Source organism: Kitasatospora sp. NPDC041988 (assembly GCF_055588525.1).
Genome location: NZ_JBVJCO010000064.1, coordinates 1 through 43,700, shown reverse-complemented (window position 1 = coordinate 43,700; position 43,700 = coordinate 1). Strand labels below are relative to the sequence as shown.

At 70.7% G+C, this 43,700-nt stretch carries 40 protein-coding genes and 8 pseudogenes; 20 read left to right on the top strand and 28 right to left on the bottom strand.

Going from position 1 to position 43,700, the window contains the following annotated elements; genetic code table 11:
* Together ACZ6NC_RS38745 and ACZ6NC_RS38740 are read right to left on the bottom strand one after the other, a co-directional pair.
* Positions 1-735, bottom strand: a 735-nt coding sequence (locus tag ACZ6NC_RS38745) for a GNAT family N-acetyltransferase (protein WP_465738591.1), incomplete at its 3' end; no start/stop codon positions are given.
* A gap of 42 nt (positions 736-777) precedes the next feature.
* Positions 778-1,538 (bottom strand): annotated as a pseudogene (locus ACZ6NC_RS38740) (IS256 family transposase); the annotation flags it as partial.
* A 163-nt stretch (positions 1,539-1,701) separates the two neighbouring features.
* On the opposite strand from ACZ6NC_RS38740, the gene istA reads away from it, so the two are divergent.
* The 3 genes and pseudogenes from istA (at position 1,702) to ACZ6NC_RS38725 (ending at position 4,458) form a co-directional block, all read left to right on the top strand.
* Complete coding sequence (gene istA / locus ACZ6NC_RS38735; RefSeq protein WP_465738590.1) at positions 1,702-3,333, top strand: IS21 family transposase; 1,632 nt, start codon at positions 1,702-1,704, stop codon at positions 3,331-3,333.
* Positions 3,330-3,974 (top strand): annotated as a pseudogene (gene istB, locus ACZ6NC_RS38730) (IS21-like element helper ATPase IstB); the annotation flags it as partial. The gene istA and the pseudogene istB, both read left to right, overlap by 4 nt.
* 88 nt (positions 3,975-4,062) lie before the next feature.
* The gene (locus tag ACZ6NC_RS38725; RefSeq protein ID WP_389609056.1) at positions 4,063-4,458 is read left to right on the top strand and encodes a hypothetical protein; all 396 of its coding nucleotides are present in this window, start codon (positions 4,063-4,065) and stop codon (positions 4,456-4,458) included.
* A 7-nt stretch (positions 4,459-4,465) separates the two neighbouring features.
* On the opposite strand, the gene ACZ6NC_RS38720 is transcribed toward ACZ6NC_RS38725, so the two are convergent.
* The 3 genes from ACZ6NC_RS38720 to ACZ6NC_RS38710 all read right to left on the bottom strand — a co-directional run bounded on the left by ACZ6NC_RS38720 (position 4,466) and on the right by ACZ6NC_RS38710 (position 7,497).
* Positions 4,466-5,452, bottom strand: a complete 987-nt coding sequence (locus tag ACZ6NC_RS38720) for a tyrosine-type recombinase/integrase (protein WP_465738589.1) — start codon at positions 5,450-5,452, stop codon at positions 4,466-4,468.
* 669 nt (positions 5,453-6,121) lie between these two features.
* Complete coding sequence (locus tag ACZ6NC_RS38715) at positions 6,122-6,436, bottom strand: helix-turn-helix domain-containing protein (RefSeq protein WP_053706924.1); 315 nt, start codon at positions 6,434-6,436, stop codon at positions 6,122-6,124.
* On the bottom strand, positions 6,433-7,497 hold the full coding sequence (locus ACZ6NC_RS38710; protein WP_465738588.1) for a tyrosine-type recombinase/integrase: 1,065 nt from the start codon (positions 7,495-7,497) through the stop codon (positions 6,433-6,435). The genes ACZ6NC_RS38715 and ACZ6NC_RS38710 overlap by 4 nt, the downstream gene beginning before the upstream one ends.
* Positions 7,498-7,642: 145 nt before the next feature.
* Here ACZ6NC_RS38710 and ACZ6NC_RS38705 point away from each other — a divergent pair.
* Positions 7,643-7,783: pseudogene (locus tag ACZ6NC_RS38705) on the top strand (ATP-binding protein); the annotation flags it as partial.
* A gap of 37 nt (positions 7,784-7,820) precedes the next feature.
* On the top strand, positions 7,821-8,279 hold the full coding sequence (locus tag ACZ6NC_RS38700; RefSeq protein WP_465738587.1) for a DUF4279 domain-containing protein: 459 nt from the start codon (positions 7,821-7,823) through the stop codon (positions 8,277-8,279).
* Positions 8,280-8,413: 134 nt separating this feature from the next.
* Here the strand turns inward: ACZ6NC_RS38700 and ACZ6NC_RS38695 are convergent.
* The 5 genes and pseudogenes from ACZ6NC_RS38695 to ACZ6NC_RS38675 all read right to left on the bottom strand — a co-directional run.
* Positions 8,414-8,911 (bottom strand): annotated as a pseudogene (locus tag ACZ6NC_RS38695) (transposase); the annotation flags it as partial.
* Positions 8,912-9,167: 256 nt separating this feature from the next.
* Entirely contained in the window at positions 9,168-9,833 is a 666-nt protein-coding gene (locus ACZ6NC_RS38690; protein WP_465738586.1) for a GOLPH3/VPS74 family protein, read from the bottom strand.
* 17 nt (positions 9,834-9,850) lie between these two features.
* Positions 9,851-10,690 carry an SDR family NAD(P)-dependent oxidoreductase gene (locus ACZ6NC_RS38685; RefSeq protein ID WP_465738585.1) on the bottom strand — a complete coding sequence of 280 codons (840 nt, stop codon included), beginning with the start codon at positions 10,688-10,690 and terminating at the stop codon, positions 9,851-9,853.
* Between the two features lie 12 nt (positions 10,691-10,702).
* Entirely contained in the window at positions 10,703-11,284 is a 582-nt protein-coding gene (locus tag ACZ6NC_RS38680; RefSeq protein ID WP_465738584.1) for an SgcJ/EcaC family oxidoreductase, read from the bottom strand.
* A complete protein-coding gene (locus ACZ6NC_RS38675; protein WP_465738583.1) occupies positions 11,281-12,012 on the bottom strand; it encodes an SgcJ/EcaC family oxidoreductase in 732 nt (243 codons plus the stop codon). The genes ACZ6NC_RS38680 and ACZ6NC_RS38675 overlap by 4 nt, the downstream gene beginning before the upstream one ends.
* Before the next feature lie 106 nt (positions 12,013-12,118).
* On the opposite strand from ACZ6NC_RS38675, the gene ACZ6NC_RS38670 reads away from it, so the two are divergent.
* Positions 12,119-12,565, top strand: a complete 447-nt coding sequence (locus ACZ6NC_RS38670; protein ID WP_465738582.1) for a MarR family winged helix-turn-helix transcriptional regulator — start codon at positions 12,119-12,121, stop codon at positions 12,563-12,565.
* Positions 12,566-12,836: 271 nt separating this feature from the next.
* Positions 12,837-13,091: pseudogene (locus ACZ6NC_RS38665) on the top strand (Tn3 family transposase); the annotation flags it as partial.
* Here ACZ6NC_RS38665 and ACZ6NC_RS38660 read toward each other — a convergent pair.
* Complete coding sequence (locus ACZ6NC_RS38660; RefSeq protein WP_465738593.1) at positions 12,986-13,381, bottom strand: hypothetical protein; 396 nt, start codon at positions 13,379-13,381, stop codon at positions 12,986-12,988. The pseudogene ACZ6NC_RS38665 and the gene ACZ6NC_RS38660 overlap by 106 nt on opposite strands.
* 44 nt (positions 13,382-13,425) lie before the next feature.
* Between ACZ6NC_RS38660 and ACZ6NC_RS38655 the strand changes: the two genes are divergently transcribed.
* Complete coding sequence (locus tag ACZ6NC_RS38655; RefSeq protein WP_465738581.1) at positions 13,426-14,130, top strand: GntR family transcriptional regulator; 705 nt, start codon at positions 13,426-13,428, stop codon at positions 14,128-14,130.
* 58 nt (positions 14,131-14,188) lie between these two features.
* The gene (locus ACZ6NC_RS38650) at positions 14,189-15,052 is read left to right on the top strand and encodes an SCO6745 family protein (RefSeq protein WP_465738580.1); all 864 of its coding nucleotides are present in this window, start codon (positions 14,189-14,191) and stop codon (positions 15,050-15,052) included.
* Here the strand turns inward: ACZ6NC_RS38650 and ACZ6NC_RS38645 are convergent.
* Positions 15,006-15,410, bottom strand: a complete 405-nt coding sequence (locus ACZ6NC_RS38645) for an STAS domain-containing protein (protein WP_465738579.1) — start codon at positions 15,408-15,410, stop codon at positions 15,006-15,008. The genes ACZ6NC_RS38650 and ACZ6NC_RS38645 overlap by 47 nt on opposite strands.
* 43 nt (positions 15,411-15,453) lie before the next feature.
* A complete protein-coding gene (locus tag ACZ6NC_RS38640; protein ID WP_465738578.1) occupies positions 15,454-15,933 on the bottom strand; it encodes a hypothetical protein in 480 nt (159 codons plus the stop codon).
* A gap of 953 nt (positions 15,934-16,886) precedes the next feature.
* On the opposite strand from ACZ6NC_RS38640, the pseudogene ACZ6NC_RS38635 reads away from it, so the two are divergent.
* Positions 16,887-17,036: pseudogene (locus ACZ6NC_RS38635) on the top strand (IS982 family transposase); the annotation flags it as partial.
* 190 nt (positions 17,037-17,226) lie between these two features.
* Here ACZ6NC_RS38635 and ACZ6NC_RS38630 read toward each other — a convergent pair.
* The 4 genes from ACZ6NC_RS38630 to ACZ6NC_RS38615 all read right to left on the bottom strand — a co-directional run bounded on the left by ACZ6NC_RS38630 (position 17,227) and on the right by ACZ6NC_RS38615 (position 23,293).
* A complete protein-coding gene (locus tag ACZ6NC_RS38630) occupies positions 17,227-18,591 on the bottom strand; it encodes a glycoside hydrolase family 16 protein (RefSeq protein ID WP_465738577.1) in 1,365 nt (454 codons plus the stop codon).
* A gap of 433 nt (positions 18,592-19,024) precedes the next feature.
* Positions 19,025-20,128, bottom strand: coding sequence for an IS630 family transposase (locus ACZ6NC_RS38625; RefSeq protein ID WP_465738576.1), 1,104 nt, complete (start codon positions 20,126-20,128; stop codon positions 19,025-19,027).
* A gap of 140 nt (positions 20,129-20,268) precedes the next feature.
* The gene (locus ACZ6NC_RS38620; protein ID WP_465738575.1) at positions 20,269-21,258 is read right to left on the bottom strand and encodes a S66 peptidase family protein; all 990 of its coding nucleotides are present in this window, start codon (positions 21,256-21,258) and stop codon (positions 20,269-20,271) included.
* A 298-nt stretch (positions 21,259-21,556) separates the two neighbouring features.
* The gene (locus ACZ6NC_RS38615) at positions 21,557-23,293 is read right to left on the bottom strand and encodes a leucine-rich repeat domain-containing protein (protein ID WP_465738574.1); all 1,737 of its coding nucleotides are present in this window, start codon (positions 23,291-23,293) and stop codon (positions 21,557-21,559) included.
* 498 nt (positions 23,294-23,791) lie between these two features.
* Between ACZ6NC_RS38615 and ACZ6NC_RS38610 the strand changes: the two genes are divergently transcribed.
* Complete coding sequence (locus ACZ6NC_RS38610) at positions 23,792-25,495, top strand: DUF885 domain-containing protein (RefSeq protein ID WP_465738573.1); 1,704 nt, start codon at positions 23,792-23,794, stop codon at positions 25,493-25,495.
* 464 nt (positions 25,496-25,959) lie between these two features.
* On the opposite strand, the gene ACZ6NC_RS38605 is transcribed toward ACZ6NC_RS38610, so the two are convergent.
* Together ACZ6NC_RS38605 and ACZ6NC_RS38600 are read right to left on the bottom strand one after the other, a co-directional pair.
* Entirely contained in the window at positions 25,960-26,202 is a 243-nt protein-coding gene (locus ACZ6NC_RS38605; protein ID WP_465738572.1) for a hypothetical protein, read from the bottom strand.
* 67 nt (positions 26,203-26,269) lie between these two features.
* Positions 26,270-26,461 carry a hypothetical protein gene (locus ACZ6NC_RS38600; protein ID WP_465738571.1) on the bottom strand — a complete coding sequence of 64 codons (192 nt, stop codon included), beginning with the start codon at positions 26,459-26,461 and terminating at the stop codon, positions 26,270-26,272.
* Between the two features lie 299 nt (positions 26,462-26,760).
* Between ACZ6NC_RS38600 and ACZ6NC_RS38595 the strand changes: the two genes are divergently transcribed.
* Together ACZ6NC_RS38595 and ACZ6NC_RS38590 are read left to right on the top strand one after the other, a co-directional pair.
* Entirely contained in the window at positions 26,761-27,264 is a 504-nt protein-coding gene (locus ACZ6NC_RS38595) for a SigE family RNA polymerase sigma factor (protein ID WP_465555306.1), read from the top strand.
* Positions 27,265-27,284: 20 nt separating this feature from the next.
* Positions 27,285-28,031, top strand: coding sequence for a hypothetical protein (locus ACZ6NC_RS38590; protein WP_465738570.1), 747 nt, complete (start codon positions 27,285-27,287; stop codon positions 28,029-28,031).
* Between the two features lie 215 nt (positions 28,032-28,246).
* Here the strand turns inward: ACZ6NC_RS38590 and ACZ6NC_RS38585 are convergent, their stop codons facing one another.
* Entirely contained in the window at positions 28,247-28,651 is a 405-nt protein-coding gene (locus ACZ6NC_RS38585) for a hypothetical protein (RefSeq protein WP_465738569.1), read from the bottom strand.
* Positions 28,652-29,904: 1,253 nt separating this feature from the next.
* Complete coding sequence (locus ACZ6NC_RS38580; protein ID WP_465738568.1) at positions 29,905-30,288, bottom strand: hypothetical protein; 384 nt, start codon at positions 30,286-30,288, stop codon at positions 29,905-29,907.
* Positions 30,289-30,329: 41 nt separating this feature from the next.
* Here ACZ6NC_RS38580 and ACZ6NC_RS38575 point away from each other — a divergent pair, with 41 nt between their 5' ends.
* A complete protein-coding gene (locus ACZ6NC_RS38575) occupies positions 30,330-30,641 on the top strand; it encodes an alpha/beta fold hydrolase (RefSeq protein WP_465738567.1) in 312 nt (103 codons plus the stop codon).
* Positions 30,642-30,937: 296 nt separating this feature from the next.
* Here ACZ6NC_RS38575 and ACZ6NC_RS38570 read toward each other — a convergent pair whose 3' ends face one another.
* Together ACZ6NC_RS38570 and ACZ6NC_RS38565 are read right to left on the bottom strand one after the other, a co-directional pair.
* Positions 30,938-31,993, bottom strand: coding sequence for a CU044_5270 family protein (locus ACZ6NC_RS38570; RefSeq protein WP_465738566.1), 1,056 nt, complete (start codon positions 31,991-31,993; stop codon positions 30,938-30,940).
* Positions 31,990-32,625: an RNA polymerase sigma factor gene (locus tag ACZ6NC_RS38565; RefSeq protein WP_465738565.1), complete on the bottom strand. Its 636-nt coding sequence runs from the start codon at positions 32,623-32,625 to the stop codon at positions 31,990-31,992. The genes ACZ6NC_RS38570 and ACZ6NC_RS38565 overlap by 4 nt, the downstream gene beginning before the upstream one ends.
* Before the next feature lie 109 nt (positions 32,626-32,734).
* Here ACZ6NC_RS38565 and ACZ6NC_RS38560 point away from each other — a divergent pair, with 109 nt between their 5' ends.
* Together ACZ6NC_RS38560 and ACZ6NC_RS38555 are read left to right on the top strand one after the other, a co-directional pair.
* Complete coding sequence (locus tag ACZ6NC_RS38560; protein WP_465738564.1) at positions 32,735-33,052, top strand: hypothetical protein; 318 nt, start codon at positions 32,735-32,737, stop codon at positions 33,050-33,052.
* Between the two features lie 971 nt (positions 33,053-34,023).
* On the top strand, positions 34,024-34,668 hold the full coding sequence (locus ACZ6NC_RS38555) for a GAP family protein (protein ID WP_465738563.1): 645 nt from the start codon (positions 34,024-34,026) through the stop codon (positions 34,666-34,668).
* 187 nt (positions 34,669-34,855) lie between these two features.
* On the opposite strand, the gene ACZ6NC_RS38550 is transcribed toward ACZ6NC_RS38555, so the two are convergent.
* The 5 genes and pseudogenes from ACZ6NC_RS38550 to ACZ6NC_RS38530 form a co-directional block, all read right to left on the bottom strand.
* Positions 34,856-37,606 carry a hypothetical protein gene (locus tag ACZ6NC_RS38550; RefSeq protein ID WP_465738562.1) on the bottom strand — a complete coding sequence of 917 codons (2,751 nt, stop codon included), beginning with the start codon at positions 37,604-37,606 and terminating at the stop codon, positions 34,856-34,858.
* Positions 37,603-38,460 carry an ADP-ribosyltransferase gene (locus ACZ6NC_RS38545; protein ID WP_465738592.1) on the bottom strand — a complete coding sequence of 286 codons (858 nt, stop codon included), beginning with the start codon at positions 38,458-38,460 and terminating at the stop codon, positions 37,603-37,605. Before ACZ6NC_RS38545 ends, ACZ6NC_RS38550 begins: the two co-directional genes overlap by 4 nt.
* A gap of 363 nt (positions 38,461-38,823) precedes the next feature.
* Positions 38,824-39,551 (bottom strand): annotated as a pseudogene (locus tag ACZ6NC_RS38540) (putative T7SS-secreted protein); the annotation flags it as partial.
* Entirely contained in the window at positions 39,551-40,111 is a 561-nt protein-coding gene (locus tag ACZ6NC_RS38535; protein WP_465738561.1) for a hypothetical protein, read from the bottom strand. The pseudogene ACZ6NC_RS38540 and the gene ACZ6NC_RS38535, both read right to left, overlap by 1 nt.
* Position 40,112: 1 nt before the next feature.
* Positions 40,113-40,526, bottom strand: a complete 414-nt coding sequence (locus ACZ6NC_RS38530) for a hypothetical protein (protein ID WP_465738560.1) — start codon at positions 40,524-40,526, stop codon at positions 40,113-40,115.
* A gap of 386 nt (positions 40,527-40,912) precedes the next feature.
* Between ACZ6NC_RS38530 and ACZ6NC_RS38525 the strand changes: the two genes are divergently transcribed.
* From ACZ6NC_RS38525 to ACZ6NC_RS38510, 4 genes and pseudogenes are all read left to right on the top strand, one after another.
* On the top strand, positions 40,913-41,452 hold the full coding sequence (locus tag ACZ6NC_RS38525) for a hypothetical protein (RefSeq protein ID WP_465738559.1): 540 nt from the start codon (positions 40,913-40,915) through the stop codon (positions 41,450-41,452).
* A gap of 438 nt (positions 41,453-41,890) precedes the next feature.
* Entirely contained in the window at positions 41,891-42,412 is a 522-nt protein-coding gene (locus ACZ6NC_RS38520) for a hypothetical protein (protein ID WP_465738558.1), read from the top strand.
* The gene (locus ACZ6NC_RS38515) at positions 42,409-43,212 is read left to right on the top strand and encodes a hypothetical protein (protein WP_465738557.1); all 804 of its coding nucleotides are present in this window, start codon (positions 42,409-42,411) and stop codon (positions 43,210-43,212) included. The genes ACZ6NC_RS38520 and ACZ6NC_RS38515 overlap by 4 nt, the downstream gene beginning before the upstream one ends.
* 232 nt (positions 43,213-43,444) lie before the next feature.
* Positions 43,445-43,700: pseudogene (locus ACZ6NC_RS38510) on the top strand (transposase); the annotation flags it as partial.

Here is a 43,700-nt window from a genome sequence, read left to right as displayed (position 1 = left end):
CAACATGCACACGACACGCGAGTCAGCCTGAACGACTCTGTACCCACGAACGGGCGACACCAGATCATCCAGAAACGGACTTAACGTCCTCTGAGTGAAACCGGGGTCCGCGTACGAATCGACGACCGTCCTCCAGGCTGCACGGTAGTGGCTTGTCCCGATCGGCCCGGTCCGTATCCCGGCTGGCAGCTCGCTGCCCGGCTCGGGCACCTGCTGCAGATCGCCCAGCTCCAGCTCGACCAGGCTGAAGACACGTCGGTAGCCGGCTGCGCGCAAAAGTGCCGTGGCGTCCTGCTCGGAGGCCATGGCGTTCGCGCCGATCACTGCCGTCCGCGCCGTTTCATGCTGTTTGACGAGCTGGCGGATCCGCTCTTCGGCCCAGCTCAGCATGGCTGAGCCGATGCCCTGGCCGCGATGCTCGGGCAAGAGGTAGCCGCGGTGCAGGTACAGCCACGTATCGTCCCGCTCTTGCCACCACCGGATCGTCGAGTAGCCGACGACGCTCCCGTCGAGCACCACCAGGATCTGGTTCTTGGACGGCTCCTCCAACTTGGCAGAAGCTTCGGCGATCTCGGCCGCGGTCGGGAGCCCTTCCACTACCGACTGGACATCGACCCGGTCCCGTTCAACACACCCCAGCCGCACCGCGGCCATGGCGCCGTGGTCTTCGTCGCCGCGATACGGCCGGAACCCGAAGCCGACCGGAAGGTCCTGTCCTGCCGTGCCATCCAACATGACCGGATGTTCTCGAACTTCGAGGCAGGTCCGCCACCCTATTCACGCCGCGGTCGTCTGCGGCCGTTCAACGAGCTGGCCGCGTTCGAAGCGGGCCCCGGCGCGGACGAGGGCAACGAGGTGGGGTGCATTCACGGCTCGCCAGCGGGCCTGGGCGGACTCGACGAGCTTGAAGACCATCGCCAGGGCGGCGGTCCGGGATCCGGCGCCCTTGGTGACCTTGGTCCGCAGACGGACGGTCGCGAAGGTCGACTCGATGGGGTTGGTTGTCCGCAGGTGAATCCAGTGCTCGGCGGGGAAGTCGTAGAACGCCAGCAGCTCATCCTCGTCATCAACGATCTTCTTGACGGCCTTGGGGAACTTCGCGCCGTACTGCTTGGCGAACGCCTTGACCGCGGCGGCCGCGTGCTCCTTGTCCTCGGCGTTGTAGATGTCCTGGATGGCCTTCTTCGCCGCGGGCTGAGCTGACTTCGGGAGGCTGTCGAGGCAGTTGGCCGTTTTGTGAACCCAGCACCTTGGTGGCGGGTTTCGGGGAAGACCTCGTTCAACGCGTTCCAGAAGCCCAGGGCTCCGTCGCCGACGGCGAGGACGGGAGCGCGCATGCCGCGCCGCTGGCAGTCCCGCAGCAGGCTCGCCCAGGACTCCGAGGACTCGCGGTAGCCGTCGGCCATCGCGATCAGCTCCTTGGCTCCGTCCGCGCGCACGCCCATGACGACCAGGACCGCGGCCTTCGCCTCCTCCAGCCGTATGCGCAGGTGGATACCCTCGGCCCAGACGTAGACGTAGTCCGTGGCGGACAGGTCTGGCGTTGACGGTCTGAGTTGGCCCCACTTTTCCGGTCCGAGTTGGCCCCACCGGCGGGGCGCATGGGAGCGTTCGGGGGTTGTTCCGGCTTGAGTTGGCCCCACCCCTGACGTGGGGCTGGGACGCTCGGTGTAGGTCTCCATGAGGGGGCGATGCCGGGTGGTGTCCTCGAAGGAAGAGCTGTTCCTGCTGATCCGCCGGGACTCGTGGCGGGAGGGGTTGTCGGTCCGCGCCCTCGCGCGGAAGTACGGCGTCCATCGGCGTCTGGTGCGCGAGGCGTTGTGCTCGGCGGTGCCGCCGCCGCGGCGGACACCGAGGAGGCATTCCCCGAGGCTGGAGCCGTTCAAGAACACGATCGACCAGTGGCTGCTGGACGATCTGGAGGCCCCGCCGAAGCAGCGGCATACCGTCCAGCGGGTCCTGGCCCGGCTTCAGCAGGAGCTCGGGGCGGACATCGCCTATTCGACCGTGTGGGACTACGTCCACCGGCGTCGGAGGGAGATCGCCGAGGCCGCCGGGGTCGCACCCTCAGCGGGGTTCGTGATCCGCCACAACCAGCCCGGCATGGACGCGGAGGTCGACTTCGGCGAGGCTTGGGTCGACCTGGCAGGCGAGCGCACCAAGTGCTACCTGTTCGCGTTCCGGCTCGCCTACTCCGGCAAGGCCGTCCACCGCATCACGATCTCCTGCGGACAAGAGGCCTTCCTCGACGGCCACGTCCACGCCTTCCGCACCCTGGGCGGCGTACCCGCAGGCCAGATACGGTATGACAATCTCTCACCCGCGGTGACCAGGGTGATCCGCAAGAGCAGGTCGCGGGAGGAACATCCGCGCTGGCACGAGTTCCGCCAGCACTACTCGATCACTCCGTTCTACTGCGAGCCGGGACTTCGCGGCGCCCACGAGAAGGGCGGCGTCGAGGGCCAGGTCGGCTACTGGCGGCGCAACTACCTCACCCCGGTCCCTCACGTCGATTCCCTTGACGAGCTCAACGACGCCTTCGCCGCGTTCGAACAGGCCGAGCAGAGCCGGCGGATTGGTATGCGGATCCGGACCATCGGCCAGGACTTCGCCCAGGAGGCCCCGCTCCTGCTGCCCTTCCCCGGCGACGCGTTCGAGACCGGGCTCGCCTTCACCCCGCGCGTTGACCGCTACGGCATGGTCGCCGTCCGGGTCTGCCGCTACTCGGTCCCAGTCCGCTACATCGGCCGCACCGTCCATGTCTTGCTCCGCTCGAACGAGGTTGTCGTCTTCCACGGCCGCACGGAGATCGCCCGCCACCCGCGCCTGACCACGAAGGGCGCCGAGCGGGTGGTGCTGGACCACTTTCTGGAAATCCTGCTGGCTAAACCGGGAGCCCTGGCCGGCTCGGAGGCCCTGGACCAGGCCCGCCGCGCGGGCACCTTCACCCCCGCTCACGAGGCCTTCTGGTCCGTGGCCAAACACGCCCTCGGCGAGAGCGACGGCACGAAAGCGCTGGTCCATGTCCTACTGCTGCACCGGCACCTGCAGCACCGCGACGTCGTCGCCGGCATCCAGGCCACGCTCGCGGCCGGGGCCTGCACCGCGGACGTCGTCGCCCTCGAAGCACGCAAGGCCGCCGAGAGTGAGGGCCGGTCCCCGACCGTCACGGTCACCGTTCTGCTGCCCGAACCGGTCGCCCCGCCGCATCTGCCGCTTCCGAGCCTTACCGAACGAAGAACCGCCCGCCTGCCACCCGACCAACGTCCCCTTCCAGCGCTTGAGCGCTGGGACCAGCTCCTGCATCACCGACCCGGAAGGGACCCGCGATGACCGGCCCGCACCACGCCCTGACCGAGCCCGCCTCCGACGCCGCCATCGACACGGCCTGCCGCGTCCTGCGGTTGCCGACCATGCGGGCTCAGTTCGCCGACACCGTCACCCGAGCCGAACGCGAGCACCTGTCCTACCGCGGGTTCCTCGCCGAACTGCTGATGGCCGAGTGCGAGGACCGCGACCGCCGCCGCTCCGAACGCCGCATCCGCGCGGCCGGCTTCCCGCGCTCGAAGTGGCTGTCCGACTTCGACTACTCGGCCAACCCCAGCGTCACACCCGCCCTGGTCAACAACCTCGCCGCCTGCGAGTGGGTCAAGAAGGGCGAACCGCTCTGCCTGATCGGCGACTCCGGCACCGGCAAGACACACCTGCTGATCGGCCTCGGCTCCGCAGCGGCGATGGCCGGCTTCCGGGTCCGCTACGCGCTCGCCGCTCGCCTGGTCAACGAGCTCGTCGAAGCCGCCGACGAGAAGCAGCTGACCAAGACCATCGCCCGATACGGCCGCGTCGACCTGCTCTGCATCGATGAACTGGGCTACCTCGAACTGGACCGCCGCGGCGCCGAGATGCTGTTCCAGGTTCTGACGGAGAGGGAGGAGAAGAACAGTGTTGCGATCGCCTCGAACGAATCGTTCGGAAAAGCGCACATGTTCCGCTCAACCTGTGCCAGGCAGCGCCGAAACTTCACGGGTTCCGGCAGGAACGCGGATGCTGCATGATCGAACGATGCTGGTCGAACTGGTGAAGGTCGCAAAGTTTCCTTGGAGCCCCTGGCTGGCCCAGGTCCGGACGCCGTTCGGCGGGACAGCGGTCCGCTGGTGCGGTGACCAGGCCGCGAAGCCGGGCAAGTACCACGTTGAGTGGACGGTCGATGAGGACATCGCCTGGGGTCGGAACGCGAAACCGGCTGTCGGCGTCGGACCGGGAGTCCGACCTGGCGGGCACTGCGTTGTCCTGCGCGGACGGCTGGACCTCACTGTGGACGGCGCCGCCGTGCTGGACTTCGATGGCTCGCAGATTCTGCTGGACCTTGCTGATCCGCTGCCCGAGGGTGTTGCCGGCACGTGGGTCGAGCTCTTCATAGAGCGCGAGAAGATCGCTCTCTACCCGTACGAACTCTGACCAGAGATCAGTCGTTGGCCGCCGCCCACTCCGCCAAGCGGGTCTCATCAATGCGGTCGGACAGATAGATCATGGTGGCCTCGGGGTCCATGCCGAAGGCGGCGGCGACAAGCTTGGGGTCCATGGTGTTGACCAGGTCGAGCAGTCGAGTGCAGCGGATCATGCGGGGTGGGAAGCCGCAGGCGTCGAGGACGTGACTGACATAGGCGGTGGACGCCGGCCCCCGGCCGGACTTCGTCTGGCGGGTGACCATCACATGCGGGTTGTCCGTCTTCTGTTCTTCGCGGTGGGCCAGGCAGCGTTCCACTGCCGCCCAAGACGGCGGATCCAAAGGAACCGGATGCGGACGGTCGCCGAGCCGAGCGGTCCGGGCACGAAAGTCGAGGTCAACGGCGTGGAGCATTTTGACCTCGCGGCTTGAGGCGCCGTGCAACAGGGCGAGCATGCCCAGTAGGGCCTCGTGCGGGTGGACGGCTGGATCCGTTGTCCAGCGGCGGAACAGCAGACGTTGCTGGTCAAGCGTCAGAGTCGTGCCGGTGAAGCCGCTCGGTCCTGTGGCGGTCAGACCGCGGGCGGGATCGACGAGGACGATCTTCCGGGATCGCGCGAAGCGGAAGAACTGTCCGAGCACCACCAGCCGACGCTTTCGGGCCTTGGGTGAGCCGGCTAGGAAGGCTTCGAGATCGTGCACGTCGGTCAGTGCCCAGTCCTCCTTGCCGCGCTCGCTGGCGAGGAACAGGGCGAGGTCACGCACGATGGCCAGTGCGGCTTCGATGGTGCCGTCGGTGCGGGGCAGCGTTCCGGCACGCCGGGATCGCTCACGCGAGCGGATCATGAAGTCGGAGAAGGCCTCCACCGAAGGTCGCAGGGGGCCGGGGACCGCGAGGACCCGGCGTTGTCGGCGGCCGGCCGCGAGCCGCTCGGCCTGGTCGGTGGCCATGGCCAGACCGCGACTGGTGAAGAAGGTTTCCAGGGCACGGGCGAGGGCGCCCATCGAACGACCCGGGCGGCGGGAGCGTTCGAGTACGGACTGGGGGAGGTTGGGCTGGCCGTCCCGAAGAAGCCGCCCGAGGGAAGTGATCATCGTGCAGGCCCGGCCGACGGAGTACTTTGCGGCGAGATCTGTCGTGAAGTCCTGCAGCCAGTCGGGGGGATTATCGAGTTCGGCAATGAGGTGTTCGGCCCGGACTAAGGGGCGATCGGGGTGACGCTGCCAGCAGGCCGAGCACAGTCCAAGCCCTGCGTGCTTCCGTACTCTGCCGCATTGCTCACAGGCCCGGGGCGGCTGTTTGGCCTGCCGGGGACGCGAGCAGTGCCCGCACCAGCCGGTATCCTCGCGCAGATATCCGGGCCGGCTGCAACGAGGGCATGGATCCTTGGCGGCGTCGCGTTCGGACTTCCACAGGCAAGTGCGGCAGAGAGCGGAGGATTTGCTCCGCAACGGGTGCCCGCATGCGGTGCATACGCGAGAGCAGGTGATGCACCGGCCCGTGTCCGCCTGGAGGACGCGCTGCTGTCCGCACCGGGGACAAGCGGCACGGGCCGCGGCCTCCTTCTGCCGGGCGGTGCAGCGGCAGCAGTAGCGCCGGTCGATGAAGCCGACCGGTGCTCCGCAGCCGGTGCAGTCGCTCTGTTTAACGCCCACGATGCCGCCCTCTCCGGGTCAAAGAGGAGGCATCGAACGGCCCCGCGCGGAGACTGCCTTCGGCAGGTCGGCGACTGGCCGAATCGGGGCCGCGGGACGTTCGACGGGGGTGGTGTCGACCTCGAAGAGGTCGTTGGGGGTGCAGTCCAGAGCGGTGCACAACGCGATCAGAGTGGACATCTTCACCTGGGAGGGCTCTTTGCTGAACAGTGCAGACACCGAGGCGGAGGACATTTGCAGCCCGGCACGTTCGGCCAGCAGCCGCTGCAGCTGGGTGCCGGTCCAGACCTCGCGCTGGGCGGCGGCCATCCGCAGGCGCCATCGGATCTTCATGCGGAGCTGTCCCCCTCGGCGGTCAGCTCGCCGAGCGTGGTGGTCACCGCGCGGCGATAGGCATCCTCGATGAACGTCGCGGAGGGACGGACGTATCTCATGGTCGAGCTGACCGTCCAGTGACCAAGGAGCTGCTGGATTGCCACCAAGTCCACACCACGCTCGTAGTTATGGGTCGCGCAGGCCCTCCGCAGGGCATGCGGACTGAACCGGTCGGTTGCCGGGCGGCCTTCGAGTTCCATCAGATAGCGCAAACGGTTGCGGATCGTCCCGCGGTGCAGACTGCCTCCGGACTCGTCCGCAAACAGCACCGGTGAGTCGGGGAACTTCCCGCGGACGTCGTCGAGTAACCAGTGCAGGACGAGGTCGAGTCCGTCCAGCATCGGCACCCAGCGCGGCCGGGGCCCGGAGGTGCGGGCGCCTTTGCCGAACCGGACATGGAGTTTCCCGAACGGGCCCCGCGTGAAGTGGAGGTCCGGGCGGTCCAGAAGCGACGCCTCTTCCGAGCGCAGGCCGGCGTGATAGAGCGTTCGGAACATCGCGTAGTCCCGGGCGGCGGGCGCGTACTTTCGTGCCGTGGCGATCCGGGCCTTGAGGAACTCGAAGAACTCCGCGACCCGCTCGGGGGTCGGTGGCGGCAACTGGGCCGGGGAGTCGTCGCCGACATGCCGGGACGCGTTGAACTCATCGACCGGGCAGACCAGACGCACGCCGAACCCGGCTTCGATCTCGACGGCCTTGCGGACCTGCAGGAACCGGTGGAAGCCCTTGAAGATCTGCACATACTCGCGCCGGGTCGAGGCAGCCCGCCCGGCAAGAGCCAGGTCACCGACAACACGGTCGATGTCTTCGGGAGTGACGTCCCAGGCGGGCCGGCCCAGCGCGGTGAGCGTCCGCTCCAGCAGGCCGGTGTCGTTCTCAACCGTCACCGGACTGAACCCACGGGCCCGCCATGAGGCGACAAAGGCCTCAACGCAGTCGGCCTGAAACTCCCACGGATCGGCGGTCACCGGCTCCAGCAGGACGGCACCACCCTGGACCACCCTCAATTGGGATGCCACCGGCACACCTTCCTCGCACCTAACCGATCAAGGCAGCACCTGGAGAATCCGGGCACCACCACGAAGACCAACGAGGACAGCAGAAGATGGATACGGGCCGGTGGCAGCGGCGATCCACGAAAAGGAACATGTGCCAGCCCCAGATGGCTGGACCAAGACCTTCACCGACCCCCGGCTCTGCGCGGCCATCGTCGACCGCCTCACCTTCAACGGCACCATCATCGAGACCGGCACCGAGTCCTACCGCCTCGCGCAGACCAAAGCCAGGCAGCAGGCGAGAAAATAGTCAGGCGGCCGTGCGGCTGCGTCGGTAGTCTCCGCGGGTGTCGTTGACTCAGTACGTCTACTTTGCGATCTCCAGCGTGGGCACCACCGCCGACGAGATTACCCAGCTGCTTGGCGTGGAACCGGACGAGGTCACGGTGCGGGGGAGCCTGACGACCTCACCTCACACCATCCCGTTCTGTCACTGCTGGAAGGTTGTCTGCCGCGAGCCCGGCCTGCCAGTCGATGAGCAGATCGACCAGGTCATCGGCAGGCTCCGGCCCCGCATGGAGGCGCTCACCAATCTGACAACCCGTCTCGCAACCGAGGAGGGCCCCGGGGGCACGATTCTGCAGGTCCACCGCTACTTCAACCGGCATGACGAGCAGCCCTCCGACTCGCCGGACGACACGAACCTCTACGGCTGGCACCTGGACCGCGCGGTGGTGAACTTCCTCGCCGCAACCGGCGCAGATCACGATGTCGGCGAATACGACATGACGCCCAGCGACGACTGACTCCGCCCCCTTCAAAGCGGGGCCACTACAGACCGGAAGCGGGGCCACTCCGGGCCGGAACATAAGGGCCCGTCGCAGCAAGCCGGGGCCAGTTCAGACCGGAAAAGTGGAGCCATACCAAACCGTTAACGCCACAGGTCACGCTCGCTGAACGCCTTGTGGTCGCCCTGCCACTGGGCGGTCAGCCGGGTGACGGTGGCCGGGGACAGGCCGGCCGAGGAGCCGAGGAACTGCTCGAGCGCGGGCACGAAGTCCCCACTGGACAGGCCGTGGAGGTAGAGGAGCGGCAGCACCTCGCTGATCTTCGGGGACTTGCGGCACCACGGCGGCAGGATCGCCGAGGAGAACCGCTTGCGCTCGCCGGTTGCCTCGTTGATGCGCTTGTCGTTGATGCGTGGGGCCTTCACCTCGATCATCCCGGCCGCGGTGGTGACCTTCCTGGGCTGGTGATAGCCGTTGCGGACCACCAGGCGGCGCCCACTCTCGTCTCGCTGGTCGGCCAACTCGGCGATGCAGGAGTTGACTTCAGCCTCCAGAACGGCGGCCAGCATCCGCCTCGCGCCCTCGCGGACGATGTCGTCGATCAGAGAGCCGGTCTCGGTCGTTCCATCGGCATTCACTACGCTCAGCACGGGCGTGCCTTCCCAACCGACGGTGCAACGTCGGCCTACTCGATGACCAGAAGTCGATCACTCGAGAAGATCGCTTCACCCAGAGCACAACAGAAGCTGTCGACGTCGATGGCCTGACGGCCGTCCATCCTGAACACTGGCCCGGTGCCCGGTCGCCGTCGTCGTTCCGGTGTCGGTATCCCTGGGACAACATAGCCACGGACAGCCATGCAAGGCGGCCCGCAGGGGGTGGTGCGGACGGCGGGCAGAGCCGTCGTCAGGACACCGCTGCGGCAACGGCCGCGGCGGTGGTGGCGGCCAGCACCGCCGCCTGAGCGGCGCGGATCGCGTCGCGGAGGGCGTCGCCCGCCCACTGGCCCTCGGCGATCGCGGCCATCCTCGCCTCGACCTGCCCACGCGACAGGCCGGGAAAGGCCAGCCGGTACAGGCGCGCGCCGTGGAGCAGGGCGATCAGCCCGCTGGTGCGCTCGTCCGGCTCGGCGCCCTCCAGCACGGCGGCGGCGAGCCGCGCACGCAGCTCACGCTCGACAGCGCCGTCCGCCTCCGGGTAACGGCGAACCGGGAACAGGCCGAGCACCCGGCGCCGCTCCTCGCTGACGATGCCCCGCTCGCGCAGACTCGCCAGGGTCGCCTCGACGGTCTTGCCCTGGTCCGCGCGCAACCAGGCCGCCACCGTCGCAGACCTCGTCGTCCGGACCCACGCCCCGAGCCGCTCCAAACAGCCGTCGAGCAGCGCGACACCGGTCGGCGACGGATCGGTCACCTCCAGCCGGCCGCCGTCCACCCCGAGCCGCCCGGCGAGCGCCAGTTCCAGCAGGAGCCCGCTGGTGACGGTCCATCCGGCCGCCCACCGGTCCTTCGCCTGGCCGCTCTCGTCGTCCAGCGACAACAGCATGATCTCCTCGCCCAGCGTGACAGGCATGCCCCACCCCTTAGTGATCAAGAAACGCATGTACCCGGACGGGACGATTCCACCGCCGGAAAGGTTCCCGGGACGGGCGGGGCCAGGGAAGCGTGCCCACCGCCCGCGCGGCGGCGGGGGAGGATGCGGGCGGCGCCGACGAGGAGGCGGTTGGCCGTGCCGGGCACGACCGTGGGGCGGCTGCGGCGGCGCAGGGCCCGCAGGGCGGCGTCGACGACCTGTTCGGGGGTCTGCACCAGGGCGGCCGGCGCGTCGTCGTGCGGCTGGGACCCGGTGGCGGTCATTCCCGGGCAGACCGCCAGGACGTGAACGCCGGACGCCCGGTGCTCGGACCAGAGGGCCTCCGAGAAGGCGGTGACGAACGCCTTGGTGGCGCTGTAGACGCCGAGGTCCGGCAGCGGCATGTAGGCGAGTGTCGAGGAGACGTTCAGCAGGGCGTCGCCGGGGCGGGCCTGGGCGAGGAAGGCGTGGGAGAGGGTGACGAGGGCCTCGCAGTTGAGGCGCAGCATCTCCTGGGCGCGGGCGAGCGGGGTCGTGGCGAAGGGGCCGGTCGTCGCCGTTCCCGCGTTGTTGACCAGGAGGTGGACGCGCCGGCCAGCGAGCAGCCGGGCGGCCTTCCGGAGGCCGTCGGCGTCGCCGAGGTCGGCGGCCAGGTGGTCGTGGCCGGGGCCGAGCTCGGTCATGAGGGCCTGCAGCCGCTCCTCGTTGCGGGCGACGGCGATCACCTGGTAGCCGTCGGCCGCCAGGCGGCGGGCGAACGCGCGGCCGATGCCGGCGCTCGCTCCGGTGACCAGGGCGGTGGGGCGGTGGGCAGTGTCGGACGGTCGAGGTGCCACGGCGGTCGGCCGGGTGGTCATGGTGGCTCCGTCTCAGTTCGCCGCGGGCCGGGTGGCCGGCTGGAAGCGGAAGGAGACGGCCTCCATCAGGGGCTTGCGCCGGGTCTTCTGGACGGCGGCGATCCGCCACTGGCCGTCGGCCTCGCGCACCACCGTGTACGTGGCGAGCTTGCCGTACCTGCCGTTCTGCTCCGAAGCGCCGCCCTTGCGGACGTCGCCCCGGGTGACGGCCACGGCCGCGTCGGCGCCGTAGAAGCGGAGGTCGGTGATGTCCAGGATCAGCCGGGTGCCCTTGAGGAAGCTGTCGAACAGGGCCTGGTGGGCGCGGCCGATCTCCTCGCCGCCGTGGTACACGGTGCCGACGTAGGTGACGTCGGTGGCGTCCCGGGTGAAGCAGGCTCCGTACACGGTGCCGTCGCCGTCGGCCCAGGCTGCGGCGCTGCGCTGAAGCAGGGTGCGGATCGCGGCGGCGTCGGTCGCGCGGGTGGTGGTGGTGGTGGTAGTGGTGGCGTGCTGGTTGGCGGTCATGGTGTCTTCCTCCGGGTTCGTGTGCGGGGTGGTGGCGTGCGGGTGCGTGGCGTCGGTGCGCGGGTGCGGGCTGAGCGGGCCGGTCACTTCTCGGCCTCGGGCATGGTCGCCGAGTCCCAGAGGAAGGAGAGGCGCTCCATCACGTTCTGGCGCTGGGTGTTGTGGAAGGCGGCGATGCGCCAGCTGTGGTCGCTCTGGCGGACCAGCGTGTAGGACTGGGTCTTGGTCAGCTCGGACGGCTTCTTGGGCGTGCCGCCCTTGTAGGTGTCGCCGCGGCTGGTGATAACCGCGGTGTCCGGCCCGTAGAAGCGGATGCCGAGGAAGGAGTCGGCGAGCCTGGTGTCCTTGACGAATCCGTTGAACAGGGCGCGGTGGGCGTCGGCGATGTCGCGTCGGCCCTGATAGTGGGTGCCGACGTAGGTGGTGTAGGTGGCGTCGGCCGTGAACTGCTCGCCGTACGCGGTGGCGTCGCCCCGCCTCCAGGCCTCGGTGAGGGCCTGGATGGTGTTGCAGACGGCGCGGTGGTCGTCGGCGGTGGGCGTGCCGGCCGGGGTGGCGGTGACGGCGGGGGTGACGGCGGTGCAGTCGGTCTGGCCGAGGTTGCGCACGTCGGAGGTGGCGTCCAGCCAGAAGTACCCGCCGGTCGCGGTGACGGCGAGCGTGAGGGCGGTGACGCCGAGGGCACGCTTGACGGTGCGGCGGCGGTTGGTGGTGCGGCCATTCCCGGTGCCCGTCGGGGCGCTCCTGGGGTCGGTCGGCTCGCCTGTCGGCCCGGTCGCCCCGGTGGTCGCCCCGGTGGTGGTGACGGTGCTCATGGTCTCCCTTCCCATGGTAACTTCTTCAAAGAAGTTACTTCGTCGAAGATTTCTCTTCACAAAGGAAGAGATTAGGGAGTGGAGGAGCCACGTGTCAACGCCCGCCATGCGATCCGATGCGAGCGAGGTCTACCGCCGGTACCTGAGCGCCGTGATGCTGCACGGCCATGCCAGCGCCAAGGCCTGCGAGCTCGGCGCCACCGACCTCTATGCGCTGAACATCCTTCAACTGGCCGGCCCGATGACCCCGGGCGAGCTCGGCACCCGCACCGGCCTCACCACCGGGCCGACCACCCGGCTCATCGACCGCCTGGAGCAGGCCGGCTACGTGCGCCGGGCCCCGGACCCCGGCGACCGCCGCAAGGTGATCGTCGAGCCGATCGGCAAGCCCGCCGACCTCGACCAGGTCATGGCCCCGGCACGGCAGCGGATCGGCGAGCTCCTGAGGGACTACTCGCCCGAGCAGCTCGAAGTCCTCTTCGACTACTTCGCCCGGGCCACCGACGCCTACCAGCAGGCCGCCGAACAACTGCGCGCCCAGAGCACCGACTGAAGCACCGACACAACGGCGCTGCGGGACCCTCGCAACCATGCGGGGGCCCGCAGCGCCGCTGTCGCCTTCGGGGGCGTCGGCCGTCAGCCGCAGGGATCAGGCCTCCGGGCCTCGCCCCGCCGGGCGAGGCGGCGATCGCGTCGGTCTCGAAGAGCACCCCGAGCAGCGCCGGAGACTGACTGTCGGACATGTGACCTGGCGGGACGAGGCCGCCCGGCCCCGCCATCGGCCGCGCCCTCGGCCACCACCGCCATCCCGGGGCACCGACTTGTGGGGACAGGGCTCAACCGCAGTCGCCTCCGACTCCACGCACGTCCGCGCGTACGACCAGAACCTGTTCACCGAGTGGCACTCGCGCTACGGCGGCCGCGGGGTGCTCATCTACTGGCACGTGAAGAAGAAGTCCCTGGCCATCCACTCTCAGCTGATCAACTGCGCCGCCTCCAAGGTCGCCGCGATGATCGAGGGCGCCATGCGGCACGGCACCACCATGGACGTCGAGGCCAACCACACGGACTCGCACGGCCATTTACTTCCATGGACACCTTGCCCCTCGTCGAGGGTCGGGGGCGGCCGGCCGGGCCGTCGAGTGCGACGGCGATGGAGGCTTCCATGCGGGTCCACGAGAGCGGCGGCCTTCTCGAAACGGCGGGTGTGGCGGGTGCTCTTGATCTCGATCAGCCTGCCGTCGGCGAGGGCCTCGGCGCCGCCGCCGAAGAACCCGAAGTCCTCGACCTCCCGGATCTCGGCGCACTCGGCCGTACTCCAGCAGCCACGAGCGAGGGCCTGCGTGTCGCCCCCGCTGGGGTCGACCATGAGACTGATAATCGATTATCTATCTGATCGTCTATCATTTAGCCATGACCCAGACGACCCACACCTCGCCCTCGGCGGGGAAGCAGATGCTCTCCGAGCAGGTCTACACACACTTGCGGGATGCGATCATGCGCGGGGACCACGCCCCCGGTGACGCCCTCAAACCCCAGGACCTCGCCAAGGAGCAGGGCGTGAGCCTAGCCGTCGTGCGTGAGGCGCTCGTGCGGGTGGTCGGCGAGGGCCTCGCCGACCGGCTGCCCAACCGCGGCTTTGCCGTCCCGGCCTTCTCCGACCGTCGCTGGCAGGAGATCGCGGAGGCCCGCCGCACCATCGAACCGGTCATGCTGCGCATGTCCATCGAACGCGGCGATGTGGACTGGGAAGCCCGCGTACGGGCCGCCCACCACCGTCTGACCCGCACCCCGGCGTACGTACCGGAGGAGGGCAAGCACTACAGCAGCGCATGGGCCGAAGCCCACCGTCTCTTCCACCGCACCCTGCTGGAGGGTTGCGGCAACCTCGTCCTGCTCGAGACCTTCGACCGGATGTGGACCGCGAGCGAGCTGGCCCGCCGCTGGTCGGCGCACCGCAACCCCGACCGGGACGGCCTCGTGGAACATCGCCGGCTGGAGGAGGCGGCCCTCGCCCGTGACGCCGACACCGCAGCCAGGGTCCTGACCCAGCACCTCACCCAGACCGCAGCCGGACTGACCGACTGCCCCCACCACGAACCCACGAACGAAGCCTGATGCGCCTCGTCCACCTGGCCGCACGACCACACCTGATCACTGACATCGGAGCCACGGCATGACTTCCCTCGAGGCGAGCACACGCCGCCGCTGCCACAACGCCGTCAGCCCCCTGCACGCATCGGTGTACTTCGCACCGGAGCCGGAGGACGAACTCGCGGCGCTCGGGCTGGAACGCGGAGCCATGGTCTACCTCGCGAGCCGCGCGGCACCGCTCGGGGCCGTCGACGCGGGCACCGTCACAGCGACGTTCTACAACTTCAACCACGAGCACGTGCAGCGGTACATCCCCGCCGCGTGGACCGTGACCACACCGCAGGAGGTGCTCACGGCACGGCTGCGCGGCGCGGACCGAACGCTGCAGCGGCTGCTCGGGAAGGAGTCCCTCACGTCGACGGACATGACCGAGGCGGCCGAACTGGCGCTGCACGCCACCGAAGCCTGCCGCCGAGAGGCACGGCCGCTGTACGCCGCCAACGCCGACCTCCCCGTACCCGAAGAACCGCACCTGGCCCTGTGGCACGCCGCGACGCTGCTGCGCGAGCACCGGGGTGACGGTCACCTCGCCGCCCTGGCGATCGCCGGCCTGTCCGGCATCGAGGCGCTGGTACTGCACAACGCCACCGGCACGGCACCGACATCGGCACTGTTCATGCGGACCCGCGGGTGGTCCGCCCAGCAGTGGGACACCACCCGGGACCAGTTGCGCGAACGCGGCCTGCTAGACGAGGCAGGCAACCTCACGCAGGCGGGCGCGACCCTGCGCGGAGAGACCGAGGTACTCACCGACCGCCTCGACGCCGCCCCGTACGACCACCTGGGCCCGGCCGCCACCGCACGCCTCACCGAACTGGCAGACGGATTCTCCAGAACCCTCAGAGCAGCAGGCGCCTTCCCCTCGGTGCACTTCGGCAAAGGCTGAGGACAGGGGCCGGGAGACCGGCGCCCTCGCCATAGCTACGGTCAGGCGGCAGCCGGCCCCTCGACGGTCGGCAGCTCGACCGCCGCGCCGGGCTCCCGCCCCATCGCGAGCGGCCGGCACCACCAGACGCGAGAGAAGAAGCCTGCCGCAGGCGCAGCGAACCCTCAACGCCGCGGCGCCGGCTCTCGATCCGTGCTTGCAGCAGGGCGTTGAGGCCGGAGGAGTCGCAGAAGGGGACGCCCGCGAGGTCGATCACCAGTATCGGGGGCGGCGGGCTGGCCGCCAGGGCGCGGTGCAGCGCGGCGTCCAGGACGGGGCGGCGTCCAGGAGGGTGTCCCCCTGCTCTGAACTGCGGCATCAAGGTTTCCTGGGGCCAACTTGATGCAAACACAGGAGCAACCTCAGAAGTAACTCGTTCCGGGGGTCCAGCCGAGGGCGAGGTCGCCGATCCGGGCCTTGTACGTCTCGATGTCGTTGTAGGGCTCGATGGGCTGGCCGTGCCACTCGGGGTCGTCCGGGTCGTCGTCCAGGCCGAGGTCCATCGTCGTGGCCACCCAGCGTGGCATGTCGACGAGCAGCATCTGGTAGCGCACGACGTCGTCGGGGCGCAGCCAGCCGGTGGTGAGGGCGATGGTGTGGACGCGGTTGAATAGGTCGGGGCCCATGCCAGTGGTGGCTTCCACGCCGGCGGGTACCGGGGCTTGGACGAGGTGGTTGCGGCCGTCGGTGGTGGTGGCGGCCTGGGCGAGGACGTAGAGGTAGACGCGGACCGGGTCCGGGAGGGTGCTGGTGCGCAGGGAGGCGGTGAACTCGGTGCGCAGCCGGTCGACGGTGGCGGCCTCGGCAGCGCGGGCGGCGGCGTGGCTGGTCGTGGTGGTCACGCCGTGCAGCGTGGTCTTCGGGTGGGGCCGGTGCAACCGGCCTGTCCCCTCTTCGGGTGACAGGCCGGCTTCGGGTGACACGGCGCTCCTGCCGGGTCAGGTGGGCTGCTGCTGGTCGAGTGCCGTGGTCAGGAGGGAGACCGCGTGGGCGGCGTCCTCGGCGGTGCCAGGGCTGGCCGTCGTCGGGGGCGATGACCGTCCGGCCGTCGATGAACGCCGCCCATCCGGTGCCGGCCGTCTCCACCCAGCCGGCCAGGCGCCGGTCGGGCCTGCGTACCGCGAACACGGTGCGGTCGTCCCAGCCCTCGATCAGGAACGCGCCGTTGTGTGCGCTCCAGGTGGCGTGGCGGGTCGGGGCGCCCAGACCGCGCAGGAACGGTGCGGTGGAGGTGGTCTCGCCGGCGAGTGCCAGGCGCTGCTGCTCTGGGGCGCCGGCCTGGCCCGGCTGCTGGGGGATGAAGTTCTGCTGCACGGCCGCCGCACCCCTTGTTTCGACGCGCGTCGTTTCCGCCGCAAGGTCGTCAAGGCTGGCTTCAGGCGCGTGGGGGGCGGCATCCGGGGCGGGCGGGACGACGGCGCCAGGCGGTGCCAGACGGGCCGGGACAACCCTCCCGGGAGTTGGGACAACGGCGGCCACGGCGGAGCTTGATTCGACGCGCGTCGTTTCTGCCGGGGTGTTATCAAGGCTGGCTACGGGCGAGTCGGGGGCATGCTGCTCGACTTCGCGGCGGGCGACCACCATCTCGTAGCGCAGCACGTGGGCCTTGCGCAGCACGCGCTGGGTGGCGGCGGTGAGGCTGGTCTCCAGTCGGTCCAGGGCCCGGTTGCAGCGCAGGTCGTCGCCTTCGCCGCGGCGGGCCTCCTCCAGGCTCTGGAGGTAGCGGGCGGTGCTGCGCTGCATGGCGGGGGCGAGTTCCAGCAGTTCCTGGTGGCCGGCCTCGCCGCCGGTGGCCCAGCTCGACCTCGAACGCCACCAGGGCCGCACTCCGGGCGGAGCGATGGTCCGCGTCCTGCAACGCGTCCTCGCCCTGACCACCGCGATCTGGCACAACCTCCACACCGGCCAACCCGTCATGCGCTCGCTGACCGCCTACGACCACTAACCCTTCGCGTCAGTCATCTAGTCGGGACACTTCAGCGGGTAAACAGCAAGCCGGTACCCGCCCGTCCCGGCTTGCTCATGGAGCCGCCGGCGGACGAGTAGCCGAGCCGGGCGGGCCGTCGGGGAGAGGGCAGCGCAGAGCCCCCGGACACGCTTGGCGGCGGCACCGGGGGCTCTGTGCTGTGAACTGGTCAGTGCTGCCAGACCCGGACGTAGTCGACCTGCATGTCGGCCGGGGCCAGGACCGGACCGCCGTAGGACCCCACGGCGTTGTTGAGGATCAGGAACTGCGGCGAGGAGGTGATGCCGGTGGTGGTCTGACCGACCTTCACGCCGTCGTAGTAGTAGGTGACGGAGCCCGGCTGCCAGTCGGCACCGTAGGTGTGCCAGCCGGAGTAGTTGCCCGCGGCGCACCCACCGGGGCCGCCGGAGGGCGAGTGGAAGTGGAAGCAGGCCTGACCGCTCAGCCCCTCCATCACGTCCAGCTCGCCGTCGCCCGGCCAGCTCTGGCCGTCGGCCCAGAAGGCCGGCCAGTTGGCGATCTGCGAACCGGCGGGCGGCAGGTAGATCCGCGCCTCGGTCATGCCGTAGGCGAACTCGAAGCCGCCGGAGGTCCGTCCGTCGTGCGGGTTCGTGGAGACCAGGCCGGAGGTGTACTCCTTGGTGGCCGTGATCCCCTTCGAGGTGCAGGTGTTGGGCTGCTTGACGGCGGTCAGGTGCAGGCTGTCGCCGCTGACGGTGGCGTTCTTCGAGGAGTAACACTGGAGTTCGCCGGGCTGGACCGATCCGGAGATGCCGTTCCACCCGGACGGGACCCGTCCGCCGTCGCCGTACCACCCGGGGAGCCACTTGGAGCTGTCGAGCGAGCCGCTGCCGAACTCGTCCGAGAACACCCGGCGCCAGGTGCCGGAGACGCCCAGCGGGCCGGCCGAGGCGGTGGGCGTCGCGGTGGGCGAGGCCGTGGGCGTCGGCGAGGAGGTGGGGCTCGGGGACCCGGTGGGCGAGGGGGTGGTGGTCGGCGTCGACGAGGCGGTAGCCGTCGCGGTCGGCGTCGGCGAAGCCGTGGCGCTCGGTGAGCTGGTGGCCGTGGCTGTCGGGGAGGGGCTGGGGGTCGCGGCGGCGCCCGCGGTGAAGGCGTTGACCGGCTTCAGGTTGTGCCAGCGGTTGGCGAGCTTGTACGCGACGAAGTAGGTGTAGTTGCCCGCCGGGAAGGTCCGGCTCTCCGGGGTGAAGGTGCTCTGCTGCGCGGTGAGCGTGGTCGCGGTCGCACCGTGGAAGTCGTAGTTGGCGCCGCCGGCGGAGCGGACCGCGATGGTGAGGGCCTGCACCGAGGTCTGCTTGGTGGCGTGCAGCTTGGCGGTGGCGGTGACGGGGGCGTCGGTGCCGGCGGCGGTCGGCGTGATGGTGAGCGAGTCGACGACGACCGGCTCGGTCTGCCTGGCCGGTGCGGCCCATGCGGCCGTCCCCGTTCCGACGGCGGCCAGGGCGAGGCCGATCGCGGCGAACCGGTAGCGGTTGCCGAACGTGCTGCGGCGGTGCTTCGAATGCTTGGGCATACGTGAGAGGGCCTTTCGTTCCCCCCTCGGCTGGACCGGCAGCAGCCTGAACGAGGGGATGGTCCGTATGCAAGCCCGATGCCGCGGCCGAAACCGTGGCCCCGGTCACACTCCGGCTGAAAACTCCTGGCAGGAGCAGGCTTCGAGGTGCCTTGGCAGGCCGCGTGTGATATGGCGCACAGGTGCCGGCGGCGGGGGTGTGAGAAGGTCGCGGCACCGCACTTCGCCGTCTCCGAGGACGACGGCACCACACCACCCCGCCTCCGCAGGACAAGGCGGAGGCGGGGTGGTGCCGGTGGTCGGGCGGCCACGGCCCCGCCCCCGGTGTGACGGGGGGCCGACGGGTGGGCGCGCTGCGTCGCGGCGCCGACCGTGGAACGCGCCTGTGCGCTGCGGCCTAAGTGGTCGGCTCAGGAAATCCTTCGGGGGTTGATCATGCGGCCAGGGCGACGGAGGATTCTTGTTGGTCGGCGAGTGTGTGCCGATCGAGTCTGGCCAGCAGATCGTCCAGGTCGGTTGTGGTGAACTTCCACTGGAACGGCTGTGCCGTGGCGTTGTAGCGGTCTTCGAACGCTCGGAGCCGATTCCTGACCTGATCAAGGTCAGTGAAGTCGTTCGGTGTGACGACCTTGCGTTGTACGACGGAGAAGAAGATCTCTATCTGGTTCGTCCAGGAGGCGTGGACGGGGGTGTGGACCATGACGGCGTTGGGAAATCGGGCGGCGAGCCGGTCGGTAGCCTTCTTGCCGCGGTGCGAGGAACCGTTGTCGACGACCCAGAAGACGCGTCTCGCGCTGGCGTAGGGCTCTTGGGTCATGACCTGCTCGACCAGGGTCATGAAGGGCACGATGCCGGTCTTGGGCTCGCAGCGGCCGATGACCTTCGCTTGGTGGACGTCGTAGGCGGCCAGGTAGGCCAGGGCTCCGCCGCGGCCGTACTCGTGGTTGACGCGCATCGCCCGGGCCCGGCCCGGGGGCAGGGTGGGATGGCAACGGCAGCGGGCCTGGACAGAGGTCTTCTCATCGCTGGAGACGACGTACTCGTCCTCACCCAGCGCGACGCCCTCGAAGGTGCGGGCGTACAGGTCTAGGACGCGTTGTGCCTTGGCGCGGAAGTCCGGGTCGCGGATGAAGATCCAGGACCGGTACTGCCAGGGCTTGAGCGCGTCCTCGCGCAGCCAGCGGCGCACCGTGGAAGCGGAGATGCTGTCGGTGATCCCGCGCGCGGTCAGCTCGGCGGCTAGTTCCGGACACGACCAGCGCGACAGCGGTACGCCGGTCTCGGCGGGAAGATGGCAGGCCAGCGCCTTGGCCTCGGCGACCTGCACGGGAGTGAACAGGGCGGGACGTCCGGAGCGTTTACGGTCGGCCAGGGCCCGCAGCCCGCCGCGGGCGAAGCGGCCGCGCCAGACGCGGACCGTGTCCAAGTGCAGGCCCGTCTCGTGGGCGATGCGCGCGTTGGAGCGTCCCTGTGCCGCATGCAGGACGACCTGCGCGCGTATCCGCAGCCGGTGCTCAATCTTGTGGCCGTAAGCCATCCTCTTCAACCGCTCACGTTCGGCGGCGGTCGGGACTATCGGGCAGGCCGGGGCAACGCGCATGGCAGACGGGCCGATCGGGAGAAGCGGATCACGACGGGCCGCAGCCCGCCGAAACCCGTGCCAGGATCCAACAGAACTCAGCGTTCCGCGACCGCCGACTCGAGCAGGGACAGGGTCTGGTTGTCCGCGTCCACGTCTGCGCGGATGCCGAGGGGCAGCGGCAGGTTCGGCGAGGTGTGGCCGAAGTCGACCTGGGCGAGGACGGGGATGTCACGCTGCGCCAGGACGTCGAGCACAACGTCGCGCAGACCGGCCTGGTCTCCGCCGCCCTCGTAGGGCGTGACCTCACTCGGGATGCCGACCACCATGCCCGCGATCCGGTCCAGCACACCGGACAGCCGCAAGGTATGCAGGTCGCACCAGATCCGCGTGACCGGCCGCTGTACCTCTTCCCAGAACAAGACGGCGCCGTCGAACCGTTCGGCGGCCAGTGCGAATGGTGTCGCCTGCAACTGGACCAGGCGGTTCAGCAAGCCGCCGACCAGGGGTCCCTGCGCGCGGCCCGGCTGCCAGGTTTCCCAAGTCCCCCTTGCCGGCAGCACGCCCGGTGCCTCGGCCTTGGTAAGCACACGGGCGTAGAGGTCGACGAGTTCGGACCGACGGGCCTCGTCGCCCAACGTGTACCAATCGCTACCGAAACCGTGGGTGACGATGTCGGCGTGGAAGCCGACGAGGCCAGTCTTGGCGTACAACGCCATGTGCAGCAGCGAGATGTCGCTGTAGCCGAGGATCGGCTTCGGGTCGGCCCGGACCGCATCCAGATCGATCAAATCGAGATAACCAATGGTCGCCTGGCCACCGGTGTGCGCGACGATGGCCCGCACCTCCGGATCCCGGAGCAGCGCATTGAGCTCGGCAGCCTGCTCCGCCGGAGCGCCCGCCGCCCACCAGCGGCTCCGCGCGGGGTCGACCATCGGGCTGACCCGCACGCGGAAACCCATCCGCTCCAATATCGCCACACCGCGAGCGAGCAGCGGCTCCTCACCGGGCTCGAGCCGGCCCGAGGGCGCGGTGACGACCACGAGATCGCCGGAACGCAGCGCACGGGGACGACGGATCGTAGGCATAGGGCCTCCTTGTTGATCGACAACGGCGGACAACCACGCAGGTACCGCTGGTATTCCGCCTCCTCGACGCGATCAAGCCAGGCCCCGGAATCCCGACAGGAGGCCAACGGTTGCCGACAACCTCCACGCTGACATGACGGTGACCCAGGGATGGCTGGTGCCGAGGAACGTTCACCGGCACCCCGAGGACGCCCTCGACGGTGCCTGCCAGCCCGACCTCGCCGCCCCAGACCTCTAACGAACCGACACAGAATCGGGCCTCGAAGTCAACCCCCGAAGGATTTCCTGAGCCGACCACTTAGGACTGGAAGTCGATCTGGGCGGTCGGGTGCGCGGCGGTGATCCGGTCGCGGACCGCCTGGGGAAGCTGGTTGTATCGCAGGTCGACCACCGTCAGGTCGGGGAGCGTGTCGAAATCCGCCGGCAGGTCTTTGAGCTCGTTGGAGGACATGTCGACGGTCCGCAGCCGGCGGAACGTCCCGATCCCGGCGAAGTGCTCGGGCTTGGGCTTGTGGCGCTTGGTGTTCCTGCGCCATTGGTCGATCCGGAGTTCCTCCAGCCCGGTCAGCTCCATGGCGAACAGCTCCCGCAGGAAGATGTGCCCCGGCTCGGGGGCGCTATAGCGGCTGGAGCGCCCGCTGAAGCCGAGGACCCGCAGAGCGGGCAGGCGGCCGAGGTCCGGCAGCGGGTCGCGCACCAGGCCGAGGCTGCCGCCGAGGTCGAGTTCTTCGAGCCGGGTCAGCCGAAGCAGGCTGTCGGGGACGGTGTCGAAGAAGTTGCCGCTCAGGTTGAGCCGGCGCAGGTTCGGGAAGGTGGTGACGGCCTCGGGGAAGGTCTGCAGGCTGCCGTGTGCTATGGACACGTCCTCGATGCCGGTCAGGCCGTGCGCGGAGTCGGGGAACACGACGTCGGTCACGTCGGCGACCAGCTTCCGCAGTGCGACCAGACCGCCGAAGGTGTCCGGCAGGACGAACCGCGTCACCTCGGGCAGGTTCCACTGAGCCGTCGTCGCGCCGGTGGTGACGGACAGGTAGGAGATGTCGAGTTCCTCCAGGGCGGTGAGCCGGCCGACAGCGGCCGGCAGGGTGAACTCGACCGCGTCCCCGTCCGAGTTCCGGTTGCCGGCGACGCACAGCACCCGGAGCGCGGCCAGGTCGCCGACCGATTCCGGCAGGGCGGTCAGTTCGCAGTTGCGCACCGACAGGTGCTCCAGCCGGATGAGCGTCCCGAGCGCCTCGGGCAACTCGCCGATCGGGTTGCCGTCCAGGATCAGAGTGCGCAGCCACGGCATCTGGAGCACCTCGGCGGGGAACGCCTGGAGTTTGCGACCGGTCAGGTCGAGGTGCTCCACCCGGTCGGCCAGAGCCCGGGACACGTCATCACCGGCCGTCTCGACCGCCGACCGGGCTCCGGCCCGCAGGACCGGCAGCCCGGCCCGCAGCCGGTCCAGGAACGCGTCGACGTCCAGGCAGCGGTCCTCCGCGTCGACGATCTCGGGCACGAACGCCTCGACGATGCTGTCCCCGACGGCGAAGTCGGCGTCATCGTCATCGCCGTAATTGTCCACCCAGCGCGCGCCAGGGGCGCAGACTTCCATGTGGTGGTCGAAGTCGATCACCCAAGGGGTATCGACGATCCCGGTCACCAGGGAGCCGTGGTTGTAATAACCGTGGACCAGGTGGGTGAAGGCGCCGTCGTGGATGTAGATCTCCGCTTCGCCGCCCTCCAGGGTCTCGGCCTCGGTGCGACCGCCGACGTAGAGCCCGGGCCGGTCGTCATAGAGCGCGATCGGGCCGTTGACCGTCAGGTCGCCAGTGACCACGATCAACTCGACGTCGCCCTCGGCGTCCCCGCCGCGCAGTTCGTTGATGGCAACCAGGAAACCCCCGTCGAGGGTGAGGTCGCCGTCAAAGAACAGCACCTCGTCGTAGCCGGGCGACGCTCCCGCACCCTCGAACACGGCGGACAACGCGCCGCCCAGACGGGCATCGGCATCGGCATAGGACAGGGATGCGGGGACGGCGGATTTCGGCATGGGGACGAGCATAGGTCCGCGCTATGACAGCCGTACGGGAAAGTCCAGCGCCGGTGTGAGGCTGCTGCCGGCGCACCGGGTTCCGCCGCGCCGCGCTCGCCCCGTCCAGCGAGCTCGCATGCAGGGGCGGCCGTCGAGATGGTCCCGAGCGGCCTGGACGAAGGCGCGGACGAGGAGGGTCTCGGAGGAAGCGCCCCGGACATCTCGACGTCATGGCGCCTCGTGGCGCACCCACCCGGATCGAAGCTGGCTGCTCGGTACCGTGCAGGCGTGCTGACCGCGTCGCTGTGGCTGCGGCGCGGCGCGACCTGAGCCGCGGGCCGAGAGCGGCCGAGTCCGTCACTTGACCAGATGGAAGCCCGGATGCCGGAGCCAGGCGGCCAAGAACCACGTCACAATCGAGCGGTCCCCCGTTCCGGAACGGGGGGTGCGTGGGGACAGGACGAGCAGAGTGACCGCTCCTGGCTGCTCCGGATGACAGTGCGTCATGATGCTGGCATGTCAGATGAACGGACCACCCCACGCGCCATCGCCGACAGCTACCTCGACCAGGTCGCAGCGCACGACCCGCTGGAATCCGCATGGCTGGGCCTGCACCCCGGCGACGACCGGCAGCCGGACCTCTCGCCGGAGGGCTTCGAGGCCCACGCCGAGATAGCACGCCGTTCCCTCGCCGCACTCGACGCCGCCCCGGTGACGACCGATCCCGCCGAGCTGGCCTGCGCCAGGCTGCTGCGGGAGCGACTCACCGCCGAACTCGCCGTCCACGACGCCGGTGACAACTACCGCCAGCTGCGGGCGATCGGCGCCCACGTCCACCAGGTCCGGGACATCTTCACCTTCATGCCCACCGCCACCGACGAGGACTGGGCGGCCGTGGCCGGGCGACTGCGCAATCTCCCCGGCGCGCTGGACGGTTACCGGGCCACCCTCACCAAGGGGATCTCCCGCGACCTGCTCGCCGCCCCGCGCCAGGTGGACGTGGTCATCGGCCAGCTCACCGCCTGGACCGGAGGAACGGCAGACCGGGCGGCCGGGCCGCAGGCGGGCGCTGGCGCCGGCTGGTTCGCCGGCTTCGTCGCGGGCGGTCCCGAGTCGCTCCGCGCCGAACTGGACGCCGCCGCCCTGCGAGCCACCGCCGCGGTCGCGGAGTTCCGGGACTGGATGCGGGACACCTACGCCCCCGCCGCCGCCGACACGCCGGACGCCGTCGGCCCCGAGCGCTACCTGCGTGCCGCCCGCTACAACACCGGCGCCGACCTCGACCTGGAGGAGGCGTACGACTGGGCCTGGAGCGAGTTCCACGGGACTCTCGCCGACATGCAGGCCGCGGCCGCCGGCGTCCTGCCCGGCTCGACTCCGCTGGAGGCCATGCGCCACCTGGAGCGGCACGGCCACGCGGTCAAGGGCGAGGAGGGCATCCGCAACTGGCTGCAGCAGCTCATGGACGGGGCGATCGATGCCCTCGACGGCCGCCACTTCGACATCACCGGACCGATACGCAAGGTCGAGTCCCTGATCGCGCCCGCGGGCAGCGTCGGAGGGCCCTACTACTCGGGCCCCAGCCTCGACTTCAGCCGCCCCGGCCGGACCTACCTGCCCACACTCGGCCGGGAGTCCTTCCCGACCTGGCAGCTCGTCAGCACCTGGTACCACGAGGGCGTGCCAGGCCACCACCTGCAGCTCGCCCAGTGGGTCGCCGTAGCCGACCGGCTGAGCCGCTACCAGGCCACGCTGGGCATCGTCAGCGCCAACATCGAGGGCTGGGCACTGTACGCCGAGCGGCTCATGGACGACCTGGGGTTCTTCGCCGAACCCGGCTACCGCATGGGTTTCCTGGACGAGCAGATGCTGCGGACCATCCGGGTGATCATCGACATCGGGATGCACCTGCGGCTCGCCATCCCCGCCGACTCCGGCTTCCATCCCGGCGAGCGCTGGACCCCGGCCCTGGCCGCGGAGTTCATGGCCACCTACAACGGCGCCTCGGCCGAGGAGCGGGGCGGCCAGATCGACCGCTACCTGGGCTGGCCGGGCCAGGCCATCGGGTACAAGCTCGGCGAACGCGTCTGGCTGGCAGGCCGCGAAGCCGCCCGGCGGCGCCAGGGCCCCTCCTTCGACCTCAAGACCTGGCACATGAAGGCCCTCTCCCAGGGCTCCCTGGGCCTGGACGATCTGGTCGGCAACCTCTCGGCGCTGTAGGTCCTGACAGCGTCGGACGAGCCGCGCACCGCCGAACCGCGCTGTCCTGGCAGGGCAAGGAGCCCCCCAGGGCAGCGCCCCGATGTGCGGTCCAGTGTCGTTGGGGCGCCCGCCCGACCACGACCAGGCTGAGACACGTGACCGCTATGAGAGGGTGACATATGAGTCTTCATCCGGGGCTCTTTCTGTTGCTGCGTCACCTGGTGGTCGCATTGTGGTCGCCGGGCCACATCGGCCGGGGCGCTGATGGTTCTTCTGTTGCTGTCTGCTGATACGCGGGCAGTTGCCGGTGCGGGCGTGGGCGCTGGCGCCAGGGGCGCTGGGTGCGGCAGACGGGGTGTCCGAGTCGGCGTTGTCGCGGGTTCAGGCGACGGCGTCGACGGCCGCGCGGGCGGCGAGGCGGGTGATCGACGATGTGCGGTCGCTGCTCACGGCAGAGGGTGCTTCGAGAGCCTGATGACGTCTCAACGGGGCCCGCCGGTGCGTACCTCCTGCAGGAGGCCCCAGGTGAAGTCGGCGATGTACGGCCGAGGCAGGCCCTGCGGGTCGGCGGCGGCGAACTCGAGCCGCCACCGGGTCGGCGCGGTGCTCTCGCGGGGCATGGCCGGCAGGAACGCCGCCGCGACGCCCGAGACGACACAGCTCCACGGGATCAGGTCGGCGAGCGGCCGCAGGACGGGCCGCGGCGCGTCGGCGGGGCGCACCACCGGCCACTCGTTCCAGATCGCGCCGCCGGTGCCCTCGGGGCCGAGCAGGACTCAAACGCAGCTCGGGTCAGAGCGGCAGCGCCCACTGCCGTGCCGTGCAGGTGAGGTCGCCGATCCTGCGGAGGAGGACCGACTGCGGTGGGCCGAGGACCGTGGTGTGGCAGGCTGCCCCGCGCGGGAAACGGGACGAACGGGTCATCGCCTGCCAGCGGTTGTTCGCTTCGCGCATCGCGGCGCGGGCGCAGTTCGTTGCGGCCATGACGTCCTCCAGGGGCGGTGGCGAGAACCATAGAAGAATGAAATCTGTTTTCATCTAGACCATCCAGCGCAGGCGCTACTGGCTGCCCAACGAGGGCCGGTACGCCCTTTCGATGGCGCGGCCCGCGAGGGCGGCGGCTGGGGCGGGCGTGGCAACGCCCGTGAAGGCCGCGAAGTGGCGCGAGTTGATCGGCGGCTGACGGGCGGGGGTTCGGCGCAACATTTCGCGCGGCCCGATGCGTGACTACTGGTGGCGCCGGTACGACGGCGCCGCGAATCGGGGCAGGGGGCCGGGATCGGATGTCACCGGAACGTGAGAGTCAGTTCGACGAGTTCGTCGCGGCGCGCTACGCGGCGCTGCGCCGCACGGCGTATCTGCTGTGCGGGGACTGGCATCGGGCCGAGGACCTGGTGCAGGCCACGCTGATCAAGCTGTACGCGCGCTGGTCCCGGCTGCGGGACCCGCAGTCCGCGGCGGGCTACGCCCGTACCACGCTGACCCGCACCTACATCGACGGCCGGCGCCGGCGTTCCAGCGGCGAACTCACCGGCCTGGACCTGCCGGAGCAGGCCGCGGCCGGGCCGGACAACGACCGACGGCTCGCCCTGCTGGCGGCGCTGGCCCAGGTGTCGCCCCGCTACCGGGCCGTCCTGGTGCTGCGCTACTGGGAGGACCAGAGCATCGAGGAGACCTCGGCGATCCTCGGCGTGAGCACCGGAGCCGTGCGCTCCGACGCACACCGGGGCCTGGCCCAGCTGCGGGCGATCCTCGGTGAGTCGCTCAGCGAGATCGCCGCAATCTGACGCGGGGAGAGGAGAGAGGCATGACATCGCAGAACGACGCAGAGCAGGTCCACCGGATGACCGCCGCCCTGTTCCAGGAGGTGTTGGCGCAGCCGGAGCCGGACCCGCCGCCGGTGCTGGACGAGGTGCGGACAGGCGGTCGCAGGCTGCGCCGCAGGAGGCGGCTGACGGTCGGGGCGGGCGCGCTGGCCGTGCTGGCGCTGTGCGGGACGGGCGCGGTGGTAGCGGTGGGATCGCGCCCGACGTCGGTGGGGCCGGCGGCCGGGGGCACGGGCGGGCCGGTACGCCAGGACGGCATGGACCAGCTCGACAAGTTGCACGACCGGATGCTCGCCGCGCTGCGGGCGAACCTTCCGGCGGGCTACGTGAAGGTCGTCGACGGCAGCGGCCCGACCACTTTCGAGCTGGTCCGCGAGGACGGGGGCACCGTGGCGGTCGCGGCCGTCATGGGCAGCCCACTCCCGGCCGGGACGTATCCGCACAGCCCCTGCGACGCGGCCGGACCTGCCGGGCAGGCGTACTTCGCGGACTGCCGGCCGGTCACCCTCTCGGACGGCTCGACCGGCTGGCTGAGCAAGGGCACCACGAACCCGGTCACCGGCGTCACGCTGGCCACCCCGCAGGGAAAGGTGTTCGGACTCGGCGGTGTTCCCAGCGGCGGCGGCCACGACGTCGGCCCGGCCCCACTGGACGACCTCGAAGCCCTGGTCCGCGCCCCTCAGGTGGCCGCAGTGCTCCAGGGTGTCCCGATGGGCGCGCCGAGCTGAGCCGCGGCACGGGTACTCCGTACCGGCGGCGCTGGACCAGGTGCTCGGGCAGCGGGGCCGCGTGCAGGACGGTGCGACCGGAGACGGCGCGGGTGAGGGCGTCGTAGAGGCGGCGCAGGCCCGTTCGCGCCTCCGGTTCGCCGCCGACGACGGTGCTGATGCCGTGCGCGGCCACTCTCTCTTCGCGAGGTCACGCGGGTCACATCATTCCCATGTCACGAACGGAAGGGCAGCTTGCGTCTGGTGGTCGTCCGCACGGCGGAAACGGTCGACACGAAAGAGGCAGTAGAACGATGAACGCGACAGCAGCGCAGCAGCACGAGGTCCTGGTCCTGGGCGCCGGTTACGCCGGGCTCTCCGCCGCGATCCAGCTGGCGGCCCGCACCAGGAAGCGTGGGAACCTGCGAGTGACGCTGGTCAACCCTTACGACACTTTCACCGAGCGGCTCCGGCTGCACATGACCGCCACCGGCCAGGAGACGGCCGAGATGAACATCCCGGAACTGTTGGACGGCACCGGGGCCGGCTTCGTCCGCGGCTGGGTCACCGCCGTGGACGCCGAGGCAAAGACCGTCCGGATCGACGACGACCGCATTCACCCGCACCGTCCTGGAGAACATCGACCTCGACCACCTCGCCGAAGAGCACTACCGCCCCCGCCCCCACGCCACCACGCGCAAAGCCCCCGCCCGACAGTGACGCCACCCCCGCCGATCACCTTCCACGCGCCGCCCGTCACCCCCGGCTGCCAGCGCATCCGCCCCCCGCCCCGCGAAAGCACCGCGTCCTACCTCACCCGCCTGGCACACTCCTACCGGCAGAGCCTGCCCCAGCTCCTGGACGCCCTCGCCATCGCCGTCGACGCACAAGGCAAAGGCCTTGCCACCGTGCCCGGCGCCGAACTCCACCCCACCGCGCCGCCCAGGTACGCATCGCCGCCCTCGCCCACATCCCGCACCCTCACCTCGCCCGCGCCCTGCCCCACTGGGAACCCGTCGCCAGCACCCGCCTCGCCCGGCCCGGAAGCAGCCACGCCCTCCCCCACATCACCTGGCAGCGCACCGCACACCACCGGCAACCACCCGTCGCCGCCTGCCCCTCCTGCGTCCTGCACCACACCCGCGGCACCACCCGAACAGCCCGCACCTGCACCCCCCGACCACCAGCGCCTGTACTCCCGCCACCACACCTGGCCCGCCGCAGGCGAGCACAGCCCCGTCCTCAACGTGGCCGCGCTACCCGAACTCCAGCACGCACAACGCGCCCACCAGCGCCTACTACGCCACCAAGACGCGGACCTCGCCTGGAAGTGGGCCCAGACCATCACCACCCGCTGGTACGACCACCGGCACACGCGGCCCCAAGGTGGCGGCAGCGCACCGCTGCTTTGGTGGAAGCGAATTCCGAGCGCGTGCCCACCCGCGGCTCATGGGCGCTCCTGGCCCGGGACAGCGTCACCTACCCCGAAGCCGTCACCCTCGCTCTCCACCACCACCGCGTCCTCCTCACCCCCGACGACCACAACGGCACCCGCCGCCACACCCACCCTGCCGTCACCGCGTTCCTCCACCACACCGCCACCCGGCTCGGGCTCCCCGCCTGGATCCGCCCGACGACGATCCCCTGTGGGCATGGATCCACCACCACACCCAGACAAAGCCCAGCACGGCATCACCGCGCCGCACCGCCTTCCGAACACCACGCACCCACACCGGCGACCCCACCACGAACTGAAGCAGGTCAGGTCACGTCCAAGCTGTGCGACCAACCGCTCCCCCAACGACCGCTCGGCATGGCTGATGGGGCAGCGGCACCTCACACGCCAAACATCGAACACAGCGCGACAGGCCGGACCGTGGCTTCAGGTCGCCCGTCACGGGGTGCTTCCGCGTGGGGTCGGAAAATGAGCACGCCCCTCTTCGAACGTGCGGTTCCACAAAGACCGGTAGCCATCCAGCTCGTCGGAGCTGAGGTCACTGGGACCGCCGACACGAACCGCCGTGGTGTCCCAGGGGCGCAGCCCGTCGGTACGCGGCGTCAGCAGAACCCCGAGAGTGGAGACGTTCTCAGGATCGCCGGTGCGTTCAACGACCTCGTGCTGGCGCAGCCGCACGTAGCCCGGGAAGGCCCGCTGCACCAGATCGCTGAAGCGGGTGGTGCAGCCGAGGATGAGCTGGCGTCTGCCGTCGGAGTCCAGTTGCCGTCTGAAGCGCCATTTGTGCTCGTCGTCGGCCATGTTGGGGACATCGCCGAGCATGTCGAGGAGCAGCCGGCCCCACTCGGTCGGCCAGGCGCAGCATGCGCACGGTGCCCTTGGCCCGCCGCACCGCCTTTCCGGTGACCTTGTTGATCCAGGTCCGTTCGGCGTCGTCGGCCTTCGGTGCGACGGTACGGCTCTTGACCTGGACCACGGCCGCGCGCCTGCCCGGAATCGAAATCCCCACGCTCGTCGTCCACGGCCACCGCAACCGGCTCTTCCCCGTCGGCGACGGGGAGGCAATCGCGCGCGAGATCCCCCGGGCACGGCCCCTCATCCTCAACGAGACCGCCACCACGATCCCCGACGCGGCGGTTAGCGAGGTCACCGAAGCGATGCTCACACTCCGATAGACGACGGCAGGTGCCACACAGGTCCGACCTCCGCACCGGTCGGCGCGGTGGGACGGCCCAGCACGCGGACGGCACAGCACCGAACAGGCGGTCCGGCGGCCGCGGCTCGGGGCCCAGTCCCGGGCCCCGAGCCAGGTTCCGGGCCTGGTTCCGGGCCTGGTTCCGTCACCACCCCGCCGTCACACAACCCCGCCAAGGCCACCCGGCACAGGCACCGCAGCGGCAGACCCCCCGGGGCCATCCGTTCCCCGTCCGCCGGCGAACCGGGCCGGCCACCCCCACCCTGCGTGGGACCGTCAGGTCGTGGCCTGCCCGGCGCCGGGGCGCTGGTTCTTCGCGTCGACGACGGCCCGGGTGAGGACGGTCGTGCGCTCCACGACCGTGCCGGGCTTGACGCCGTTGAATTCCTGGACCTGCACGCCACGGCTGCCAAGGTACTGGTGGCTCTCCCGGTCGAAGATCCACTCCGATCGTTCGCCGGTCTGAGGATCGAGTCGCGCCAACGCGATGGCGTCACGGCCGGACGCATCCTGCGCGTGCTCGACCACGACGACACCCGGGATCTTGCCGACGGCCTCGTAGAGCGAGGCGGCGAGACCGGAGGGAACGAGCTGCTCGCGGATGATGGAGCCGATCTCGTTGAACGCCTGCTGGTCGCGGTCCCGGCTGCCGCTCACCGTCGAGTAGACGGACTTCAGCAACGCGTCGGGGTCGGCGGGCTGGGCCGCGAGCCACTGGTAGGACAGCTGCTTGCGGGGCTCGTCGTTGTCCAGCGTGATGCCGCCCTTCGACTGGTAGCCCGGCTCGTCCAGCCAGCCCCTGGTGCCGTCAGGGGACTTCCACACCTCGCGGTCGTGCAGCGGCTGGACCCAGGTGGCGGACTCCCCGGTGTCCGCGTTGTGACTGGTCGCCATGAAGGAGACCCGGCTCTTGATGTAGATGTACTGGCCCGGACCGGGCTGGGGCGTGGTGCGCGCCGTCGCGGCGGCGGCGATCGCATGGACCGTCGAGGCGAGCTGGACGGTGCTCCCCTCCTCGATCTGCACCACGGGTGCCTTGACCAGCCGCGGGGCGGGAACGGTGCCGGTGCCCGCCGAGCTACCCAGGCAGACCGCCATGGCAAGGGCCGCGGCCGCGGCGACAGGCCCCGCGACGAGGGCGGCGCGGCGCGGCGGGCGTCGCACCGCAGAGGCTGCGGGCATCTGGTCGGGCTGGTGGATCTCGCTCATCATGTGCTCCTCGAGCAGGTCTAGGCGGCTGGCCGCCAGACGCGGATCGGCCGGCGCCGGCAGCAGACGGGCCAGTTCCGCGTGGTCGAGCGGTTCGGTGCGCCGCCGCGAGTTGCGGATCATCGGTGCGTCTCCTTGTGCGGCCGGGCCGCAGTGCTGCGGCTGCCCTGTAGTTGTCCGGGGATCGAGAGCGGTTCCGTGTTCTTCCTCGCGGCGCGCAGTTCCTCGGCCGCGAGTTTGCGTAGCCGGGTGCGGGCGCGGGACAGGCGCGAGCGCACCGTGCCGACGGGTACGCCGAGGGCCGCCGCCGCTTCCGCGTAGCCGAGCCCGGACCAGACGCAGAGGGTGAACACCTCGCGTTCCGAGCGCCGCAGACCCCCCAAGGCCTTCCGGGCGGCCGCGAGTTCCTCGGAATCGGCCATGCGGCCGACGAGTTCGTCCGCGAAGTCTGGAACCGGGCCGGTCGCGGGCATGCGGGCCATGGCCACGGTGTGGCGGCGGACGGCACGCGTCGTGTTACGCAACACGTTGACGGCAATACCCATGAGCCAGGGGCGTGGGCTGTCGCCCTCGTCGCGGAGTTTCCCACGCAGGCGCCAGGCCTCGAGAAAGGTCAGCGAGACCACGTCCTCAGCGAGTGCCCAGTCTCCCGTCACGCGCACAGCGTGGCGGTACACCAAGGAGGCGTGGTCCCGGAAAAGGTCACGGAACGCTTCGGGGTTCCCGGCCCGGAGCCGGGAGTGTGGATGGTTCACGTCATGCCTTGTCCGAACAGGAAGACCGGTTCCCGTGACACGGGTCACCAGCCAGGACCAGCGAGAGTGTGCGAGACCAGACCGAAGAGCGAGAGACGAGCACCACGCCATGGTCCTGGAACGCGCGGCCGACGCGATCGAGCGGGCCAGCCACCAGGAGGTGATCCCCGGCGGCGAGGGCCGACTGACCGAGGAGCTGCGCTACGCGCTCGCCGCGGACATCCTGCTCGGCGCCACCGACACCGGCACCCTGCCCGACCTCGCCCCGGGCGAGCGGCTCGCCCTGGCCACCGCATACGCACTCGCCGCAGCTCTGCCCGCTGCGCGCTCGGCGACCTGCCCCGCGAGCTCACCCTGCTCGCCGACGAGCTGGACGCCGCCACCGGCCGCAGCGCCGCGCCGGGCGAGCGCGCGAGCGGCCGGGTGAGCACGACCAGGCGGCGGGCCCTCGGCCCGGGTGCCGCCAGGGTGCTGGCCGACACCGTCCGGGCGCCCCGCGCCGCTCTCCCGTGTTCGCCGACCGCCATCGACGCCGGGCTGCGCGCCGCCCTGGACACCTCCGAGCGGACTGTCGGGCCCGGCGCCGTCGTCCACCGCGAACCAACGAGCTGCAGTTCTTCAACAACGCGCCGGAGTCGATCGAGGTCGTAGCGGGGTGCGCGGTGTTTGTTCTTGACGTCGGAGCCGGGCCGGGGTCATCGTTCGGGCCGTGCCGCAGGGCGGGGCTTCGCGTGGCGGTGCCCGGCAAGGCGGCCTCGAACGGGGCGGAGGTCCGGGCCGACACCGGCGGTGGAGGGGTGTCCGTCTGCCGCGCGGCCGGCAACGTCGTTCTTCATGACAGCGATCCCGCCGGTGCCGGGGCGACGGCGGTTGCCGGGCCGGTGCCGGCGTCGGCCTTCAGGGCCCGCGCGGCAGCGCCGCCCGATGCCGGCCGTTCCCGTCTGAGGACGCTGCCTCTCCGATTCGTTCCACCGCCGGGACCGGCGGCGCGGACGGCGCCACGTACGGTGCCTGAAGCATCCTTCGAAGGCTAGAGAATGCCGTGCGTGCATGCGACACAAGCACCTTCCGCGGTCGGCGCCGTGGTGAGCCCCGTGTCCTTACGCCGTTGGGGCGAAAGCATCCGCCCAATGGGCAACGACCCTGCGAAGGCGTCGCAGGCGTTCCGGGGCTGCCGAAGATGTACCACCGTGGTGGTTACGCGCGGCCCCAGTCGAATGCAGGTCCGAGAATCGGATCGACGCGTTCGGGGATGTGCGCGTGGCCTGCTTGACCGGCCGGGGCGCCGCCCACAGAGTCGGGATGCGGCACCCGCAGCAGCGCCGTCCCCGACTTGGCCGACCCGTGCGCCCCTCCACGCGCGGCAGGCGGCCCCGACCTCAAGAAGAGGCTGATCCGGTGGTCCTCGACCTGGTCGTCATCGGTACGGCCATCACCCTGGGGCCCTTGCACAACAGCGCCTTCATCCTGCTGCTCTCCTCCCACCGTGGCACTCGCCAGGGCCTGGCGTTCCTGTTGTCGTGGCTGGCCAACCTGGTCGCCGTGATCGCGTGTGTGGTTCTGCTGACCGGCGGTCAGCCTCCGAGCCGCCACAGCGCGCCGTCCACCGTGGCGGTCGGCGCCAAGCTCGCCATCGGTCTCGGCATGGTCCTGTACGGCGCGCACCGGCACCGCAGGCCGCCCCGCCCGCACGGCCCGCCGCGCTGGACGGCCCGGATCGACGACGCCTCCCCTGCCACGGCAGCCGGACTTGCCTGGCTGCTGCAGCCCTGGGCAATGGTCGGTGCCGGCGCCGCGACGGCCGTCGACGCGAGCCTGTCGACCGTCACCGACTGGCTCGTGCTGACCGGTTACTGCGTGCTGGCCACACTCAGCCTCATCGTGATGGAGATGTACACACTCTGGGCACCCGCCGCCGCAGGTGCCCGGTTGAACGCCCTGCGGACCTGGCTGGAGCAGCACCAGGAGCAGCTGATCGTCACGCTCTCCCTGCTTGTCGGCCTGTGGCTGACGGCGCGGAGCATCTACGAGCTGGTCGCCTGACGCAGGGCCTGGATTGCCGTTCGTGTACGGCTCCCCCGGCTCCGCGCGGGATGGCCACCCGAGCGGCCCCGCCGCTCGCGGTTACGGACCTGGTCAGCCGGCTCGGCGATCGTGCACCGGATCCCACGCCTGCACCCGTGATGAACGCCCGCACGCCTGCTGAGCTGGTGATGATGGCGTATGGGGCTCAGTACATGCTCACCGCCATGACAGCGTCGGGCAGACCTACGCAGATCTGGCCGTCCGGGGTGGCGGCAAGGCTGTGGACGGAGCCGCCGAGGCGCAGGTCGACGGTCTCGGTGGTGGGACCGTGCAGGCGGAGTCGGATCAGGCCGTCGGACCAGGCCGCGGCGGTGAGGAGGCCGTTGGGGGTGTCGGCGGCGGCCACGGCGGTGACGGGGCAGGGCCGTGCGTCGATGCGCACCGGTTCGGCGGTGGAGTGGTACCAGTGCCAGACGGTTCCGTCGGCGCCGCCGCTGATCTGGAGGAGCCCGTCCTGGGCGGGGGTGAGGTCGACGGCGGTGACCGGGCCGCGGTGAGGGCGCTTGCTGGAGAGGAGGCCGCCGTCGGTGCGGATGTAGGACATTGCGCCGTTGTCGTCGCCGGTGGCGAGGACCTGACCGTCGGCGCCCTCGGCCACGGCAGCGGCGGTGAGAGCGTCGCTCGTGCGGCGGGTGATGGCGTCGAGGACGTCGGCGAGGGGGCTTTCGGGCGCTCCGGCTGGTGGCAGGGAGGTCACGGCGCCGTCCCGGCCGAGCAGCACCACGGCGCCGTCGTCCCCGATTAGGAGGGCGGCGTAGTGGCCTTCGGGGAGCCGTTGCGGACCGAGCCCAGCGCTGGGTGTGCCGGTCTGCGGGTCGATGAAGCGCAGCATGCCGGTCGTGGCGACGGGGAGGTGCTCGCTGTAGGCGAGGTGTCCGCGGTAGGGGCCGTGCCCGCGTACTAGGTACCGGATGCGGCCGGCGGTGGGTCGGTGCGACCAGCGGGCCCGCCACCGCTGGCCTGAGATGGTCGCAAGGGCGTCTGCGGCCTGCTGGTGGCGGCCGGCAAGGTGGGCGTGGAGGGCGGCCGCGCGGTCGGCCGGGGTGTGGGCGGCGGCGCAGACCGGGCCGGCCAGCTCCCACGCTTCGGCAAAGACGGCGAGGTACTCGTTGCCGGGCTCGTTTTGTTCGCGGACGTGGTCGAAGGCCGCAGTGACGGCGGCCGGGTCGGTGTGGACCAGTACATAGGGGTTGGTCAGGAGTTGGTCGGCGAAGCCGGCCAGCACGGTATGCCGCAGCAGGATGCCCAGGAGGGCGGGGTCAGCTTGGGTGAGGTCGGGCCGGCCGTCGTCGAGCAGGGGGACGGTCGCGGCGGTGGCGCGTGCCAGGGCGGCGTGGTCGGCCGGCGGGCGAACGGCGGCAAGGTGGTAGGCGAGCTGCTGCGGGGCCAGCCGCCAGAGGGCGCGCGCGCCGTCGGCGGGCGGGAGCAGGCGGGCGGCCGCGCGGTGGACCGTGTCGGCGCCGCCGGCCCCGGGCAGGGCGGCCCAGGTCGCCAGGGTGACGGGGCGTCCGGCATCGGCCAGGGCGTTGACGGCCGACCGCTCGTCGTCGGGCAGCGCGTGCCACCAGGCTTCGGCCAGATCAGTGGCCTGGCCGGCCGGGGTGCGGGCGGCGAGGTGGGCGAGACCAGGGCTCGGGTAGACCCGGCCGGCATCCACGGACGTCCCGCCCAGGCCGGCGCACCAGTCGGCGAAGCGGTCGCGGTCGGTCCACCGGGGGTCGTCCAGGTCCAGGACGGCGGCCCGGGGATCGACGGCATGCAGGGCAGCCGCGGCAGCAGTGCCGGAGGCGCACTCCACCACCAGCCGGAGCCACGGGATCCGGGCCAGCGGAGCGAGCAGGTCGGCGGCGATCCGCTCGGGCGCATCCGCCCTCAGCCCGCCCCCGGCCAGGTCGAGGTCGGTGACCACCAGGGTGCGCGGTATGCCGTCCTGCAGGGCCTCCAGCAATTCCTCCGGCGTGCCCGCGACCAGGCCGAGCCGCGCCGCCAGCAGCCAGGTTGCGCTGCGCACGGTGAGGCCGTCAGCGGACAGCACGGCGTGCACGCGGCGGGCGGTGCGCGGGTTGTCGGGCGGGCAGGCGGCGGCGAACCAGGCGAGCAGGTGCGTACGGCCACTGCCGGAGGAGCCGGTGACGCGGCACGTCCGCGGCGCCGTCGGGTCGGCCAGCCAGTCGAGCAGGGCCCGCCCGGCCGGGCGCCGGCCTGCCCCCAGCGGCGGCACCGGAGTGGCGTCGGTCTCCTCCGGGCCGGGCGGGACGGCCTGCTGGTAGGCGGGGTTGTGCCAGAACCGCAGGACACGGCCGTGGGTGTCGGTCTGCCAGGCCCCGGCGACGGCGTGCACGAGGACCCGTCCGCCCGGGTCGTGTCCCTCGTCGACCTGGTAGAGCCATCCGCCGGCCGCGCGGGCGGCCTCGGCCTGCTCAGCACTGAGCGGCGGATCGGGGCGCCAGCCGCGGGGCTTGGCCGGATCCCCTACCGGCGTGCCGTTGGCTGCGAGTTCGGCGAGCCAGGTGAGGCTGGGTGCCGTCGCCCGCGAATCGGGCAAGATGCGGCCCGACAGCCGGGTGCCGGGCTCGGACATCAGTTCATGTACGGCCTGGGACGGTGTGAGGCCACGGGCCTTGGCACGCCGTAGCTTGTCGTTCCAGAAGATGGCGGCGTTCTCGTTGGGCAGCTGCCGCCACCACTCGTAGCCCGCCGCGTCGTCCTCGTCGCAGAACCAGATCAGACCGGTCGGATACTCGTTCTCGTAGAACGTGACAAAGAACTCCACGGGTTTGTCCGTGGTCCGGTTGTACCGGGGCAATGAGCTGACCAGTTTGAACTGCAGGTCCGCGATGAGACGTGGGTTGATGTTGGGGTCGCTCACCGACTGCTCGATTCCGTCACGGGTCATCCCAGGACCCTGCCGAATACATGATATTGACTGCCGACCTGGATGACCCGGTCCACCTGCCACGTGAGGCCCCGGCCGAGCAGCAGCTCGCGCTCTGAGTTACCAGCCCGGCCGACTTTCTCCACCCACAGGCCGGGCGTGCCCTCCGGCACCACGAGGTGCAGGACACCTTGCTTGCCTGCGAAACTGCTGGGCACCTCACCGATCGCGGTCGACATGAAGCCGTCCTCGGTGAACCTGTGGCCCTTCATGTCCATCGGGTTTTCGAAGCCGAGGTGTCCCAGGTCGGTCCCGCGGCCGACGATGACGTCCTCGGGGACCCTCTGGGCCTCAAGAGCCTTGTCGAGCTGAGGAATCAGGCGATTAGCCTCGGGCGTCACAGGGCCGGTGCCGCGCAGGGCTCCGTTGATCTCACCGTCGGAGCCCCACGTGTACTTCGCGACCGCGTCCTTCTGCTCGGCCGGGAGCCTCTCCGCGACATCGTTCCAGGTCTTCGCCCCGAACTCCTTGACATCGATGTCGTCGAAGAAGTCCCGGGCCCTCCCCGCAAGGTCGCGCTCGGCGGCCCGCACCTCCACCAACTGGCTGTCCCGTAGGGCCGCGGCCGCAGGATCGTAGCCCTTAGGAAGAATCACGATCGGAGGGATCGGTTTCGGGGCGGCCGCGGCCTCCTTGGCAGCCTTCTCCGCTGCCTCCGTCGCGGCCTTCTCGGCAGCTTCCGTGGCCGTCTTCTCCGCGGCCTTCTCCGCCGCCTCCTGGGCCGCCTTCTTGGCGGCGTTCTCGGCAACGGCGGCGGCTTCGCGTTCGGCAACAGTGGCGGCGGTACCGCCGCCACCGGTGCCGGCACCGATCATGAAATTGCCGACGAGCTTGCCGCCCGCCTCGGACGGGTCGTTGCCCCAACCACTCCCGACCAGGCCCTTGAGCAGATCGACGGGGTGGTCACCGGCCTGGATCAGACCGGCGGTGGTGGTGGAGAGTCCGTCGAGATACTGGGCCGGGTGGGACAGGCTGTACGGGTCCATGGGGTTCAGGGAGCGGCCGAGCTTGACCAGGTCGGTGCCGCTCTTCACCAGCCCGCCGTAGAAATGCTCGTACGCCACCGGAACGGCCATCAGGCCGTCCTTGACCTCGGCCTTGAGGATCTGCATCTTGCTCGGCATCGCCGGCGCCGACGCAACCAGGGCCGCGATCGCGTCAGCCGCGGTCCGCGCGGCCGAGTCCCGCTGAGTGCGGGCCGCGTCCAGCTTCTCGTCGGCATGCTGGAACTCGGCCTCGGCCGGGTTCTTGAACTCGCCCGGCTTGGCCGGCGGGGTCGCGGGCCGCTGGTCGGCGGGCGTGGAGTTGTAGGCCTTGACCCGCAGGTCATAGGTGAGCGCGTCGTCGATCGCGGATTTCATCGCCGCGTCGAACTTCTTCTTCGCCTCCTTCCACAACCTCGCGGCCTCCGCGGCCTCGCCCTGCGCCCAGGTGACGGTGTGCGCATACGCCTCCAGCGCGACGGCGGCCTTGCCGCAGGCGTCCGCGGCGCTCAGCCACTGCTTGGGCTGCGGATCGAACGCCTGCTGGAACGCCTCCGCGGCGGCGCCGGTCAGTGCTCGTGGTCGAGTTTGGCCAGGCCGGTGCCGGTCTTCTCGAACGCGTCGTGGAACTTCTTCAGGTGCCCGGCGACCTCGTTGAGCTTTTTCGCGTCACCGTGGACCAGTTCCTTCGGATCACTGGTCTGATCGAGCCCGCGCTCGCCGACCTTCAGCCCGGCCTCGTCCGCGACGTCGTCGCCCCACCCGTTGACCTTCTGGGCCGCGCCGTGCAGCCCGGCCTCGTCCAGGGCGCCGCCCACCAGGTGGGAGCCCTTCTGGATGGCCTTCCCGCCGGCCTTGACGCCCGAGTCGACGACGGCCTCGGTCACATCGACGAGGTCGGTGATGCTGAAGTGCAGGCCCATCAGTGGTCACCCGCCGCGGCCTCGGCGATCTTCTTGTTGATCCCGAACGGGCCCTCCAGCTTCTCCTTCCCGACGTCCTTCCACGTCTTCCCGATGTTGTCGAAGGCCTTGTCCGCGGACTCCTGCGAGAAGTCGGGGTTGGTGAGCTGGGTGTAGGGGTTGTCAGCCCACACCTGATCCCAGGACTTGCCTTCGATCTGCTCCTCGCTCTGGTGCGGGTTGCCGATGCCCGCCGCGACCACGTCCTTCAGCAGGCCGCTGCCGTACTTCTCCTGCTCGTGGTAGTAACCCGCCGACAGGCCGAGCTTCACGGCGATGTCCGTACCCTCCTGCACCAGCGCCCGCACCCCCCACGACCAGCGCTCGCAGAAGTCCGTGAACACCGCCTGCAAGTCCTGGTGGCCGGCCTCCATCCCCGACAGCTCCAGCTCCGAGAACCCCCGCCCGGACTCCGCGAGACCGGCGATCCCCAGCGCCTGCAACTCGGCGATCGCCCCGTTGATGCCCGCTTCCGCCAGCTTCAGCGCCTCAGGATCAACCCCGAACCCCGACCCCGCCATGTCACCGCTCCCCCGTCGTCACCATCGGCCCGTCCAGGGCCACGTCGTCCGGCACGATCCCCCGCATCGGCGGGAACAGCATCGGCTCCGCCCCCGCCACATCCAACGCCACCCCACCCGGAACCCCCAGCCCCGGCACCGCCACATCCAGCAACCGCGAACCCAGCACCGTCAGATACGGCAACCCCTCCACCGGCACGTCCTTCACCCGCGCGAACGCCGCCAGCTCCTCCTCCGACGTGAACGCGAAAATCCAGCGCAGACCACCCTCATCCGCCGTCCACACCCCCTCCTCCCCCCACCGCGGCACCAACAGCGCACTCAACCGGAACTGCGCCAGCATCAGAGCCGGGTCACCCACCCCCGCCCGCAGCATCCGCACCTGATGCACCAGACCCGCGTTACGCACCGTCACCCCCTGATCGTTCCCGAACCTTACTCGGCCAGCGCCGTAGAGCAGAAGCAGCCAGCCATGGGTCGGTTCGATCGCCCCTGCCAGCCGATACCGGGTATGCACCCGGTCCGCCAGTCGGTGTGTCGGAGCCGACCAGCACGCTGCCGGTCGGCCCCAGACCGACCACGGCGAGCGGTGACGCCACCTGCCGGTCGGTCCCGGGGGCCTGTTCCTGACCGGTGCGCTCCGCGGTGTGGTCCATCAGAGGGGCCTGCTCAGGTACGGGGCGCCCGCGCGGCGAAGCCAGCAGGCGGTTACTTTCCGAAATGGGTGCCGGACTGTCAGTACCCATGGATACCCTCTCGGCGGAGCGGCTGGAGCCGCTTTCGACGGATGGAGGGGCAGGGGTGGACAAGGTCACCGCACAGCTCGCACAGCTGCAGAAGGACGTCGGACGGCACCATGCGACCGCGGCCGCGCTCCCGCCCGGCGCGGCCGGCCGGGAAGCCGCGTTCGCGGAACTGCTCACCGCCACGGACAGCCTCCTCGCCTACGACGCGCAGGTGCCTGGCCTGCGCGAAGAGCCGGCTCGCCGCACCACCCAGCTCTTCGTGCTGTGGACCGCCCGGGGCGCAGCCGCCGTCGCGGCGCTCACCGCCGCCGCCGTGCTCCCCGGCTGGGTGGCCTGGGGTTGGCTGCTCCTCCTGCTGCCCGTCCTGTTCGCCGCCCTGGCCGCGGGCTGGCAGGCCAAGCCGCTGGCGCAAGGCCGCCCCCACCTGCGCCATCGGTTCAGCGCGGTGCTGCTCGCCGTCTGCGCGCTGCTGCTGAGCGCCGTGGCTGCCGGTGTTCTCAGCGCCTGGTGGACGATCGCCGCCGCTGCCTGCGCGGGCGGCGCCTTCCTCACCAGCCTCCCGGACGACACGAGCACGAACAGGAGCACCACGTGACCACGCCCTACGACGGCGACCTGGAGCGCCGGGTCAAGCAGCTCCGGTACTCGGTGGACACCGTGGAGTCGACCCTCCAAAGCCTGCGCCAGGAGTTCGACGAGGATACGTCCGGCCTCAGCGACCGTTTGGACACCGTCGAGTCCCGGCTCCGTGAGAGGCGCGACAGCATCGAGGCGCTGGAGGAACGCGCCGACACCACCGACAGCGAACTCGCGGACCTGCACAGCACGGTCGAGGACTTCGGCCAGCGGGTCGCCTGGCTGGAACGCCGCGTGCGCACCGCCGCCGGCGGCTCCGCCGTCGACCTCGACGTCACCGACCACGAGACCGAGCAGCTGGTGAAGAGGATCGCCGCCGGACGGGCCGCCGAGGCCCAGCTGCTCCCCGCGGCCGACCGCGCCCGCCACACCCAGAGCTCACCGCGTCTACGACGCGGTGAGCGCCCGTCTGGAGGAGGCCCGCGCCGCCGTCCTGGAGGCCGCCTCCACCCTCGCCACCGCCTCCCACGGCAGCGCCGCCTTCACGAAGGCCGCCACCGCCTACCGCCAGGCGAGCACGACCGTGCGCACCACCGGGGCCCAGATCGGCCAGCTCCGGAGCACCGCCGACGCGGCCCGCAGCGCGCTCGACCGCGACGAATCCCTCGACCAGGCCCTCGCCGAGGCCGCCGCCGCCGGCCAGGACGCCCACCAGCACCTCGCCCGGATCGCCCGAGCCCGCATCAGCACCGCCCTCACCGGCAACGACCTGCTCCCGGTCTGGTTCACGACCGTGTTGGGCCCGATGCCGCCCCGCGACCGCACCGAGGCCTGGCTCGACGCCGCGACCAAGACCCTGACCTACAGGCTCTCGTACTGCGTGGTCGACGAGGTCCTGGCCCTGGGCACCATCCCCGCCCAGGCCACCGCCCGCCAGCGCGCCGACCACCAGGCCGCCGGGAAGGACCTACGCCGGTGACCGCTCCCCCACCGGCTCCCACGCCCGGCCAGGACCGGCTCGACCCGGTCCTGGCCGACCGCGTCATGGACTCCCTCCACCTGGCCGGCCTGCCCATCGCCCACGGCGGCCACGGCCCCGGCGTCCGCCTCCGCCCCGCCGAGCCCCTCAACGACGACGACGCCTGCCGCGGACAGATCGCCCTGCACTGGCTCCCGTCCCCGCGCCTGAGGGCCACAGCCGCCACCGAGCGGCACCAGCAGCCCGCCCACTCCGCCCGGCAACTCGTCGTCAACGCCGTCCAGCACGCCGTGACGGACTGCCTCCCGGCGCTCGGCACCACCGCCCGGCAGTCCTTCACGCTCTGGGAGATCCGGGTCGGCCACGCCGACCCCCTCCCCCTCGAATACGCCGCCCTGCCCGGCCCCCGGCCCACCGGACCGCCGTCCGTCGCCGTCGGAATCCGGCCCGACGTCGCCGCGGCCGTCCGCCGCAGCGCCGCTCTCGCCGGCTTGCCCGTCGCCACCCGCCCCGGAGACCCGGGCATCGCGCTGCGCCCGTGCCCGCCCCTCGACATCGACGACGACACCACCAGCATCGCCGACCTCGACTGGAACCCCTCCCGCCGCCTCGCGGCCGCCGCCGTCACCAGCCGCACCGCCTGGAACCTGAGCACCGCCGTAGAAGACGCCGTCCGCAAGGCCCTGCCCGTCGTCCTCGGCGCCTGCGGCCTCGACGGGTGGTGGCGCCGCCCCGACGGTCTCCCACCACAGCTGCGCGCCTACGGACCCAGCGATGATGCAGGTCGGGCCCGCCCATGAACCGGGGGCGGGCCAACCCGCTTGTAGGCGCGCCCAGGCAGCGAGCGGGGGAAGGGAGGGAGTGGGCTGGCCAGAGGGGACGGAGTGGAGGAGCCGGGAGCGGCGGACGACTCGGAGCGCTGCGCCGCCCCCTGCAGCTCATGGTCCGCTCCCCCGGTCAGCCGGCGGACGCTCCGGCGGCGGCGTACCGCTCCCACCACCGCGCCCACAACGGCAGGGCAGCACCGATCGGATCCTGCGACTCGCCAGCGAGCAGCGCCGCCGAATGCGCGACTACGTTCGCGGCCCTACTCGGCCCGGTCGGCCGCAAGAACGGCTGGCAGCTGGCCGAATACGCAGGTCATGCCACCCCTGACGGGCTGCAGCACCTGCTTGCAGGTTCCCGCTGGGACGCGGACGAGATCCGCGACGAGCTCCAGCACTACGTCGCCGAACGCCTCGGCGAGATCAACGGTGTCCTGATCCTCGACGACACCGGCTTCATCAAG

Excerpts from the sequence above, each read along its gene's own strand:
- ACZ6NC_RS38690 (WP_465738586.1), bottom strand. The coding sequence starts at position 9,833 with ATGCCTGTCACGCTGGGCGAGGAGATCATGCTGTTGTCGCTGGACGAC.
- ACZ6NC_RS38630 (WP_465738577.1), bottom strand. The coding sequence starts at position 18,591 with ATGCCCAAGCATTCGAAGCACCGCCGCAGCACGTTCGGCAACCGCTAC.
- ACZ6NC_RS38570 (WP_465738566.1), bottom strand. The coding sequence starts at position 31,993 with ATGATCCGCAACTCGCGGCGGCGCACCGAACCGCTCGACCACGCGGAA.
- ACZ6NC_RS38675 (WP_465738583.1), bottom strand. The coding sequence starts at position 12,012 with ATGAGCACCGTCACCACCACCGGGGCGACCACCGGGGCGACCGGGCCG.
- ACZ6NC_RS38645 (WP_465738579.1), bottom strand. The coding sequence starts at position 15,410 with ATGCCGCAGTTCAGAGCAGGGGGACACCCTCCTGGACGCCGCCCCGTC.
- ACZ6NC_RS38620 (WP_465738575.1), bottom strand. The coding sequence starts at position 21,258 with ATGCCTACGATCCGTCGTCCCCGTGCGCTGCGTTCCGGCGATCTCGTG.
- ACZ6NC_RS38670 (WP_465738582.1), top strand. The coding sequence starts at position 12,119 with ATGCGATCCGATGCGAGCGAGGTCTACCGCCGGTACCTGAGCGCCGTG.
- ACZ6NC_RS38550 (WP_465738562.1), bottom strand. The coding sequence starts at position 37,606 with ATGACCCGTGACGGAATCGAGCAGTCGGTGAGCGACCCCAACATCAAC.
- ACZ6NC_RS38590 (WP_465738570.1), top strand. The coding sequence starts at position 27,285 with ATGACATCGCAGAACGACGCAGAGCAGGTCCACCGGATGACCGCCGCC.
- ACZ6NC_RS38715 (WP_053706924.1), bottom strand. The coding sequence starts at position 6,436 with ATGAAGATCCGATGGCGCCTGCGGATGGCCGCCGCCCAGCGCGAGGTC.
- ACZ6NC_RS38725 (WP_389609056.1), top strand. The coding sequence starts at position 4,063 with ATGCTGGTCGAACTGGTGAAGGTCGCAAAGTTTCCTTGGAGCCCCTGG.
- ACZ6NC_RS38615 (WP_465738574.1), bottom strand. The coding sequence starts at position 23,293 with ATGCCGAAATCCGCCGTCCCCGCATCCCTGTCCTATGCCGATGCCGAT.
- ACZ6NC_RS38600 (WP_465738571.1), bottom strand. The coding sequence starts at position 26,461 with ATGGCCGCAACGAACTGCGCCCGCGCCGCGATGCGCGAAGCGAACAAC.
- ACZ6NC_RS38545 (WP_465738592.1), bottom strand. The coding sequence starts at position 38,460 with ATGATCGGTGCCGGCACCGGTGGCGGCGGTACCGCCGCCACTGTTGCC.
- ACZ6NC_RS38575 (WP_465738567.1), top strand. The coding sequence starts at position 30,330 with ATGCGCACGGTGCCCTTGGCCCGCCGCACCGCCTTTCCGGTGACCTTG.
- ACZ6NC_RS38535 (WP_465738561.1), bottom strand. The coding sequence starts at position 40,111 with ATGGCGGGGTCGGGGTTCGGGGTTGATCCTGAGGCGCTGAAGCTGGCG.
- ACZ6NC_RS38580 (WP_465738568.1), bottom strand. The coding sequence starts at position 30,288 with ATGCTCGGCGATGTCCCCAACATGGCCGACGACGAGCACAAATGGCGC.
- ACZ6NC_RS38585 (WP_465738569.1), bottom strand. The coding sequence starts at position 28,651 with ATGTTCTCCAGGACGGTGCGGGTGAATGCGGTCGTCGTCGATCCGGAC.
- ACZ6NC_RS38560 (WP_465738564.1), top strand. The coding sequence starts at position 32,735 with ATGGTCCTGGAACGCGCGGCCGACGCGATCGAGCGGGCCAGCCACCAG.
- ACZ6NC_RS38650 (WP_465738580.1), top strand. The coding sequence starts at position 14,189 with ATGACTTCCCTCGAGGCGAGCACACGCCGCCGCTGCCACAACGCCGTC.
- ACZ6NC_RS38655 (WP_465738581.1), top strand. The coding sequence starts at position 13,426 with ATGACCCAGACGACCCACACCTCGCCCTCGGCGGGGAAGCAGATGCTC.
- ACZ6NC_RS38595 (WP_465555306.1), top strand. The coding sequence starts at position 26,761 with ATGTCACCGGAACGTGAGAGTCAGTTCGACGAGTTCGTCGCGGCGCGC.
- ACZ6NC_RS38660 (WP_465738593.1), bottom strand. The coding sequence starts at position 13,381 with ATGGTCGACCCCAGCGGGGGCGACACGCAGGCCCTCGCTCGTGGCTGC.
- ACZ6NC_RS38625 (WP_465738576.1), bottom strand. The coding sequence starts at position 20,128 with ATGGCTTACGGCCACAAGATTGAGCACCGGCTGCGGATACGCGCGCAG.
- ACZ6NC_RS38610 (WP_465738573.1), top strand. The coding sequence starts at position 23,792 with ATGTCAGATGAACGGACCACCCCACGCGCCATCGCCGACAGCTACCTC.
- ACZ6NC_RS38720 (WP_465738589.1), bottom strand. The coding sequence starts at position 5,452 with ATGGGCGCCCTCGCCCGTGCCCTGGAAACCTTCTTCACCAGTCGCGGT.
- ACZ6NC_RS38685 (WP_465738585.1), bottom strand. The coding sequence starts at position 10,690 with ATGACCACCCGGCCGACCGCCGTGGCACCTCGACCGTCCGACACTGCC.